Here is a 57671-nt window from a genome sequence, read left to right as displayed (position 1 = left end):
CAATGCTGTGACGGCAAAACGCAAGACACCACGCTGAACGAGCTGGCAGAGCTGCTTAGCTGCTCGCGCCGCCATATGCGTACCCTGCTTAATACCATGCAGGAGCGCGGTTGGTTAACGTGGGAAGCCGAGGTTGGACGCGGTAAACGCTCACGCCTGACATTCCTCTACACCGGGCTGGCGCTCCAGCAGCAACGCGCAGAAGACCTGCTGGAACAGGATCGCATCGATCAACTGGTGCAACTGGTCGGTGACAAAACGGCCGTCCGGCAGATGCTGGTTTCCCACCTCGGCCGCAGCTTTCGCCAGGGTCGGCACATCATGCGCGTTCTCTATTATCGTCCCATGCGCAACCTGCTACCTGGTACGGCGCTACGCCGCTCCGAAACCCATATCGCCCGACAAATCTTCAGCGCCTTAATACGGGTAAATGAGGAAAATGGGGAACTGGAAGCGGACATTGCCCATCACTGGCAGCAGATTTCACCTTTACACTGGCGATTCTTCCTGCGCCCGGGGATCCATTTTCATCACGGTCGTGAGCTGGAGATGGACGATGTGATCACCTCATTGACCCGAATTAACACGTTGCCTCTGTACTCGCACATTACACAAATCGTCTCTCCCACGGCCTGGACGCTGGATATCCATCTGTCTCAGCCCGACCGTTGGCTTCCCTGGTTATTGGGGCAAGTCCCCGCCATGATCCTGCCGCGAGAATGGGAAACGCTGAATAACTTCTCCAGCCACCCGATTGGTACTGGCCCATATGCGGTGATGAGAAACACCAATAACCAGCTGAAAATTCACGCATTTGATGATTACTTTGGTTACCGGGCGCTGATCGACGAAGTGAACGTTTGGGTGTTACCTGACATCGGCGAAGAGCCAGGCGGCGGTTTGACGCTAAAAGGTCCCACAGAGGATGAAAAGGCGATTGAAAGTCGCCTCGAAGAAGGTTGCTACTACCTGCTGTTTGATGCACGATCCCACCGCGGCGCAAATCAGGAGGTCCGCGAGTGGGCTAGCCGCGTACTCTCGCCAACCCATTTAATTTGCCACGCCGACGAACAGTATCAGCGACTGTGGTTCCCCGCCTACGGCTTACTGCCTCGCTGGCATCACGCCAGACCCGGCCATGGTGAAAAACCAGCCGGGCTGGAAACGCTGACGCTCACTTACTATCGCGATCACATCGAACACCGGATTATCGCGCAGATCATGAAAACGCTGCTGGCTGCGCATCAGGTGCAGTTGACTATTCAGGAGATCGACTACGATCAATGGCATGCGGGAGAAATCGTCAGCGATATCTGGCTAAACAGCGCCAACTTTACCCTACCGCTGGACTTCTCGCTGTTCGCCCATTTGTGCGAAGTCCCGCTGCTGCAAAACTGTATCTCACGGGACTGGGAAAACGATGCGGCTCGCTGGCGAACGGGCGAAATGAGCCTGGCAGCATGGTGCCAACAGCTGCTCGCCACCAAGGCCATTGTGCCATTAATCCACCACTGGCTGATCATTCAGGGACAGCGCAGTATGCGCGGGTTACGCATGAATACCCTCGGCTGGTTTGATTTTAAATCGGCGTGGTTTGCTCCGCCGGATCCTTAATTGCTGCTAAGCAACAAAATCATTACACTAACGCCGTTCTCAACGGGGTGCTAAATAAAAACATACACAGAATCATTCGATCTGCGTATGGGCTGAGAGATACCCGTCGAACCTGATCCGGATAATGCCGGCGAAGGGATTTGAGGCTTATCTCAAGTCCTTTGCCACCCAACTCTTGAGGTGCAAAGTGTTTAAAAAATGTCTTCCGCTTTTACTGCTGTGCGCAGCGCCTGTCTTCGCCAAACCTGTACTGACCGTCTATACCTACGACTCGTTCGCAGCTGACTGGGGCCCGGGCCCAACAATCAAAAAAGCCTTTGAAGCTGACTGCAACTGTGAATTAAAACTGGTCGCGCTGGAAGATGGCGTTTCATTGCTTAACCGCCTGCGCATGGAAGGAAAAAACAGTAAAGCCGACGTTGTACTCGGTCTGGATAACAACCTTCTGGAAGCCGCCACACAAACCAAACTGTTTGCCAAAAGTGGTGTAGCAAACGACACCGTTAACGTACCCGGCGGCTGGAAAAACGATACCTTCGTTCCGTTTGACTACGGCTATTTCGCCTTCGTTTATGATAAGAACAAGCTGAAGAATCCGCCCAAAAGCCTGAAGGAACTGGTTGAAAGCGACCAAAAATGGCGCGTCATTTATCAGGATCCGCGCACCAGCACGCCGGGTCTGGGTCTGCTGCTATGGATGCAGAAAGTCTATGGCGATAAAGCGCCAGAGGCGTGGCAGAAACTGGCAGCCAAAACCGTCACCGTCACCAAGGGCTGGAGCGAAGCCTACGGCCTGTTCCTGAAAGGTGAAAGCGATCTGGTGCTCAGCTACACCACCTCTCCGGCCTATCACATCATCGCCGAGAAAAAAGACAACTACGCCGCCGCTAATTTTAGCGAAGGCCACTATTTGCAGGTGGAAGTCGCCGCGCGTACCGCGGCCAGCAAGCAGCCGGAACTGGCCGAGAAGTTCCTGAAGTTTATGGTGTCTCCGGCATTCCAGAATGCGATTCCGACCGGCAACTGGATGTATCCGGTGACGCAGGTCGCCCTGCCGTCAGGATTCGAGCAACTGACTAAGCCAGCCACCGCGCTGGAATTTACGCCGCAGCAGGTTGCAGCTCAACGCCAGGCATGGATTAGCGAATGGCAACGCGCCGTCAGCCGTTAATCCCCGGCTGGCTGGTTCCAGGGCTTTCAGCTGCCACATTGATGGTGGCTGTCGCGTTGGCCGCGTTTCTGGCGCTGTGGTTTAACGCCCCGCAGGGAGAGTGGCTCTCGCTGTGGCAAGATGACTACCAGTGGCACGTGGTGCGCTTTTCTTTCTGGCAGGCTTTTCTATCCGCTGTGCTGTCGGTTGTCCCGGCGATTTTCCTTGCCAGAGCGCTCTATCGTCGCCGTTTTCCAGGACGTCTGGCGCTGCTGCGTCTGTGCGCAATGACGTTAATCCTGCCGGTGCTGGTCGCGGTATTCGGCATTCTTAGCGTCTACGGTCGCCAGGGTTGGCTGGCCTCACTCTGGCAAGTCTTCGGGCTGGAATGGACCTTTTCACCGTACGGTTTGCAGGGCATTCTGCTGGCGCACGTCTTTTTCAATCTGCCGATGGCCAGCCGTCTGCTGTTGCAGTCGCTGGAGAATATTCCCGGCGAGCAGCGGCAGTTAGCCGCTCAGTTAGGTATGCGCGGCTGGCATTTCTTCCGTTTTGTTGAATGGCCGTGGCTGCGTCGTCAGATCCTGCCCGTCGCAGCACTCATCTTTATGCTGTGCTTCGCCAGCTTCGCCACCGTTTTATCGCTGGGCGGTGGGCCGCAGGCCACCACCATCGAGCTGGCTATCTATCAGGCGCTGAATTTTGATTACGATCCTGCCCGCGCAGCCATGCTGGCGTTGATCCAGATGATTTGTTGTCTGGCACTGGTGCTGCTCAGCCAACGTTTGAGCCGCGCCATCGCCCCCGGCACCACGCTGGTTCAGGGCTGGCGGGATCCCGACGATCGTCTGCACAGCCGTCTGGCTGACTTAATTCTGATTGTTCTCGCTCTGTTGCTGTTGCTTCCGCCGTTGCTGGCGGTGATTGTCGATGGCTTAAACCGCCATGTACTGGATGTTCTTAGACAACCCGTACTGTGGCAGGCGCTGGGAACCTCGCTGCGCATTGCGCTGGCGGCAGGTGCGTTGTGCGTCATACTCACCATGATGCTGTTATGGAGTAGTCGTGAACTGCGTGCCCGACAACGGGCGCTGGCAGGGCAAATGCTGGAGCTGAGCGGCATGATGATCCTCGCCATGCCGGGTATCGTGCTGGCAACCGGCTTCTTTCTGCTGCTCAATAACACTATTGGGCTTCCCGAATCTGCCGACGGCATTGTTATTTTTACCAATGCGCTGATGGCGATCCCTTATGCATTGAAGGTGCTGGAAAACCCAATGCGTGACGTCACTGCGCGCTATAGTATGTTGTGCCAGTCGTTGGGCATTGAGGGATGGTCGCGCCTGAAAGTGGTTGAACTGCGCGCCCTGAAGCGCCCGCTGGCACAGGCGATGGCATTTGCCTGCGTGCTGTCGATTGGCGATTTTGGCGTAGTGGCGTTATTTGGTAATGAGGATTTCCGCACCCTGCCGTTTTATTTATATCAGCAGATTGGCTCTTATCGCAGTCAGGATGGCGCGGTTACGGCGTTATTACTGCTGATCCTGTGCTTTACGCTGTTTACCGTTATTGAGAAATTGCCGGGTCGAAATGTTAAAACTGATTGATATCACATGGCTTTATCACCATTTGCCCATGCGCTTTACGTTGTCGGTCGCGCGCGGTGAGCAGGTAGCGATACTCGGGCCAAGCGGCGCCGGGAAAAGTACGCTTCTGAATCTGATTGCCGGCTTTCTGACACCTGCCAGCGGCACGATGACGATTGCAGGTGAAGATCACACCACCACACCGCCCTCTCGTCGCCCGGTTTCGATGCTGTTTCAGGAAAACAACCTGTTCAGTCATCTGAACGTGCAGCAAAATATCGGCCTGGGCCTGAATCCAGGATTGAAGCTGAACGCATCGCAGCGGGAGAAAATGCTCCATATCGCCCGGCAAATGGGTCTTGATAACCTGCTGGACAGGCTTCCGGGCGAGCTTTCCGGCGGGCAGCGACAACGTGTGGCGCTGGCGCGTTGCCTGGTGCGCGAACAACCTATTTTGCTACTTGATGAACCGTTCTCTGCGCTTGACCCTGCGCTGCGCCAAGAGATGTTAACGCTGGTGGCCGAAGTCTGTCGCGAGAAGCAGCTGACGTTACTGATGGTTTCCCACAGCGTAGAAGATGCGGCGCGCATTGCGACGCGTTCTATTGTGGTCGCCGACGGACGCATCGCATGGCAGGGCAAAACGGATGCGTTATTAAGCGGTCAGGCCAGCGCCTCGGTGCTATTGGGCATCAAACCCCATATTTCGTAGGCCGGATAAGGCGAGGCCGCCATCCGGCAAAGGAATCGTCAGTAACCCACAACTTTACGCAGAATATCGATATATACCGGCATCAGCGGGTGACGCAATAACGCCACCAGCGCAACCACGCCAATGCCGAGCGTCAACGGCGCCAGATACAGCAAACGGCTGCGGGGGAAATACGCGGTTAAGCGATCGACAGCCGCTTTGCCACTGCGCCATAGCCGCCAGCAAAACCAACCGCCTACCCACAACAGTAGCGCCGTCGCCAGCAGCAACCATTTGAAATCCCCACTCTGCATATCAGCAGGAATATCAATTGCCGCCCCCGCCAGGATCCCCGGCAGAAAATAGAACGGCGGCCACAACACGCAGCCGATGATATTGGGCACAATAAATTTCGCGACAGGCAGATCCAGCATGCCCGCCACCATCGGCACCAGCGGTCGCGTCGGACCAACAAAACGTCCCACCAGAATAGTAAACATGCTGTGCTGATGCAGCGCGTGCTCGGTTTTATCCAGCAATGCCTTGTTCTTTTTCATGAACGACCAACGGTGCAGCGGCTTTTTAAAGCGCCAGCCCAGCCAGAAGGAGATCCAGTCTCCCAATAAGCAACCAATGATGCCCGCAAGCCAGGCATGCCAGAAGTTCAGTTCGCCACTGCCAATCAGCGCCCCCAGCCCGGCCATCATCACGGTACCGGGCAGGATCAGGCCAACCAGCGCCAGCGACTCCAGAAAGGCCACCAAAAGTACGGCGATCAGAGAGTACAGGGCGGACTGGAGAATAAAGTGTTCCAGCAATGCTTGCATAATGTGTCCGTCAGATTTACGAAGCAGGGATTCTGCTAACCCTTCTCAACTTCGTCAAGCCATCAATTGTCTGAATAGATTGCGAGTTATGACAACTTTCAGGACACATCATTCACTTTTTATTCACATCCGGCGCGAAACTCGCTCGGACTGGCACCGGTACATTTTTTGAAAACGCGCGAGAAATAGAGCTGGTCGTCGAAGCCAACATTGCGACCCACCGTAGCAATAGGCATACGGGTGGTACTTAGCAATAGCTTGGCCTGGCTGATACGCTGATCCTCGCGCCAGCTTAATACGCTGATGCCCAACTGTTGGCGGAACAGATGCGACAACCGGGACGGTGACAGGCAGACATGCTGCGCAACGCTGGCAATATCAAAATTACTGTCCGCCAGATGATCGCTGATGTACTGGCAGGCATCGCGCACACGATTGTCCATGGGTGGGTGCAGCGATTCATTAATGGCGTCCATACGTCTGAGCAATAATTGCTCCAGCAGGTTTATCGCCAACAGTTCGGAATAGCGCCCTTCCCCCTGTCCGGCATGAATGATCTGTCCAAACAGTTCGTTAAAATGCGGCTGGTGCGCTTCATCCGGGCGGAAAAAACCGGTCTGGGCAAAGATTGCCGGCCAGGCCAGCCACTCCTGCCAGTAGGCGCGCGGGCGAAAATAAACCCACTGGTGATACCACTCGCTGGCGTCAGGATGGCGTCCGTAGTGGTGAATTTCTCCGGGAGGAAACAGCAAAATATCCCCAGGACGACAGACAAACTGCTGGCCCTGATTATTGATAACCCCCTCGCCACGGATGGTGAGATTGAGGATGTAGCCCTTCATCCCCAGCGGCCTGTCGATAAAAAAATCCAGGTATCCGTTCGCCTCAATGGGGGTTAATCCGGCCACCAAATGCGCGTTAAACGAATAGCCTGGCAGCAGGGGATCGTTTTGCGTTTCAGCCATAATTTCAATACTCCCTAGGTTCTGCTAAGAAACAATTTGTCCATATTATGCCAGACATCATCGCCGTCGCCGCTGCGGGCCGCTGTGTTTGCGGTAATGGACCATCAACCCCGCTTGTGAAAAGCACTTTGTAAAAAACATGTCCCAAGCCAACGTCAAAATCGGCTAACAAAAGTGTCTATAACTACGGCAGAAATGTCCACATTGATTATTTGCACGGCGTCACACTTTGTGATGTCACAGCATTTTAATCCATAAGATTAGCGAATCCTGCCTGACGGTTTTTATCCCTGGTCACTACTGTTTATCCATACCCGTATTTTTGGATGGAGTAAAACGATGGCGATTACAATTGGCCTCGATTTTGGTAGTGATTCAGTACGCGCGTTGGCAGTGGAATGCGCCACCGGTGAAGAAATCGCCACCAGCGTAGAGTGGTATCCACGTTGGCAGGAAGGGCAATATTGTGATGGCCCGAACAACCAGTTTCGCCATCATCCGCGCGACTATATTGAATCGATGGAAGCGGCGCTGAAAACCGTGCTGGCCGAACTGAGCGCTGAACAGCGTGCGGAAGTGGTCGGAATTGGCGTTGACAGTACCGGCTCAACCCCAGCGCCCATTGATGCAGACGGTAACGTACTGGCGCTGCGTCCGGAGTTCGCTGAAAACCCGAACGCCATGTTTGTCCTGTGGAAAGATCACACCTCAGTCGAAGAAGCGGAAGAAATTACCCGTCTGTGCCACACGCCGGGCAAGATCGATTACTCCCGCTATATCGGCGGTATTTATTCCAGCGAATGGTTCTGGGCCAAAATCCTGCATGTGACCCGCCAGGATGATGCGGTTGCAGAGGCTGCGGTTTCATGGATTGAGCTGTGCGACTGGGTTCCGGCCCTGCTCTCCAATACCGTACGCCCGCAGGATATTCGCCGCGGACGCTGCAGCGCCGGACACAAATCCCTGTGGCATGAAAGCTGGGGCGGTCTGCCGCCAGCCAGTTTCTTTGATGAGCTCGACCCCATCCTTAACCGCCATCTGCCATACCCAATGTTTACCGATACCGTCACGGCCGACCTGCCGGTTGGCACCCTGTGCGCCGAGTGGGCGCAGCGTCTGGGGCTACCGGAAAGCGTGGTGATTGCAGGCGGCGCTTTTGACTGCCATATGGGCGCAGTCGGCGCGGGCGCACAGCCCAATACGCTGGTAAAAGTCATCGGTACCTCAACCTGCGACATTCTGATTGCCGACAAACACAGCGTCGGCGAACGCGCGGTGAAAGGCATATGCGGCCAGGTTGATGGCAGCGTAGTGCCTGATTTTATTGGTCTTGAGGCGGGACAGTCTGCTTTCGGCGATATCTATGCCTGGTTTAGCCGCGTACTGAGCTGGCCGCTGGAGCAGCTTGCCGCGCAGCATCCGGAGCTGAAGACCCAGATTAAAGCCAGCCAAAAACAACTGTTGCCAGCGCTCACCGAAGCCTGGGCGAAAAATCCGTCGCTGGATCACCTGCCGGTGGTACTCGACTGGTTTAACGGTCGCCGTACGCCCAATGCCAACCAACGTTTGAAAGGGGTGATTACCGATCTCAATCTGGCCACCGACGCACCAGCGCTGTTCGGTGGGCTGATTGCCGCCACGGCCTTTGGCGCGCGCGCAATTCAGGAATGCTTCACCGAACAGGGCATTGCGGTTAATAACGTGATGGCGTTAGGTGGCATCGCCCGCAAAAACCCGGTCATCATGCAGACCTGCTGTGACGTGCTGAACCGTCCGCTACAAATCGTTGCTTCCGACCAGTGCTGCGCACTCGGTGCGGCTATCTTCGCCGCCGTAGCCGCTAAGGTCCACGCGGACATTCCCGCCGCCCAACAAAAAATGGCGAGCGCCGTAGAAAAGACGATGCAACCTCGCCCAGAACAGGCTCAACGTTTTGAACAGCTTTACCGCCGCTACCAGCAATGGGCAGTAAGCGCTGAACAACAATACCTTCCGACTGCCATGCCGGCGCAAAAAACACCGGTAAACCAGGCAACCCTGACACATTAAGGACACGACAATGACGATTTTTGATAACTATGAAGTGTGGTTTGTGATTGGTAGCCAGCATCTGTATGGCCCTGAAACCCTGCGTCAGGTAACCCAACATGCCGAGCACGTCGTTAACGCACTGAATACTGAAGCTAAACTGCCCTGCAAACTGGTCTTAAAACCGCTGGGTACCTCGCCTGACGAAATCACCGCTATTTGTCGTGACGCCAACTATGACGATCGCTGCGCAGGGATGGTGGTCTGGCTGCATACCTTCTCGCCGGCGAAAATGTGGATCAACGGCCTGGCGATCCTCAACAAACCGCTGATGCAGTTCCACACCCAGTTTAACGCCGCCCTGCCGTGGGACAGCATTGATATGGACTTTATGAACCTGAACCAAACCGCGCACGGCGGTCGTGAGTTCGGCTTCATCGGCGCACGTATGCGTCAGCAGCACGCCGTGGTCACCGGTCACTGGCAGGACAAACAGGCACACGAACGCATCGGCTCCTGGATGCGACAGGCCGTGTCCAAACAGGACACTCGCCATCTGAAAGTCTGCCGTTTTGGCGACAACATGCGCGAAGTTGCGGTCACCGATGGCGATAAAGTTGCCGCGCAGATCAAATTCGGCTTCTCGGTAAACACCTGGGCCGTGGGCGATCTGGTGCAGGTCGTGAACGCAATTAGCGACGGCGAAATCAACGCGCTAATCGATGAGTATGAAAGCACTTACACCATGACGGCGGCAACGCAAGTCCACGGTGAAAAACGTCAGAACGTCCTGGAAGCGGCCCGTATTGAACTGGGGATGAAGCGCTTCCTGGAACAGGGTGGATTCCACGCCTTCACCACCACATTTGAAGATTTACACGGCCTGAAACAGCTCCCGGGTCTGGCCGTACAGCGTCTGATGCAGCAAGGCTATGGTTTTGCTGGCGAAGGCGACTGGAAAACCGCCGCTCTGCTTCGCATCATGAAGGTGATGTCAACCGGTCTGCAGGGCGGCACCTCATTTATGGAGGATTACACCTACCACTTCGAGAAAGGCAACGATCTGGTACTTGGTTCGCACATGCTGGAAGTGTGCCCGTCCATCGCGGTGGAAGAGAAACCGATCCTCGACGTACAACACCTCGGCATCGGTGGTAAAGACGATCCCGCCCGTCTGATCTTCAACACCAAAACCGGCCCGGCCGTGGTTGCCAGCCTGATCGATCTCGGCGATCGCTATCGTCTGCTGGTTAACTGCATCGACACCGTACCAACCCCACATGAGCTGCCGAAACTGCCGGTGGCAAACGCACTGTGGAAAGCCCAGCCGGATCTGCCAACCGCATCTGAAGCCTGGATCCTTGCCGGAGGCGCGCACCACACTGTCTTCAGCCACGCGCTGGATCTGAACGATATGCGCCAGTTCGCAGAAATGCACGATATCGAGATCGCCGTGATCGACAACGATACCCGTCTGCCAGCCTTTAAAGACGCGCTGCGCTGGAACGACGTGTATTACGGTTTTAAACGCTAAGATACGGATTGCCCGGTGGCACTGCGTTTACCGGGCCTACGATCCTGTAGGCCGGATAAGCGAAGCGCCATCCGGCAGGGAGACAATAATGTTAGAAGATCTTAAACGTCAGGTGCTGGAAGCCAATCTGGCGTTGCCTAAGCACAACCTGGTCACCCTAACCTGGGGCAACGTTAGCGCCGTCGATCGCGAACGCGGCGTATTTGTGATTAAACCATCCGGTGTCGATTACAGCGTAATGACCGCAGAAGATATGGTCGTCGTCAGTATCGCTACCGGTGAAGTGGTGGAAGGTAATAAAAAGCCCTCTTCCGATACCCCAACGCACCGTCTGCTGTATCAGGCTTTCCCGACCATTGGCGGCATTGTTCACACCCATTCCCGTCATGCAACCATCTGGGCGCAGGCGGGGCAGTCTATTCCCGCCACGGGGACCACTCATGCGGACTATTTCTACGGCACGATTCCCTGCACACGGAAAATGACCGACGAAGAAATCAACGGCGAATATGAGTGGGAAACCGGTAACGTGATCGTTGAAACCTTTGAGAAACAAGGCATTGATGCTTCGCAGATGCCAGGCGTGCTGGTGCACTCTCACGGTCCGTTTGCCTGGGGAAAAAATGCTGAAGATGCTGTACACAACGCTATCGTGCTGGAAGAAGTGGCCTATATGGGGATCTTCTGCCGCCAGCTCGCGCCGCAATTGCCGGATATGCAACAAACCCTGTTAGATAAACACTACCTGCGCAAACACGGTACAAAAGCCTACTACGGACAGTAACCTTGATATAAGCGCGTTTTAGTCGTCACGCGCTTTATTTCTACTCGGCTATATATTCAGCAAAAGCACTTTGATAAACACAGTTATTAGAACAAACATACTCAATCACATTGTCATAATTCCCATGAGTTTCCTCTCCTTCCAGAGAATGGAAGAAAATATAATCTGTTATCGTTGACTGCCATTTCTGCCCACGCAACAAATAATTAATTACCGTATCACGATGACCATTTCTTCTGTCATGCCCCTGCCAGTGAAAAAAAGCGTTTCCACTTTCAATTATTTCAGCCCGCCAAATTTGTCCGGCCCATGTTTTGTACTCAATATATTTGCTCACAGTTTTGATTGATGGGTTTGAAAGTTGAGTGTTAACAAACAGATAATACTGGTATCCAGGCAAAATCGCCTGAGTATAGACATTCATAAAAACTCCATTTCATCATTTTCCCGGATATGTATTAAGAAGCACCCGAACAGCAAGCTGAGAATAAAATCATATCCCGAGATAAAAACCAAATTATACAGAGAGACTCCCGACGAATTCGAACTGAAAATCCGTTTCTATTCGGCAATAAACATGATTAAATATATATTATATTTCAAACTCATATCCGGATGCTTCGAATAAAATCTTTACATCAACCATTAATAAACACAAATGAAAAAAGTAACTTTTCCTGAATCCGAGAAAGATGTAGCAAAAATAAATAAGCACAAATCTGAAAAATAGCAAACATCCGATAATGGACTTAATAATACCAATCAATAACCCAGATGGACAGTTTCCATTTAAAACAACAGCTACACAAATAAAATAGTTCACTGCAACGCGTCTTAGGCACGGCATTCATATATTAAATGCGAAGACAACCCAGGCTGACACAACACATTTTTTACTCAGAGACGCTTTTTACTCCAGCGTATACCGCGTTTTACGCCTAATAACTGTACAAAAAAACAGTACACCAGAGTAAACCAGGTTATAATAGTGTCTGGCTTTTTGACGGATACACAGCGTGGCGCAGGCAGGCTTTATTCTAACCCGACACTGGCGGGACACCCCGCAGGGAACTGAGGTCTCATTCTGGCTGGCTACAGACGATGGCCCGCTGCAGGTCACGCTCGCGCCTCAGGAGTCAGTCGCGTTTATTCCCACCAGTCAGGTCCCTCGCGTCACGTCATTATTACGCACTGAAAACGGCTATCGCCTGACGCCGCTTCAGTTGCAAGACTTCCACCGCCAGCCCGTTTCCGGCCTGTATTGCCGCTCACATCGCCAGCTCATGCGGCTGGAAAAACTGCTGCGCGAAAACGCAGTCACCGTCTACGAAGCTGACGTACGGCCGCCGGAGCGGTATCTGATGGAGCGCTTTATCACCTCCCCTGTTTGGGTCGAAGGCGACAGACATGACGACATGCTGGTTAATGCCCGCCTGAAGCCGAACCCTGACTATCGGCCACCGCTAAAATGGGTATCGCTGGATATCGAAACCACGCGCCACGGCGAACTCTACTGCATCGGTCTTGAGGGCTGTGGGCAGCGTATTGTCTATATGCTCGGTCCGCCGAATGGCGATGCCTCCCGGCTGGATTTTGAACTTGAGTACGTCGCAAGCCGTCCGCTGTTGCTGGAAAAGCTCAATGACTGGATTGCCCTTCACGATCCTGATGTGATAATCGGCTGGAACGTCGTGCAATTCGATTTACGCGTCCTGCAAAAGCACGCCGAACGCTACCGTATTCCCCTGCTTTTTGGTCGTGATAACAGCGAACTGGAGTGGCGCGAGCATGGCTTCAAAAATGGCGTGTTCTTCGCGCAGGCTAAAGGTCGCCTGATTATCGACGGCATTGAGGCGCTCAAATCCGCATTCTGGAATTTCTCATCGTTCTCGCTGGAAACGGTGTCGCAGGAGCTACTGGGCGAAGGGAAGTCAATTGATAATCCCTGGGACAGGATGGACGAAATCGATCGCCGGTTTGCCCAGGATAAGCCCGCGCTCGCTACCTACAATCTCAAAGACTGTGAGTTGGTCACGCGTATTTTTCATAAAACCGAGATCATGCCATTTCTGCTGGAACGATCGACGGTCAACGGTCTGCCGGTCGACCGGCACGGTGGTTCAGTTGCCGCCTTCGGACATCTCTACCTGCCGCGCATGCACCGGGCGGGTTATGTGGCACCGAACCTGGGTGAAGTCCCCGCGCACGCCAGCCCAGGTGGCTACGTGATGGACTCGCGCCCAGGCTTATACGACTCGGTACTGGTGCTGGATTATAAAAGCCTGTACCCCTCAATAATTCGTACTTTTTTAATCGATCCGGTGGGGCTTATCGAAGGGATGGCGCAGCCGGATCCGGAGCACAGCACCGAAGGGTTCCTTGACGCCTGGTTCTCACGTGAAAAGCACTGCCTACCGGAAATCGTTACCCGGATCTGGCATGGGCGCGATGAAGCAAAACGCCACGGGAATAAGCCGCTCTCGCAGGCGCTGAAAATCATCATGAACGCATTTTACGGCGTGCTGGGAACCACCGCCTGTCGCTTTTTCGACCCGAGACTGGCCTCGTCCATTACCATGCGCGGTCATGCGATCATGCGCCAGACCAAAGCACTGATTGAAGCTCAGGGTTACGACGTTATCTATGGCGATACCGACTCGACCTTTGTCTGGCTGAAAAAGGCGCACTCAGAAGATGATGCCGCCCGGATTGGCCGTGAGCTGGTGAGCTATGTCAACGACTGGTGGGCGCAGTCCCTGAAGCAACAAAACCTGACCAGCGCGCTGGAGCTGGAATTTGAAACCCACTTTTGTCGATTTCTGATGCCGACCATTCGCGGTGCAGATACCGGCAGTAAAAAGCGCTACGCCGGGATGATTCAGGAAGGTACAGAGCAACGCATGGTGTTTAAGGGCCTGGAAACGGTAAGAACCGACTGGACGCCACTGGCCCAACAGTTTCAGCAGGAGCTATACCTGCGAATTTTTCGTAACGAACCTTATCAGGAGTTTGTTCGCGAGACTATCGACCGTCTGATGGCGGGTGAACTGGACGGCCAACTGGTGTATCGCAAACGCCTGCGTCGCCCGTTAAGTGAATACCAGCGCAATGTGCCGCCACACGTGCGCGCCGCGCGCCTCGCCGATGAGCAAAATGTAAAGCTGGGACGTCCGCCGCAGTATCAGAATCGCGGCACCATTAAATATGTCTGGACGATAAATGGTCCAGAAGCCGTGGATTATCAGCTTTCAGCCCTTGACTACGAGCACTATTTGACCCGGCAGATCCAGCCCGTAGCCGAGGGAATACTTCCCTTTATCGATGATAACTTTGCTACACTACTCACAGGGCAACTGGGGTTATTTTGACGCGTGACGAAACCGTCGCCATCCAGTACCATAGCGCCCTTTCCATTCCTGGACCCCAATACACTTGCTGCCACTTTACTCTGGCAGAGGGTGAGTATTGCCTGCAACTAAAGATATAGAGCCGAACATATATGCCTTTTACACTTGGTCAACGCTGGATCAGCGATACAGAAAGCGAATTGGGACTTGGTACCGTTGTCGCCATGGATGCGCGAACCGTCACTTTACTTTTCTCTTCGACGGGTGAAAACCGTCTGTATGCGCGCAGTGATTCCCCCGTGACCCGCGTGATGTTCAATCCTGGTGATACGATAACGAGCCATGAAGGCTGGCAACTGCATGTCGATGAAGTAAAAGAAGAAAACGGCCTGCTTGCCTATATCGGAACCCGCCTTGATACCGAAGAAACCGGTGTAACGCTGCGTGAAGTGCTGCTGGACAGCAAGCTGGTATTCAGCAAACCACAGGATCGCCTGTTTGCCGGCCAGATTGACCGTATGGACCGCTTTGCGCTGCGCTATCGCGCACGTAAATTTCAGAGCGAGCAGTACCGTATGCCGTGGAGTGGTTTGCGTGGTCAACGTACCAGCCTGATCCCCCACCAGCTCAACATTGCCCATGACGTCGGCCGTCGTCATGCCCCTCGCGTATTGCTGGCAGACGAAGTGGGTTTAGGTAAAACCATTGAAGCCGGGATGATCCTGCATCAACAGCTGCTGTCAGGCGCCGCAGAGCGCGTACTGATCATCGTCCCGGAGACGTTACAGCACCAGTGGCTGGTCGAAATGCTGCGTCGCTTCAACCTGCGTTTTGCGCTGTTTGATGATGAGCGTTATGCAGAAGCGCAGCACGATGCCTACAACCCGTTTGAAACCGAACAGTTGGTTATCTGTTCGCTGGACTTTGCCCGTCGCAGTAAACAGCGCCTGGAGCATCTGTGTGACGCCGAATGGGATCTGCTGATTGTCGATGAAGCGCATCATCTGGTGTGGAGCGAAGACGCGCCCAGCCGTGAATATATGGCCGTTGAACAACTGGCAGAACGCGTACCGGGCATCCTGCTGCTAACCGCTACACCGGAACAGCTGGGTCTGGAAAGCCACTTTGCGCGCCTGCGCCTGCTGGACCCCAGCCGTTTCCACGATTTCGCCCAGTTTGTTGAAGAACAGAAAAATTATCGTCCGGTCGCCGACGCCGTCGCTATGTTACTGGCAGGCAACAAGCTGAGTAACAATGAGCTGAACATGTTAGGCGACATGATTGGCGAGCAGGACATTGAGCCGCTATTGCAGGCGGCAAACAGCGACAGTGAAGATGCCCAGAGCGCGCGTCAGGAGCTGGTTTCAATGCTGATGGACCGCCATGGCACCAGCCGCGTGCTGTTTCGCAACACCCGTAACGGCGTGAAAGGCTTCCCGAAACGCGAACTGCATACCATCAAGCTGCCGCTGCCAACCCAATACCAGACGGCGATTAAAGTTTCCGGCATTATGGGCGCGCGTAAGAGTGCGGAAGACCGGGCGCGCGACATGCTCTACCCGGAACAGATTTATCAGGAATTCGAAGGCGATACCGGTACCTGGTGGAACTTTGATCCGCGCGTGGAATGGCTGATGGGCTACCTGACCAGCCACCGCTCGCAAAAAGTACTGGTTATCTGTGCAAAAGCCACCACCGCGCTTCAACTGGAGCAGGTTCTGCGCGAGCGCGAAGGTATCCGCGCTGCCGTGTTCCATGAAGGGATGTCGATCATTGAGCGTGACCGCGCCGCAGCCTGGTTTAGCGAAGAAGATAGCGGCGCTCAGGTAATGCTGTGTTCTGAAATCGGCTCCGAAGGGCGTAACTTCCAGTTCGCCAGCAATCTGGTGATGTTTGACCTGCCGTTCAACCCGGACCTGCTGGAACAGCGTATTGGCCGTCTGGACCGTATTGGTCAGGCGCATGATATTCAGATTCACGTCCCGTACCTGGAAAAAACCGCGCAATCCGTACTGGTGCGCTGGTACCACGAAGGTCTGGATGCGTTCGAACACACCAGCCCAACCGGCCGTACCATCTATGACACGGTATATAACAATCTGATCGGCTACCTGGCTGAACCAGAAAATACCGATGGCTTTGATGATCTGATCAAAACCTGCCGCGAACAGCATGACGCGCTGAAAGCACAGCTGGAGCAAGGTCGCGATCGTCTGCTGGAGATCCACTCTAACGGCGGTGAAAAAGCGCTGGCACTGGCTGAGAGCATTGAAGAGCAGGACGACGATACCAGCCTGATCGCCTTCGCCATGAACCTGTTTGATATCGTTGGTATTAATCAGGATGACCGTGGCGACAATCTGATCGTGCTGACCCCGTCCGATCATATGCTGGTGCCTGATTTCCCTGGGCTGCCGGAAGATGGCTGCACCATTACGTTTGAACGTGATGTCGCCTTGTCGCGTGAAGATGCGCAGTTTATTACCTGGGAGCATCCGTTAATCCGTAATGGTCTGGATCTTATCCTCTCCGGCGACACCGGTAGCAGCACCATTTCGTTGTTGAAAAACAAAGCATTACCGGTCGGCACTCTGCTGGTTGAGCTGGTGTATGTGGTTGAAGCGCAAGCGCCGAAACAGCTGCAGTTGAACCGCTTCCTGCCGCCAACGCCGGTACGTATGCTGCTGGATAAAAACGGCAATAACCTTGCCGCACAGGTTGAATTCGAAACCTTTAACCGCCAGCTCAGCGCCGTTAACCGCCACACCGGCAGTAAACTGGTCAACGCCGTGCAGCAGGACGTTCATGCTATTCTGCAACTGGGTGAAGCGCAGGTGGAAAAATCAGCCCGCGCGCTGATCGACGCGGCGCGTAAAGAAGCGGACGAAAAACTGACTGCGGAACTCTCCCGTCTGGAAGCGCTGCGTGCCGTTAACCCGAACATCCGTGATGACGAACTCAGCGCAATTGAAAGCAACCGCCAGCAGGTGATGGAAAGCCTGGATCAGGCGGGATGGCGTCTTGATGCCCTGCGCCTGATCGTCGTGACGCATCAGTAACGGAGCCATACATGGGGATGGAAAACTACAATCCGCCGCAGGAACCCTGGCTGGTTATCCTGTATCAGGATGAACATATTATAGTGGTCAACAAGCCGAGCGGCTTGTTGTCTGTGCCGGGTCGTCTGGATGAGCACAAAGACAGCGTGATGACGCGTATTCAGCGCGATTATCCGCAGGCTGAATCCGTACATCGTCTGGATATGGCCACCAGCGGCGTGATTGTAGTGGCGCTAACAAAAGCGGCAGAACGTGAGCTAAAACGCCAGTTTCGCGAACGCGAGCCGAAGAAACAGTACGTGGCACGGGTGTGGGGACATCCCGCACCTGCCGAGGGACTGGTTGATTTACCACTGATTTGTGACTGGCCGAACAGGCCAAAGCAAAAAGTGTGTTATGAGACCGGGAAATCAGCGCAGACAGAGTATGAAGTTGTGGAGTTCGCGGCGGATAACACCGCCCGGGTGGTGCTCAAACCCATTACCGGACGCTCCCACCAGTTGCGTGTACATATGCTGGCTTTAGGGCATCCAATCCTGGGCGATCGCTTCTATGCGCCGCCGGAAGCGCTGGCGTTGGCGCCGCGCCTGTTGCTGCATGCAGAGATGTTAACCATCACCCATCCCGAATACGGCAACAGTATGACGTTTAAAGTCCCGGCGGATTTTTAACTTCAGTTCCCATTTATGCCGGGGACGCTTCGCTTACCCGGCCTACAGTTATCAACGTAGGCCGGGTAAGGCGCTAGCCGCCATCCGGCATAACGATTATTTAAAGCCTTTCTGTTCTTTAATTAGCTCGTAGGCTTTTTGAATTTCCTGCGCTTTTTGCTTCGCCATTTCCATCATTTCTGGCGGCAGGCCTTTCGCAACCAGCTTGTCAGGGTGGTGCTCGCTCATCAGCTTACGGTAGGCGCGCTTAATGGTGGTCGCATCATCGGTCGCTTTCACACCCAGCACATTGCAGGCGTCTTCCAGCGTCGGGCCGCGTTGCGCCTGCTGCCAGCCACCGCCACCGGACTGCTGCTGATATCCGCCGCCAAACTGCGCGCCGCCCTGCATCATACGCAGGAACTGATCGAATTGGGTCCGTGAGATCCCCAACTCTTCAGCAATCACATACAGCACTTCACGCTCGTTAGGGTGCAATGACCCATCGGCAAATGCCGCCTGAATCTGAATCTCCAGGAACATGCGGATCAGATCGAATCGACCAAAACAGACGCTGCGAAACTGACGCATTTTTTCACGTAATGGGTAATTGTCTGATTTTCCCACCCGGAAAGCATGCTGCGCGGCCGTACGCGAATCACCGTGCAAATTCATGCGGTCCATCAATTGGCTGGCGATATGAATATCGGCTTCCGTGACGCGGCCTTTGGATTTGGTCAGATGCCCCATCACCTCAAAAGTGGTGGCAAAAAACAGCGCCTGACGCTCTCGTTGGTTGGCAAACCACGCCATTTTGCGCATGCGGGCTTTGTCGAACATATGGCCAACTAACAGGCCTAACACCACACCCCAGAAGCCGCCGCCCATCATTAAGGCCACGGCCACACCAATAATCTTTCCCCAATACTGCATATATTCCCCAAATCTTTATGCTCTTGGCCAGGCTATGTCCCACAATATAAGGTGCTTTTACCGTTTTACGGCTGCGGTCAATTGTGGGACATCGCCTATAATTTGCATTATCATACCTGTCATTCAATGCCGTGCCTAACACCACGGAGCCTTAATCGGCAGGATTAACACTAGCGCAGTGAAGATGAGATAAGTTAGGCTGTGACCGTTTGTCACGCGCGACGCTACTGATGATGGAACAATAAATACAACGTATGAAAAAACGTATTCCCACTCTTCTGGCTACCATGATTGCCAGCGCCCTTTATAGCCAACAGGGTCTGGCAGCCGATCTCGCCTCACAGTGCATGTTGGGCGTGCCAAGCTACAACCGTCCTCTGGTGCAGGGCGATACCAATGAGTTACCTGTCACCATCAATGCCGATCACGCGAAAGGGAACTACCCTGATGACACCGTGTTTACCGGCAACGTGGATATTGCGCAGGGTAACAGCCGCCTACAAGCCGATGAAGTGCAGCTTCATCAAAAGCAGGCCGAAGGTCAACCCGCTCCCGTTCGTACCGTCGATGCGTTGGGCAACGTCCATTATGATGACAACCAGGTCATTCTGAAGGGACCAAAGGGTTGGGCAAACCTGAATACGAAAGACACCAACGTCTGGGAAGGTGACTACCAGATGGTGGGACGCCAGGGGCGCGGGAAAGCGGACCTGATGAAACAGCGCGGTGAGAATCGCTATACCATTCTGGAAAACGGCAGTTTTACCTCCTGTCTTCCGGGTTCCAATACCTGGAGCGTCGTCGGTAGCGAAGTGATCCATGACCGTGAAGAACAGGTCGCTGAAATCTGGAACGCCCGTTTTAAGCTGGGCCCGGTTCCTGTGTTTTACAGCCCCTATTTACAACTCCCAGTCGGCGATAAACGCCGTTCCGGTTTCTTGATCCCGAACGCAAAATACTCCACCAAGAACTATTTTGAGTTCTACCTGCCGTATTACTGGAATATCGCGCCCAACATGGACGCCACCATTACGCCGCATTATATGCATCGCCGTGGCGGCATTATGTGGGAAAACGAATTCCGTTACCTGACCCAGGCGGGCGCAGGTCTGATGGAACTCGATTATCTGAATTCCGACCGGGTCTACGACGACGAACATCCGAATGATGATAATTCACGCCGCTGGCTGTTTTACTGGCAACACGCCGGTGTGATGGACCAGGTGTGGCGTTTCAACGTCGACTACACCAAAGTCAGCGACTCCAGCTACTTTAATGATTTTGACAATAAGTACGGTTCCAGCACTGACGGTTATGCGACACAGAAATTCAGTGTTGGCTATGCGGTGCAAAACTTTGATGCGACGGTCTCAACTAAACAGTTCCAGGTCTTTGACGATCAGAACAACAGCAGTTATTCCGCTCAGCCACAGTTAGACGTCAACTTCTATCAGAATGACGTCGGTCCATTTGATACCCGTATTTATGGACAGGCGGTGCATTTCGTCAACACCAATGACGACATGCCGGAAGCGACGCGTGTTCACCTTGAGCCGACCATCAATCTGCCGCTATCCAATCAGTGGGGAAGTATCAACACTGAAGCGAAGCTGATGGCTACGCACTACCAGCAGACCAATCTGGACTGGTACAACAACAATCAGGGTAACGTAAATAAGCTCGACGACTCCGCTAACCGCGTCATGCCGCAGTTCAAAGTCGACGGTAAGTTGGTATTCGAACGTGACATGGAAATGCTGGCGCCGGGCTATACCCAGACGCTGGAGCCGCGTGCGCAGTATTTGTATGTGCCTTATCGCAACCAAAGTCATATCTATAACTATGACTCTTCCCTGCTGCAAGCTGACTACAGTGGCCTGTTCCGTGACCGTACCTATGGCGGTCTGGACCGTATTGCCTCCGCTAACCAGGTAACGACTGGCGTCACATCTCGCGTTTATGATGACGCGGCCGTTGAACGTTTTAATATTTCTGTGGGTCAAATCTACTATTTCACCGAGTCTCGCACTGGCGATGACAACATAAAATGGGAGAATGACGACAAAACCGGTTCATTGGTATGGGCAGGTGATACTTACTGGCGCATCTCCGATCGTTGGGGTTTACGCGGTGGGATCCAGTACGACACGCGTCTGGACAGTGTCGCCACCAGCAGCAGCAGCATCGAGTACCGTCGCGACGAAAACCGCATGCTGCAGTTGAACTACCGCTATGCCAGCCCGGAATATATCCAGGCAACACTGCCGTCGTATTACTCTACGGCAGATCAGTATAAAAACGGGATTTCTCAGGTGGGTGCAGTGGCGAGCGTGCCGATCGCTGAGCGTTGGTCAATCGTCGGAGCTTACTACTTCGATACCAATGTGAACAAAGTGGCGGATTCCATGCTGGGCTTACAGTACAACTCCTGCTGTTATGCCATTCGCGTCGGCTATGAACGTAAGCTGAATGGTTGGGATGACACCCAGAAACACGCGGTATATGACAACTCGATCGGCTTTAATATCGAACTGCGCGGCCTGAGCTCTAACTATGGTCTTGGCACCAACCAGATGCTGCGTTCGAACATTTTGCCGTATCAAAGCTCTTTATGATCTGATTGATTTACAACGTAATCCGCATTGCGGTTAATTGATAATGGAAAAAGTATGAAGAACTGGAAAACGCTGCTTCTCGGTATCGCCATGGTCGCGAATACCAGTTTCGCTGCCCCACAGGTAGTCGATAAAGTCGCAGCCGTCGTCAATAACGGCGTCGTTCTGGAAAGCGACGTCGATGGCTTAATGCAGTCAGTAAAACTGAATGCGGGTCAGGCAGGTCAGCAATTACCGGACGATGCCACGCTGCGTCATCAGATCCTGGAGCGTTTGATCATGGATCAAATCGTTCTGCAGATGGGTCAGAAGATGGGCGTAAAAATCTCTGATGAACAGTTAGATCAGGCCATCGCCAATATTGCCAAGCAGAACAATATGACGCTGGATCAAATGCGCAGCCGTCTGGCTCAGGATGGTCTGAGTTATTCGACCTATCGCAACCAGATCCGTAAAGAGATGACCATCTCTGAAGTACGTAATAATGAAGTTCGCCGTCGCGTCACGATCCTGCCACAGGAAGTTGATGCCCTGGCGCAGCAGGTCGGCAACCAAAATGATGCCAGCACCGAACTGAACCTGAGCCACATTCTGATCCCACTGCCGGAAAACCCAACTTCCGATCAGGTAAACGAAGCGGAAAGTCAGGCGCGTTCAGTGGTTGATGAAGCACGTAATGGTAGCGATTTCGGCAAACTGGCCATCACTTATTCTGCCGATCAGCAGGCGCTGAAAGGCGGCCAGATGGGTTGGGGACGCATTCAGGAACTGCCGGGCATCTTCGCCCAGGCGTTAAGCACCGCGAAAAAAGGCGATATCATTGGCCCAATTCGCTCTGGTGTCGGCTTCCATATCCTGAAAGTCAACGACATGCGTGGTCAAAGCCAGAGCATTTCCGTGACTGAAGTTCATGCCCGCCATATTCTGCTGAAACCGTCGCCGATCATGACCGATCAACAGGCGCGTCTGAAACTGGAACAAATCGCGGCTGATATTAAGAGCGGTAAAACTACCTTTGCAGCAGCAGCAAAAGAGTTCTCTCAGGATCCGGGGTCTGCCAACCAGGGCGGTGACCTGGGTTGGGCTGCAGCCGATATTTTCGATCCGGCTTTCCGCGATGCGCTGACTAAACTTCATAAAGGCCAGATGAGCACCCCGGTGCACTCCTCATTCGGCTGGCATCTTATCGAGCTGCTGGATACGCGTAATGTTGATAAAACTGACGCGGCACAGAAAGACAGAGCTTATCGCATGCTGATGAACCGTAAATTCTCGGAAGAAGCAGCGACCTGGATGCAGGAACAGCGCGCCAGTGCGTACGTTAAAATTCTGAGCAACTAATGACTCAAATTCAACGTGTTGTGATCACTCCCGGCGAACCTGCCGGGATTGGTCCGGACCTTGTGATCCAGCTTGCACAGCGCGAGTGGCCGGTAGAACTCGTTGTTTGTGCTGATGCCACGCTACTCCGTGACCGGGCAGCCATGCTCGGTTTACCGCTCTCGCTCCTTCCCTACTCTCCAGATATGCCAGCCCAACCACAATCAGCGGGTACTCTGACGCTATTGCCGGTTGCGTTGCGCGCGCCTGTCGTCGCGGGCCAACTGGCGGTAGAGAATGGGCAATATGTAGTCGACACGCTGGCTCGCGCCTGCGATGGTTGTCTGCAAGGTGAGTTTGCGGCGCTGATTACCGGTCCGGTTCACAAGGGCGTCATCAACGACGCTGGCGTCCCGTTTACCGGGCATACCGAGTTTTTTGAAGAGCGTTCACAGGCGAAGAAGGTTGTCATGATGCTGGCAACCGAAGAGCTGCGTGTTGCCCTGGCGACCACACATCTGCCGCTTAAAGCCGTTGCTGAAGCCATTACCCCGGCATTATTGCGAGAAGTGATCGGTATTCTGCATCATGATCTACGCACTAAGTTTGGCCTGAACGATCCGCGTATTCTGGTGTGCGGCCTTAACCCGCATGCCGGTGAAGGCGGTCATATGGGAACGGAAGAGATAGACACCATCATCCCGGTACTGGATGAACTGCGTGCGCAGGGGATGAAATTAAACGGTCCACTGCCCGCAGATACGCTGTTTCAGCCTAAATATCTCGACCACGCGGATGCCGTGCTGGCAATGTACCACGATCAGGGCCTCCCCGTGCTAAAATACCAAGGATTTGGTCGCGGTGTGAATATCACGCTGGGCCTGCCCTTTATTCGCACATCCGTCGATCACGGTACCGCGCTTGAACTTGCGGGACGTGGACAAGCAGATGTCGGCAGTTTTATTACGGCGCTTAATCTCGCCATCAAAATGATTGTTAATACCAATGAATAATCGAGTCCATCAGGGCCATTTAGCCCGTAAACGTTTCGGGCAAAACTTCCTCAACGATCAGTTTGTGATCGAAAGTATTGTCTCTGCTATCAACCCGCAGAAAGGTCAGGCCATGGTCGAAATCGGCCCGGGCCTGGCTGCATTGACCGAACCTGTAGGCGAACGTCTGGACAAGCTCACGGTCATTGAGCTGGACCGCGATCTCGCCGCACGCCTGCAAACGCACCCGTTTTTAGGGCCGAAGCTGACTATTTATCAGCAAGATGCCATGACCATGAACTTCGGTGAGCTTTCACAAACGATGGGTCAGCCGCTGCGCGTATTTGGCAACCTGCCGTACAACATCTCCACGCCGCTGATGTTCCATCTTTTTACCTATACTGATGCCATTGCCGACATGCATTTCATGTTGCAAAAAGAGGTGGTCAATCGTCTGGTTGCAGGGCCAAACAGTAAAGCGTATGGTCGATTAAGCGTCATGGCGCAATATTACTGCAATGTGATCCCGGTGCTCGAAGTTCCACCGTCGGCTTTCACACCAGCACCGAAAGTAGATTCCGCCGTTGTACGCCTGGTCCCTCACGCGACGATGCCGTACCCGGTTAAAGATGTTCGCGTCCTGAGCCGCATTACCACCGAAGCGTTTAATCAGCGCCGTAAAACGGTACGTAACAGCCTCGGTAATCTGTTCAGCGTTGAAGTGCTGACAGAGTTGGGCATTGACCCGGCAATGCGAGCGGAAAATATCTCTGTCGCGCAATACTGCCGGATGGCTAACTATCTGTCAGAAAACGCGCCTTCGAAGGAGAGTTAAGCATGATCAATTCGCCCCGAGTGTGTATTCAGGTACAAAGCGTCTACATTGAGGCGCAATCCTCACCTGATGATGAACGTTACGTTTTTGCTTATACCGTGACTATCCGCAATTTGGGGCGAGCGCCAGTGCAGCTGTTGGGGCGTTATTGGTTGATAACCAATGGTCATGGGCGCGAAACCGAAGTTCAGGGTGAAGGTGTGGTTGGTGTTCAGCCCCATATCGAACCTGGCGAAGAGTACCAGTACACCAGCGGCGCCGTTATTGAAACGCCGCTGGGCACCATGCAGGGTCATTACGAAATGATCGATGAACAAGGCATCGCCTTTACCATCGACATTCCCGTATTCCGACTCGCCGTTCCAACACTCATTCATTAAAACAATAACTATGGCGACATACCTTATTGGCGACGTTCACGGTTGTTACGATGAACTGGTAGCCTTGCTGCATCAGGTAGACTTTAATTCCCAAAAAGACACCCTATGGCTTACCGGCGATCTGGTCGCTCGTGGGCCGGGCTCGCTGGACGTTTTGCGCTACGTGAAATCACTGGGCGACAGCGTGCGCCTGGTATTGGGTAATCACGATTTACACCTGCTGGCCGTGTTTGCCGGCATAAGTCGTAATAAACCAAAAGACAGAGTCACATCGCTGCTCGAAGCACCTGATGCCGACGAATTAATCAACTGGCTTCGTCGTCAGCCGCTGCTGCAGGTAGACGAAGAGAAAAAACTGGTCATGGCGCACGCTGGCATTACCCCTCAATGGGATTTGCAGACCGCGAAAGACTGCGCACGGGACGTAGAAGCCGTGCTGTCGAGCGACTCGTATCCGTTTTTTCTTGATGCGATGTATGGCGACATGCCGAACAACTGGACCCCGGAGCTGACGGGGCTGGCGCGCCTGCGTTTTATTACCAACGCGTTTACCCGCATGCGTTACTGCTTCCCCAATGGTCAACTGGATATGTACAGCAAAGAGTCGCCAGAAGATGCGCCAGCCCCGCTGAAGCCGTGGTTTGCCATTCCTGGCCCTGTCAGTGAAGCCTATAGTATTGCATTCGGGCACTGGGCATCGCTGGAGGGTAAAGGCACGCCAGAAGGTATTTACGCGCTGGATACGGGGTGTTGCTGGGGAGGCGATCTCACCTGTCTGCGCTGGGAAGACAAACAGTACTTTGTGCAGCCATCAAATCGCCATCTGAATATGGATCCCGGCGAAGCGGTCAACGCCTGAGAGATTTATGCCTGATGGCGCTACGCTTATCAGGCCTACATCTGGCACAAGAGTAGGCCGGATAAGGCGTTTCGCCGCCATCCGGCATTTACAGGATTAACGACGCTCCAGAATCTCGAAGCAGTAGCTGTGAGAGTTTTGCGCGTCGGCATCATGGAACTCACTGAAAACAGACTCCCAGTCATCCGGTTCGTAGTCCGGGAAATGGGTATCCCCTTCGACTTCCGCATCAATGTGCGTCAGATACAGCTTCTGCGCTTTTGGCAGGAACTGCTCATACACGCGCCCACCGCCAATCACCATAATCTCTGGTTCATCACCGCAGGCCGCAATGGCTTCATCAACAGACTTCACCCACTGCACGCGATCGTCGGTGCCGGGTTTGCTGCTGATGACGATATTTTTACGCCCAGGTAACGGTCGCCCGATGGATTCCCAGGTGTGGCGTCCCATGACAACCGGCTTGTTTAAGGTATTACGTTTAAACCAGGCGAGATCGGCAGGGAGGTTCCACGGCATGGCGTTCTCCATACCGATGACGCGATCTACCGCTAACGCCGCAATCAGACTGATCATTGAATATTTCCCGGATACAAAAAAATTGTCGCCACTATACGGAAAGCGCAATCTTTCGTCGACTGGCGGAAAGAGGATGAACAGGAAAATTTTCCGTTCTGCTGGCGAACCGACCTATTTAAGGTGGTACGCCAGCATTACAGTAGTTCAAAAACAGCCAATTAGCAGTAAAGTTTGCAGAACATCACATTTTTTACCCTATGCTGACGGTTTCACTTCCGGCTCATCGGCGACGTCGCCCGTATGTTTACCTTCATCCGTGCCTTGCCAGCCATGGCGTTGAATCAACGATAAATGTTGACGATCTTCGGCAATAATTTCACTCAGCATTGCGCTGGTGCGCTTATAAACGGCCGCACGCGAAATCGCGTCATCTTCACCTTTCACCATCTCCTCAACCATCAATATATTGAAGCGCCGGAAGACATCAGCCCGCTCACGCGCTTCATAGCGCCCAAGCCCGAGACCCTCCAACGCCAGACGTCCGGTCTTCAGTGCACCTTCAAAGGTTTCGCGTTCCGGCATATCCACGCCTGCCTGGCGTAGACGGATGTAATGATCCACGTCGCGCGCACGGGCAATAATTTGTAGATGCGGGAAATGTTCTTTCACCATTTCGGTCAGTTGCAGGCTGGTTTGCGGATCGTCAATGGCATTAATGATCACTTCCGCTTTGGCTGCTCCGGCTGACTCCAGCAGATCCATCCGGGTCGCATCGCCATAGAAAACCTTCATGCCGAATTTACGCAGCGTTTCGATATGGTCCGGGTCATGATCAAGAACCACCATTTTGACCCCGCTCGACAACAACAGACGACCGGTTATCTGGCCAAATCGCCCAAATCCAGCGATGATCACCCGCGGTTGCTCCTCATCGATTTCATCCGCTTCCCGCGCTTCACCGGTCGCCGATTTTTCCAGACGCGTCAGGACAACCAGTAAAATCGGCGTCGCCGCCATCGACAGCGCGACTGCCAGCGTCAGCGATTTCGCCCAGTCAGGGTCAAGCACGTTCGCCATTTGCGCCGCGCCAAACACCACGAAGGCAAACTCACTGCCCTGCCCAAGTAATACGGCAAACCAGCGACGCTGCTTATTCGGCACCTGTAAGGGTTTCGCTATCAGCCACAGCATGACGGTTTTAATCACCAGGAAACCAACCAGCAGAATGATAATACGCAAAGGATTATCAATCAGCGTACCGAAGTCGATAGACATCCCCACGCCGATGAAGAACAGCCCCAGCAGCAGCCCCTTAAACGGCTCAATGTCGCTTTCCAGCGCGTGGCGATACTCAGAGCTTGCCAGCAGCACCCCGGCCAGGAAGGCCCCCATCGCCATCGACAGGCCAACCTCTTCCAGGAGTAGGCCAAAACCGAAAACGAGGAACAGCGCGACGGCGCTGAACACTTCCCGCAGGCCCGAGCGCGCAACAAAACGTAAGGCAGGACGGGTGACATAACGCCCTAACAGCACCACCAGCACCAGCGCGCCCGCTACCTTCAGGGCGGACAATGCAAATGCCCCAAGCGTAGTCGATGCACCGCTCGCCGCCAGCAATGGGATCATCGCCACCAATGGAATAGCGGCGATATCCTGGAACAGCAGCACGGCAAACGCGCTGCGGCCCATTTGCGAAACCATCAGGTTGCGTTCATTCATTGCCTGCATAGCGATGGCCGTTGAGGAAAGCGCCAGCGTCATGCCGATCAGTTCCGCTACCTGCCAGCGCAGGCCAAGGAACATACAGAACAAACCAATTAAGCCGCCGCAAACCACCATCTGTAGTGCACCGCCGCCGAACACCGAGGCCCGCAGCTTCCACAAACGCTGTGGATCCAGCTCCAGACCAATGACAAACAGCATCAGCACCACGCCGATTTCCGCAAAATGCAGGATAGATTCGGCGTCCGTCACCAGCCTCAGACCCCAGGGTCCGATAATGCATCCGGCGATGAGATAGCCCAGCACCGACCCTAACCCCAGCCGCACGGCAATGGGGACTATCAGCGCCGCCGATCCGAGATAAATCAGCGCCTGTATCAGCGTATGGCTATCCATGGTGTTCCTCCTGCCATTCCATCAGACGCTGTTTGTAGTGACGCGCCTGCGCTTGCAGCGTTTCGTCATCACAGATAAACGTACAGTGCATCGCAAACGGCGGCAGCCATTTGAGGCCGCAATAGAGCGCTGTTGCCTGTAAAGGCTGAGAAAGCACATCAAATCCGGGATGGGAGCCAATATCGAAGTGGTTTTCACCGCCGCCGGTCGTCACCGCCCACAGCAGTTGTTTACCGTGCAGCGCAGTACCGCCATGGCCATACGCCCAGCCGTGCGAAAGGACTTTATCCATCCACAGCTTGAGTAATGGAGGTGTGCTGTACCACTGCATCGGATGCTGCCAGATGATCAAATCAGCACGCGCCAGCGCATCCTGTTCAGCGGCAATATCGATATTGAAATCGGGATAGAGTTCATAGAGCGAGCGTATCTCCACGCCCTCCAACGTCCTTGCCTGTTCAAGCATCCGCTTATTCGCATGCGAATGCTGCGGATAAGGATGCGCATAAATGATGAGAATCATGATTAGCCTGTGTCACTGCATTATTGTAATAACAGTGAGTTTAGTCACTTAATCCACAGGCTAACAGTCAATATTATTGAGTGGCTGAATGGAGAAAACTGAACTAGTTGTCCAGTTCGCTCATATCCTTAACCTGATCGCGGTTAATTTGTTCCGTCTTACCCGTTTGCGCGTTTTTGTACGACACCAGGCCCGTATCTTCATCCACTTGCGGTTTGCCATCGGTGACGATGGTTTTGCCGTCGGTCGTTTTAACCGCCTGATTAGAAGAGCAACCGGCAACGGTAAACAGTGTTGCGGCGGTAAAAATGGAGGTGATCAGAATATGTTTTTGCATGGTGTTCTCCCTGCTTTTCAGTCATTTTCAGTGATATGCCCGTTAACTGTAGGCTAACTGACTGAGTTGCAGGGAAAATACAGAACACTCTTAACCGCTCGCTCTGGACATCGGTTTTCTGCGAATCGTCATTTGGCTGGTTTGCGCCAGCGTCAGACCTCGCGTTTCCGGGGCGAAGGCAATAGAAACCAACAGACCAATCAATGAAATCCCTGCCCCCATTAACATCACGGAATTAATCCCATATTTCGTGATGAAGATCGGCAGTGCCCAGGTTGAAATAATGGTGCCAATACGGCTTAAGGACATAATCACCCCGACGGCAGAGGCACGAATATCGGTGGGGAACAGTTCGTTAGGGTATAGCCACTGCAGGTTTCCCGGTCCCCCTGAGAAAAACGCGTATACGGCAAACGCCAGCACCACCAGCCATGCGCCCATATCAGGGATTAGCCCCAGCACGGCCAACGCCAGCGTCATCATAATAAAGCTGCCAATCAACAGCGGTCGACGGCCCGCGCTATTGAGCCAGAACATCGGTGGAATACAGCCCAGCATGAAGCACAGGCTGATCACCACGTTACCCAACGCGGCGCTTTTTCCAACACCAAGGCCCAGCAAGCCGACAATCTGCGGGCCGAAAGTATAAATAGCAAACATCGGGATCACCTGACAGGTCCAGATGGCGGCAACAAACAGGACAAATGGAAAGTGACGACGATTAAACAACTGAAGGAAACGCGTCTCCTGCGGTGCTTCTTCGTCGAATACCACCGGTTCGCCAAACAGTTTGATCATCATCTCTTCGCACTCTTTCACCCGACCTTTACGCAGCAACCAGCGTGGCGATTCAGGAAGATCGAAACGCCCAATCAGGATCAAAATGCAGGGGATCACCGCGCTGCCCAACATCCAGCGCCATCCGCCCTCAACATCATACAAACAGTAACCGACCAGATCGGCACAGGTGGCACCGACATACCACATCGCGGCGATAAAACCGATGGAGAAAGCGCGCTGGCGGGTATTGGAGAACTCGGTAATCATCGAGGTTGCAATCGGATAATCGGCACCAATCACAATGCCGATCAGCACGCGCATCACCAACAGCTCAACGGGCGAGGAAACAAACATGGTTGCTGCCGATATCACGCCGATAGCGATAATATCGATGATGAACATTTTGCGCCGCCCGACCTTATCGGAAATGTAGCCAAACAGCGACGTCCCCACAAACAGACCGGCGAGCGTGCCGGCGCCCAGCAGACCAATCCACTGTGCGTCCAGTTTCAATGCTGGCGTGAGCTGTTCCAGCGCCACGCCAATCATCACCAGCACATAACCATCCAGAAATGGCCCACCGCTTCCCCACAGCATTATCCGGCGGTGAATAGAGGTAAATTTGATGTCATCAAAGTTCCTGGGCTGCTGCATAGCGACTTCCTGTTTCAACACGGGCAAAGCGTCATCTGTAGGCCGGATAAGGCGTTTACGCCCCCATCCGGCACTGGCGTCACATGATTGCCGGATGGCGACGCTACCGCGTCTTATCCAGCCTACGGGTGTACAACCTCATACTTATTAACCGTAGCGAAACTCCACACCAAATGTCCCACGCGGGTATTCCCACTTTTCCAGCGCTGTATCAAGCCCGAGAATGCGGCACGTTCCGCACTCCAGGCATCCGGCGTAATCAAACCGTACGCTGCCGTCGTCCTGCTTTTTATACAGCCCTGCTGGACAGGCCTTAATCAGCACCTCCAGCGCCTGTTTATCAGGATCGGTTTTGAGAATGATATGCGGGCTGTCTTCATCGACATTGAACTTATTGACGCCCAGTTTGACGTCCACATTGACGGGAGATGTCATAATACGGTCACTCCTTTCAGGCCATCTTTCATCAGGTTGATGAAGCCCACTTTCTTCACATGGCGCAGGATTTTTTTACGCATTGGCACCGGGGCAGAGCCATCTACGGTGAACAGGTCGCGTGCGATACTGACCGCCATTTCGGGATAGGCGGTAAACATGCGCGGGTTATCAAGAAAAGCAGGAAGCTTCTGGTACATACGCATATCGCGCATCGGGCCATCGTCCAGATGCTGACGATATTCACCCAGCGACTGCTTGCTAAAGTCGTCGCGCTTCATCGCTGAAAGCACCGTTTTCGCCGCCGCCTCGCCTGCGGAAATGGCGAGATCCATGCCACGAATGGTAAAGCCGAGGTTCATACACATTCCGGCTGCGTCACCGGCAATCAGTACGCCGTCACCCACCAGTTCGGGCTGCATGTTGATACCGGCTTCCGGTACAACGTGCGCGGCATATTCCACCAGCTTGCCACCGGCGATCAGCGGGGCAACCGCCGGATGCTGTTTGAAATCTTCCAGCATTTGCGGGACCGATTTTTTAGCGTCTTTCAGATGATGAAGACCGCAGACCAGTCCCAGAGAAAGGGTTGTTTCATTCGTATACAGGAAGCCACCGCCCATCAACCCATCAGTTGGCGAACCGGCAAACAGGCAGGCTGCACCTTCGTTCCCCTGTAACTGGAAACGATCTTCAATCACCGATTTTGGCAATTCGATCAGCTCTTTTACGCCGACAGCAACATGCGATGCTTCAACGCGCTTTGCCATGCCCAGTTTTTCTGCCAACAAAGAATTCACCCCGTCGGCGAGGATCACCACTTTGGCTTCCAGAATATCGCCATCGGCTTCCACGCCCACGACTTTACCCTCGCGCTGCACAACGTTATCCACGCGAATACCGGTGATGAGCTGAGCGCCCGCCTCTTCGGCCTGCTCCATCAGCCAGGCGTCAAATTTGCTACGTAAGACGGAATAAGAAACCTGCGACGATGCGGCCTCTTCACCATTGCAATAGTCGATGGTCATCGCCCCTTTGTCGGTCATAAAGGCGAGCTTTTCGTGGGTGATTATGCGTTCAATGGGGGCCTGCTCAGCAAAACCGGGAATGATGCGCTCCAGGCTATGCGCATACATGCGCCCACCGGTGACATTCTTCGCGCCAGCAGAATTGCCGCGCTCAATAACCAGCACCTGTGCACCTTCCCGAGCCAGCACCAGCGCCGCAACCGAACCAGCCAGACCTGCACCCACGATGATGGCATCAAAGATATCTTCGGACATACGTACTCCTGTCAGCGGCAGGATACCTTCGCATCCTGCCCGAATGGTTTAACGCGCTAAGGCAGCCGTCAGCGCAGGCAGGATCTTCAGCGCATCGCCAACGATGCCATAATCTGCATATTGGAAAATCGGCGCATTTTTGTCTTTGTTGATGGCGAAAATCGTCTGTGCGCCGTTGGCGCCGACCATATGTTGGATCTGCCCGGAGATCCCCACCGCCAGGTACAGTTCAGGCTTGAGCATCAGGTTGGAAATGCCGACGTAGCGTTCGTGCTCCATCCACTTCTCGTTTTCCGCCACCGGACGGGAACAGGCCAACTCAGCGCCAATCGTCTGGCACAGCGCTTCTGCCAGCGAGATATTTTCTTTGCTACCAATACCGCGTCCCACGCTGACCACCAGACGGGCTTTGTCGAGATCGACGCTGTTGCTCTGACGCGCCTGAGTTGCCGTACGGGTCACGGCAACGGACGGATCCTGCCACTGTACGGTATGCATCTCGCCGCGGCGGTTAGTATCCGGTTGCTGCGCGTCAAACGTTCCGCTACTGAGAGTTACCACGGCAAACGGTGAAGCGATTGTTTCTGCTCCCATCGCCAGGCCGCCGTAAACCATATGTTTGACCGCCGCTTTTCCATCCTGCACGGCGACTGCGCTGGCGTCATTTGAAACTGCAGCCGACAAGCGAAAGCCCAGCTTTGCCGCTAACAGCTTGCCCCGACGTGTATTCGGCAGCAGCACCGCGCCGCCCTCGCTATGCTGACGAATGGTTTCGGCCATCGCATCGGCGTAGTCTTCAACCATACGGTCTTCTGGTTTGCCGCTGAGCAGCCAGACATGATCCGCGCCTAAATGACATGCCGTTGCGCTGTCCGCATCGCTGAGCACAAACGTGTTAACTTTTTCACCTAAAGCCTGCGCACCTTTCATCAGTTCCGGCAGACGAGAAGGGGTATCGCTGAATACCCAGATACTGGAAAATTTGTTCATAACATCCCCTGATAATTAAATGATTTTGCGAAGATTCTCGACAAACGCGGCAATCTGTTCTTCACCGTCACCTTCAATCACAACGCGCTGACGCTCGCGCTGTTTCGGCGCAGCAACCTGCTGTGCGGAATACGCCTGTACGCTGTTCAGCCCAATGTCTGCAGGCGACCAAACCTGAACCGGTTTTTTCGCCGCGCCAAGAATGGCTTTCATGGAAGGGATTTGAGGGGTGTTGATGTCAGTAGAGACCGCGATAACCGCCGGAAGCGGGATACTCAGGGTTTCAACTTCATCTTCCAGTTCACGCTCTACCGTCAGAGTGCTGTCGGTAAGAGAGAGGATTTTACTCACGCCGTTTATCGCCGGCACGTCCAGCATTTCGCCCACCAGCAGACCAACCTGCTGAGCATAGAGATCGGAAGAACCGTCGCCGCAAATAAGCAGATCAAAACCTGATTTTTGCACGGCGGCGGCCAGCGCAGTGGCAGTTTGTTGCGGCAGCGCCTGTTCAAATTGATCGTCAATGACAACAATCAGTTCATCAGGGCCACGGGAAAGCACATCTTTGCGCCCTTTTGCATTGGTCAGCGCTTTGCCGCCGACGCTCATGGCCACAACCTGAGCCTCTCCCACCTGCTGTTTTAACTGGCAAGCCGCTTCGATCGCATTCAGATCATATTGGCTGATTTTGCCATCTGCTTTGCTGAAATCGAGTGTTCCATCAGCATTATTAATCGCAATATCCTGCTCATCAGGTACGCATTTGTAGCAAGTAATTATCTTCATTGCATCTCCAGAAATCATGAAGGAAACGTATTTATATCGGCGGTGTTAAATACAGATATCACGCTCTTTAATTCGGAAATAAAACCTTAATCACCAATATTGAAAATGTCACACATTGAAATTCGTAACTTTCAATAGTGTTACATGCCTCACCAATATTGAAAGAATCACGTCAAATATGAAAATTTTCAATATTGTCTGCTGGTTCAACAATATTGAACGATAGTCACTTAAAAAAGTTAAAAAACCAATGCCAACATTATGATTAATAAAGAAATAATATAAATTTCCAGACAAAATAACCAGCATAGAAAAGTGTGATGCAGATAACAGAACCACCCGAAATGAATACTCATTATGAGTTACTCACTGAGGCGCCCCAGAGGTTAAAAAGTCATCAACAAATCATTAATAATAAATAAACAAACGATCACATACGGGCACGCTAAATAAATTTCGTTTTCACACTGGAATTCACTTATGAAAAATGAAAAGAGAAAGTCGGGAATTGAACCGAAGGTTTTTTTTCCGCCATTAATAATTGTTGGGATACTTTGTTGGCTAACAGTAAGAGATCTTGATGCCGCTAACGTCGTTATTAATGCGGTATTCAGTTATGTCACCAACGTCTGGGGTTGGGCATTCGAATGGTATATGGTCGTCATGCTCTTCGGCTGGTTCTGGTTAGTCTTTGGCCCGTATGCCAAAAAGAAATTAGGCGACGAAAAACCCGAGTTTAGTACCGCCAGTTGGATTTTTATGATGTTCGCCTCCTGTACATCCGCCGCGGTGCTGTTCTGGGGTTCCATCGAGATCTACTACTATATCTCTACCCCGCCGTTCGCTTTGGCGCCCAATTCCACAGGTGCGAAAGAGATTGGTCTGGCGTACAGCCTGTTCCACTGGGGGCCGTTGCCGTGGGCAACCTACAGCTTCCTTTCTGTGGCCTTCGCCTATTTCTTCTTTGTGCGCAAGATGGACGTCATCCGTCCCAGCTCCACGCTGGTACCGTTAGTGGGCGAAAAGCATGCGAAAGGGCTGTTCGGCACCATCGTTGATAACTTCTACCTGGTGGCACTGATCTTCGCGATGGGTACCAGCCTCGGTCTGGCGACACCGCTGGTAACCGAGTGTATGCAATGGCTGTTCGGTATTCCGCATACGCTGCAATTAGATGCCATCATCATTACCTGCTGGATCATTCTGAACGCCATTTGCGTAGCCTGCGGCCTGCAAAAAGGGGTCAGGATCGCCAGCGACGTGCGTAGCTACCTGAGCTTCCTGATGCTGGGCTGGGTGTTTATTGTCAGCGGCGCCAGCTTCATCATGAACTACTTCACCGACTCGGTCGGCATGCTGCTGATGTATCTGCCGCGCATGCTGTTCTATACCGATGCCATCGGCAAAGGCGGCTTCCCGCAGGGCTGGACTGTTTTCTACTGGGCGTGGTGGGTCATTTACGCCATCCAGATGAGTATCTTCCTGGCACGTATTTCTCGTGGTCGTACCGTACGTGAACTGTGCTTCGGGATGGTACTGGGCCTGACAGCTTCGACCTGGATCCTGTGGACCGTCCTTGGCAGCAATACCCTGCTGCTGATGGATAAAAACATTCTCAACATCCCACAGCTGATTGAACAACACGGCGTGGCGCGCGCCATTATCGAAACCTGGGCCGCCTTGCCATTCAGCACCGCCACCATGTGGGGATTCTTTATCCTCTGCTTTATTGCCACCGTCACGCTAATTAACGCCTGCTCCTACACCCTGGCGATGTCCACCTGTCGCGAAGTTCGCGATGGTGAAGAACCGCCGCTGTTGGTGCGTATCGGTTGGTCCGTTCTGGTCGGCGTCATCGGCATCGTTCTGCTGGCGCTGGGTGGGCTGAAGCCCATTCAGACCGCAATTATCGCCGGAGGATGTCCGCTGTTCTTCGTCAACATCATGGTGACGCTGTCCTTTATTAAAGACGCCAAAGTGCACTGGAAAGACAAGTAATTCTTATTAACCCAATTGATCAAGAGGCTGAAAGATGGATTTCAACTTAAATGACGAGCAGGAGCTGTTTGTCGCCGGTATTCGTGAACTGATGGCCAGTGAGAACTGGGAAGCTTATTTTGCCGAGTGCGATCGCGACAGCGTCTACCCTGAGCGTTTTGTGAAAGCGCTGGCGGATATGGGCATCGATAGCCTGTTGATTCCGGAAGAACACGGTGGACTGGAAGCGGGTTTTGTCACCGTGGCCGCCGTCTGGATGGAACTCGGCCGCCTGGGCGCGCCAACCTATGTGCTGTACCAGTTACCGGGTGGTTTTAATACCTTCCTGCGTGAAGGGACTCAGGAACAAATCGATAAAATCATGGCGTTCCAGGGAACCGGTAAGCAGATGTGGAACTCTGCGATCACCGAACCGGGAGCGGGATCGGATGTTGGTAGCCTGAAAACCACTTATACACGTAAAAATGGTAAGGTTTATCTTAATGGCAGTAAGTGCTTTATCACCAGTAGCGCCTATACCCCGTACATCGTGGTGATGGCGAGAGATGGCGCATCGCCGGATAAACCTGTTTATACCGAGTGGTTCGTTGACATGAGCAAAGCGGGTATCAAGGTCAACAAACTGGAGAAACTCGGTCTGCGTATGGATAGCTGCTGTGAAATCACCTTTGACGACGTTGAGCTGGACGAGAAAGACATGTTCGGTCGGGAAGGTAACGGTTTCAATCGCGTGAAAGAAGAGTTTGACCATGAACGCTTCCTCGTCGCACTGACCAACTACGGTACGGCAATGTGCGCATTTGAAGACGCAGCGCGTTATGCCAACCAACGCGTACAGTTTGGCGAAACGATCGGCCGTTTCCAGCTGATTCAGGAGAAGTTTGCGCATATGGCGATCAAACTGAACTCCATGAAAAACATGCTGCTGGAAGCCGCATGGAAAGCAGATAACGGCACTATTACTTCGGGCGATGCGGCCATGTGCAAATACTTCTGCGCCAACGCGGCATTTGAAGTGGTAGACACCGCCATGCAGGTGCTGGGTGGCGTGGGTATCGCGGGTAACCATCGCATCACGCGCTTCTGGCGTGACCTGCGCGTTGACCGTGTTTCTGGTGGTTCTGACGAAATGCAGATCCTGACGTTGGGTCGTGCGGTACTCAAGCAATACCGTTAATCGACCCCTTGTAGGCCTGATAAGACGCTCGCGTCGCCATCAGGCAATTATGCCGGATGGCGCTGTGCTTATCCGGCATACATACCGCAAAAAAATGCCAGGAGCAAAATTATGGATCACTTACCAATGCCAACCTTTGGCCCACTTGCCGGGGTACGAGTTGTCTTTTCAGGGATCGAGATTGCCGGTCCGTTCGCCGGACAGATGTTCGCCGAATGGGGGGCTGAGGTTATCTGGATTGAAAACGTTGCGTGGGCCGATACCATCCGCGTACAGCCTAACTATCCGCAGCTCTCACGTCGTAACCTGCACGCCCTGTCGCTCAATATTTTCAAAGATGAAGGTCGGGAAGCGTTTCTGAAGCTGATGGAAACCACCGATATCTTCATTGAAGCCAGTAAAGGCCCGGCCTTTGCCCGTCGCGGCATTACCGATGAAGTGCTGTGGGAACATAACCCGAAACTGGTTATCGCCCACCTTTCCGGCTTCGGCCAGTTTGGTACCGAGGAGTACACCAATCTTCCGGCTTACAACACCATCGCGCAGGCGTTCAGCGGCTATCTGATTCAAAACGGTGACGTTGATCAGCCGATGCCTGCCTTCCCGTACACCGCCGATTACTTCTCAGGGATGACCGCAACGACAGCGGCGCTGGCTGCCCTGCACAAAGTACGCGAAACGGGCAAAGGTGAAAGCATTGATATCGCCATGTACGAGGTGATGTTGCGCATGGGCCAGTATTTCATGATGGATTACTTTAACGGCGGCGAAATTTGCCCACGCATGACCAAAGGCAAAGACCCGTATTACGCTGGCTGCGGCCTGTATAAATGCGCCGATGGTTACATCGTCATGGAGCTGGTCGGCATCACGCAAATCAACGAGTGCTTCAAAGATATTGGCCTCGCCCACATTCTTGGCACACCGGAAGTCCCGGAAGGTACCCAGCTTATCCATCGCGTGGAATGCCCTTACGGCCCGCTCGTGGAAGAGAAACTGGACGCGTGGCTGGCAACGCACACCATCGCCGAAGTCCAGGCGCGCTTTGCTGAGCTGAATATCGCCTGCGCGAAGGTGCTGACCATTCCGGAACTGGAAGGCAACCCGCAGTACGTTGCCCGTGAATCGATTACTCAGTGGCAAACGATGGACGGTCGCACCTGCAAAGGACCGAATATCATGCCGAAATTTAAAAACAACCCAGGGAAAATCTGGCGTGGCATGCCGTCACACGGCATGGATACCGCCGCCATTCTGAAAAATATTGGATATAGCGAAGCAGACATAAATGAGCTGGTCGGCAAAGGCCTGGCCAGAGTTGAGGAATAAACGCGACGCGCTGACCCGCGAGTGGGTTAGCGCTCACGCCTGATTTCAGTGGATAAAGCAATATGGATATCGTTGGCGGACAAAACTTACGTCTGATGTGGGACGACCTGGCCGGGGTGTATGGAGATAAAACGGCGTTAATTTTCGAATCCTGCGAAGGAAACGTTCGGCAATTTAGCTATGCCTCGCTCAATGAAGAGATTAACCGCACGGCAAACCTGTTCCATTCTTTAGGGATCCGCAAGGGCGATAAGGTCGCATTGCATCTGGATAACTGTCCGGAATTCATTTTTTGCTGGTTTGGGCTGGCAAAAATTGGCGCCATCATGGTGCCGATTAATGCCCGTTTGCTGGGTGAAGAAAGCGCCTGGATCCTGCAAAACAGCCAGGTAAGCCTGCTGGTCACCAGCGCCCAGTTTTATCCTATGTACCGCCAGATACGGCTGGAAAATACCACACCGCTTAATCATATCTGTCTGATTGGCGAACAGCTTCCGGTTGATGACGGCGTGAGCCACTTTACCCAACTGCAATCCCGCCAGTCCGCCACGCTGTGCTATACACCTGCGTTATCCACTGACGATACGGCGGAAATTCTGTTTACCTCTGGCACCACCTCACGGCCTAAAGGGGTGGTGATTACCCACTACAATCTGCGATTTGCCGGCTACTACACTTCCTGGCAAATCGCCCTGCGCGATGATGACGTCTACATGACGGTAATGCCCGCTTTTCATATCGACTGTCAGTGTACGGCAGCCATGGCGGCATTCTCCGCAGGCAGCACCTTTGTGCTGTTGGAAAAGTACAGCGCCAGGGCGTTTTGGGATCAGGTACGTAGATACCAGGCGACGGTCACCGAATGCATTCCGATGATGATCCGAACGCTGATGGTTCAACCCCCAGCGCCAACGGACAGACAGCATCACCTGCGCGAAGTGATGTTCTATCTCAATTTATCCGCACAGGAAAAAGACGCCTTTACCGAACGCTTTGGCGTCAGGCTGCTGACCTCCTACGGTATGACTGAAACCATCGTCGGCATTATTGGCGATCGCCCCGGAGACAAACGGCGTTGGCCCTCTATTGGCCGCGTGGGTTTTAGCTATGAAGCCGAAATCCGTGACGATCGCAACCGTCCCCTGCCCGCCGGAGAAATTGGTGAAATCTGTATTAAAGGCGTGCCGGGCAAAACCATCTTCAAAGAGTACTATGCCCAGCCGGAGGCTACCGCCAAAGCGCTGGAAGCTGAGGGTTGGTTACATACCGGAGATTCGGGTTACCAGGATGCGGACGGTTTTTTTTATTTCGTCGACAGGCGCTGCAACATGATTAAACGCGGCGGGGAAAATGTCTCCTGCGTCGAGCTGGAAAATATTATTTCTGCGCACCCAAAAATTCAGGACATTGTGGTTGTCGGTATTAAAGATTCAATCCGTGATGAAGCCATTAAAGCGTTTATCGTCCTTAATGAAGGTGAAACATTAAGCGAAGCCGAGTTCTTCAGCTTCTGCGAAAACAATATGGCGAAATTCAAGGTTCCCTCGTTTATGGAGATAAGAACCGACCTGCCGCGCAATTGTTCAGGAAAAATAATCAAAAAAAATCTGAAATAACCCTCCCGGTAGGAATTCCTCCTGCCGGGAAATCTATTTATCTGGAGATGAACTATGAGTGAATCATTACATCTGACCCGTAACGGCCCGATTCTGGAAATTACCCTCGACCGGCCTAAAGCCAATGCCATTGATGCCAAAACCAGCTTTGCCATGGGTGAAGCGTTTCTTCATTTTCGTGATGACCCGGAATTACGCGTCGCGATAATCACCGGCGGCGGCGAGAAATTCTTTTCTGCGGGCTGGGACTTAAAAGCGGCAGCTGAAGGTGAAGCGCCGGATGCCGATTTTGGCCCAGGCGGCTTTGCCGGTTTAACCGAAATTTTCGACCTCGATAAACCGGTCATCGCTGCGGTAAACGGCTATGCGTTTGGCGGTGGTTTTGAATTGGCGCTGGCGGCGGATTTTATCGTCTGCGCGGAAAATGCCAGCTTCGCGCTACCGGAAGCCAAGCTCGGGATCGTGCCTGACAGCGGCGGCGTTCTGCGTCTGCCGAAGCTACTGCCACCGGCTATCGTCAACGAAATGGTGATGACCGGCAGACGAATGAGCGCCGAAGAAGCGCTGCGTTGGGGTATCGTCAACCGCGTTGTCAGCCAGAGCGAACTGATGGATAGCGCGCGCGAACTGGCGCAGCAGTTGGTGAATAGCGCCCCGCTGGCTATCGCCGCGCTGAAAGAGATTTATCGTGCGACCAGCGAAATGCCGGTAGAAGAAGGCTACCGTTACATCCGCAGTGGTGTGCTGAAGCACTATCCGTCGGTGCTGCACTCGGAAGATGCGCTGGAAGGACCACTGGCATTTGCGGAAAAACGCGATCCGGTGTGGAAAGGACGCTGATATCTCATGAGCTATTACGCCTTTGAAGGCCTGATTCCGGTAGTGCATCCAGAGGCGTATGTTCATCCCAGCGCCGTGTTGATTGGTGATGTGATCGTGGGGGCTGGCGTCTACGTCGGCCCACATGCCTCACTGCGCGGTGACTATGGTCGCCTGATTCTGGAGGCAGGTTCTAACTTGCAGGATGGCTGCATCATGCACGGTTATTGCGACACTGACACCATCGTGCATGAGAATGGGCATATCGGCCATGGCGCAATCCTGCACGGTTGCGTGGTGGGCAGAGATGCGCTGATCGGCATGAACAGCGTCATTATGGACGGCGCAGTGATTGGTGAAGAGAGCATTGTCGCCGCCATGAGCTTTGTCAAAGCCGGCTTTCAGGGGGAGGCAAGGCAGATGCTGGTCGGTTCACCTGCTCGCGTACTGCGCGAAGTCACGGATCAGGAGCAGCACTGGAAACGGCTGAACACCAAAGAGTATCAGGATCTTGCGGTCCGCTGCCGGGCAGGTTTACGCGAAACACAGCCATTAACGCAGGTCGAAAAAAACCGGCCGCGCCTGCAAGGCACGACGGACGTAAAACCCAAATCAGCACAGTAATTGATGCCGGATGCGCTGACGCTTATCCGGCCTACGCGTCAACCACCGTTTATACCGCCATCAGGCAAACTGACAATTAGCGACGCATACTCTTGGAGAGCATCATCTGCCATTTCTGCTCACGGTTGAGCTCTGTTGGGGGAACGGCAGACAGCCGCGGCGTTTTCGCCACACTCACCTTTTTTTCCTGCAAATTGTGGCTCAATCGGTTGTAGAGGTGAGAATCAATACTGATGACTTTTACCAGACGCTGGCACTGGCAGCCCCGGCCTGCAATCTGATTAGGGATCATCTTAACTTCACAAACAATTTCTCCCACTTCCGACAGAATATAAGAGAGAGTATTAATTGCTTTGCAGTGCTCAATATCAAAATGGCGGGAAATTTCCTTTGCGGTGATCCAACGATCCTCAGCCATCATCCAGTCAGCAATTAACAAATAAAGCGGTCTTTCAACATATTTTTCACACATAAGCACACCATTTCACAAATTAAAAATCTGGCTACGGCCTGTCCAAATTAATAAAAACTAAGCCATATTAAAATTGTGGATATAAAGGATAGTATGCGACTTGAATGTTGATTAGTGTGAGCTATATCGTGCTTATTACATTGAAAATGTGGTTATGAAAGTGCATTTGGCCAGGAATGACCTTACGCGAATTTAAAAAAGGGTTTCTTTACAGAAACCCTTTCAAGATTATATTGCAGGTCAGGTTAACACAATTATCACCGAACCTATTTTTTATGACTTTTTGATCTGTGCGTGCATTTCCTGCACAGAGGTCACCTTCTCAGTGGCATCGGCATTCAGCGCCATCGCCGTCGCGAAACCGCCGTTCAGGGTAGTGTCATAATGCACTTTGTACTGCAGTGCGCTGCGGCGAATCAGCTTGGAGTCTTCAATCGCCTGACGACCTTCGGTGGTGTTGATGATGTAAGTGTACTCGCCATTCTTGATACGGTCCTGAATGTGCGGACGCCCTTCATGCACCTTGTTCACCAGACGTGGATTGATACCCGCTTCGCCCAGCACAATCGCCGTGCCGTGCGTCGCATCCAGCTCAAAACCAAACTTCAGCAGCTTCGCCGCCAGGTCAACCACGCGCTCTTTATCGCCTTCGCGAACGGAGAGCAGTGCACGACCCTGTTTTTTCATGGTGGAGCTGCTGCCCAGCTGTGCCTTAGCGAACGCTTCTGCGAAGGTACGCCCCACGCCCATCACTTCCCCGGTAGAGCGCATTTCCGGCCCTAACAGCGGGTCAACGCCCGGGAACTTGTTGAACGGCAGCACCACTTCTTTTACCGAGTAGTACGGCGGGATAACTTCCTTGGTGACGCCCTGCTGTGCCAGCGTTTTTCCGACCATTACGCGTGCCGCGACTTTTGCAAGCGCAACACCCGTTGCTTTGGAGACGAATGGAACGGTACGCGCCGCACGCGGGTTCACTTCAATCAGGTAAACTTCGTTATTCTTCACCGCAAACTGAACGTTCATCAGGCCGCGAACCTGCAGTTCGAAGGCCAGTTTCTGCACCTGCTGGCGCATTACATCCTGAATTTCCTGGCTCAGCGTGTACGCAGGCAGAGAACATGCGGAGTCACCGGAGTGTACACCCGCCTGTTCGATGTGCTCCATAATGCCGCCAATCAGCACCATTTCGCCGTCGCAGATAGCGTCCACGTCCACTTCAACCGCATCATCAAGGAAACGGTCCAGCAGTACCGGCGCATCGTTAGAAACGCTGACCGCAGTCTGGAAGTAGCGACGCAGGTCGGCTTCGTCATAGACGATTTCCATCGCGCGGCCGCCGAGAACGTAGGACGGACGTACCACAAGCGGGTAACCAATCTCTTTTGCCTTCTCAACAGCCTGTTCAATGGCCGTTACGGTGGCATTCGCCGGTTGTTTCAGCTTCAGACGGTCAACCGCGTGCTGGAAGCGCTCACGGTCTTCCGCACGGTCGATGGCATCCGGGCTGGTACCGATTACCGGCACGCCTGCGGCTTCCAGCGCGCGCGCCAGCTTCAGCGGAGTCTGACCGCCGTACTGCACGATAACGCCTTTCGGCTTCTCGATGCGCACGATTTCCAGCACGTCTTCCAGCGTTACCGGCTCAAAGTACAGACGGTCGGAGGTGTCGTAGTCGGTAGAAACGGTTTCCGGGTTACAGTTGACCATGATGGTTTCATAACCGTCTTCGCGCAGCGCCAGCGAGGCGTGTACGCAGCAGTAGTCAAATTCGATACCCTGGCCGATACGGTTTGGACCGCCGCCCAACACCATGATTTTATCGCGGTCGACAGACGGATTTGCTTCACACTCATCTTCATAAGTGGAGTACATGTAAGCAGTGTCGGTGGCAAATTCTGCCGCGCAGGTATCCACGCGCTTATAGACTGGGTGCAGGTTGTACTGGTCGCGCAGCTTGCGGATTTCCGCTTCGCGAACGCCGGCCAGTTTCGCCAGACGCGCATCGGCGAAACCTTTACGCTTAAGCTGACGCAGGAAGTCAGCGTCGAGGCCGTTGATGCCAAGGTCGGCTACTTTTTCTTCCAGGCGCACCAGCTCTTCAATTTGTACCAGGAACCAGCGGTCGATGTTGGTCAGGTTGAACACGCCGTCGACGGACAGGCCAGCACGGAAGGCATCGGCGATATACCAGATACGCTCAGCGCCAGCGTCTTTCAGTTCACGACGAATTTTGGTCAGCGCTTCAGGGTCGTCCAGGCTTACTTTCGGGTCAAAGCCGGTCGCGCCGACTTCCAGACCGCGCAGCGCTTTCTGCAGCGATTCCTGCTGGGTGCGGCCAATCGCCATCACTTCGCCGACAGATTTCATCTGCGTGGTCAGACGGTCGTTAGCACCGGCGAATTTCTCGAAGTTGAAGCGTGGAATCTTGGTCACAACGTAGTCGATGGACGGCTCAAACGAAGCCGGAGTACGGCCGCCGGTGATGTCGTTCATCAGTTCGTCGAGGGTATATCCAACAGCCAGTTTGGCGGCGACTTTCGCAATCGGGAAGCCGGTAGCTTTGGATGCCAGCGCCGAGGAGCGGGATACGCGCGGGTTCATCTCGATGACAATCAGGCGACCGTTTTTCGGGTTTACCGCAAACTGGACGTTAGAACCGCCGGTTTCCACGCCAATTTCACGCAGTACCGCCATCGAGGCGTTACGCATGATTTGATATTCTTTGTCAGTCAGCGTCTGGGCAGGTGCTACGGTAATGGAGTCACCGGTATGGATGCCCATCGCATCGAAGTTTTCGATGGAGCAGACGATGATGCAGTTGTCGTTTTTATCACGCACCACTTCCATCTCGTACTCTTTCCAGCCAATCAGCGATTCATCAATCAGCAGCTCGTTGGTTGGGGAAAGGTCCAGACCGCGTTCGCAGATTTCTTCGAACTCTTCGCGGTTGTAGGCGATACCGCCACCGGTGCCGCCCATGGTGAAGCTAGGACGGATAATGCACGGGAAGCCAACGTCAGCGGCAACCGCCAGCGCTTCTTCCATGGTGTGAGCGATGCCTGAACGCGCGGTGTCGAGACCAATCTTCTTCATCGCGATGTCGAAGCGACGACGGTCTTCCGCTTTATCAATAGCATCCGCCGTCGCGCCAATCATGGTCACGCCGAACTCAGCCAGTACGCCCTGGCGTTCCAGTTCCAGTGCGCAGTTCAGCGCGGTCTGGCCGCCCATGGTTGGCAGCACCGCGTCCGGGCGTTCTTTCTCAATAATTTTGCGTACTACTTCCCAGTGAATCGGCTCGATGTAGGTGGCATCGGCCATTTCCGGGTCGGTCATGATGGTTGCCGGGTTGGAGTTCACCAGAATAACGCGGTAACCCTCTTCACGCAGGGCTTTACACGCCTGGGCGCCGGAGTAGTCAAACTCACACGCCTGACCGATAACAATCGGACCCGCGCCCAGAATCAGGATACTTTTTATGTCTGTACGTTTTGGCATGGCTCTTTTACTCCTGATTATTTCGCGGACTGACGGTATTGCTCAATTAACTCGATAAAGTGGTCGAACAGCGGTGCGGCATCGTGCGGACCGGGGCTCGCTTCCGGGTGCCCCTGGAAGCTAAAGGCTGGCTTATCAGTACGATGAATGCCTTGCAGCGTGTGGTCGAACAGGGATTTATGCGTCACGCGCAGGTTCGCCGGAAGCGTCGCTTCATCGACCGCAAAACCGTGGTTCTGCGCGGTGATCATCACGGTGTTGTTATCAATATCTTTTACCGGATGGTTGCCGCCGTGGTGGCCGAACTTCATCTTAATGGTCTTCGCACCGCTCGCCAGCGCCAGCAGTTGATGGCCGAGGCAGATACCAAATACCGGAATATCGGTTTCGAGGAATTTCTGAATCGCGGTAATCGCGTAGTCGCACGGCGCCGGGTCGCCAGGGCCGTTGGACAGGAAGATACCGTCCGGATTCATCTTCAGAACGTCTTCTGCTGAGGTTTTCGCCGGTACAACCGTCAGGCGGCAGCCGCGGTCCGCTAACATACGCAGAATGTTACGTTTAGCACCGAAATCGTACGCCACAACGTGGAACGGCAGTTCATCGGCAGATTTTGCTTCCGGCAGGTCACCCGCAAGCGTCCAGCTCCCCTGCGTCCAGCTATAAGGCTCCGCGGTGGTGACTTCTTTCGCCAGGTCCATACCGTTCAGGCCAGGGAACGCTTTTGCTTTTTCCAATGCCAGCGCCGCATCCGGGTTATCACCCGCGATGATGCAGCCGTTCTGTGCACCCTTTTCACGCAGCAAACGCGTCAGCTTACGGGTATCGATATCAGCAATCGCCACAATGTTATGGCGCTTCAGGTAAGAAGAGAGGTCTTCGGTATCGCGGAAGTTGCTGGCAATCAGCGGCAGGTCGCGGATGACCAGGCCTTGCGCATGTACCTGTGAAGATTCTGCATCGGCTTCATTGGTGCCGACATTACCGATATGAGGATAAGTAAGAGTGACGATTTGGCGGGAATAGGAAGGATCAGTGAGGATTTCTTGATAACCGGTCATTGAAGTATTGAAAACGACTTCCCCAACCGCCGAACCTGTTGCCCCTATGGCCCGACCGTGAAACTGGGTTCCGTCTTCCAGAACCAATAGCGCTGACTTAATCAAAACACCCTCCAGAGAATATTCACTCACTTTATTTGCATATTAATTCATTAACACATCATGAATCAATGCAAATTTGCTTACCTATGGATTTCTGGCAAACGGCGGCATTCTAGAGATAGCCCACGTAAAAGTCTACCCAAAAGGGTAATTTTTATTATTATTTTGCGCCATTGACGAATTAACCCGCCTCCAGGCACCAAAAAGATCAACTAACTTAGAGTGGAAAACGCTTGCGGGGCAGGAAGAGTATTAAATCTCAGAAACAAGAGACAAAAAGTAGACCAAATGGTCAAAATTTACATTTAACCAACACAAAAAGACAATAAAACCTATAAAAACAAGACATTCAATTAAAAATAAACTTGAAATAGATAAAATAAAGGGCAATAAAATATTGCCCCATGTAATCAAATAATTATGACCACAATAACCACATCACGAAGGGTAAAAAACCTTACAAATTGCGTAAATCAAGCACATCTCGCATATCAAAAAGACCATTTGATTTAGATTTCAGCCAAACCGCCGATCTCACGGCACCGTTGGCGAATGTCATACGGCTGGACGCTTTATGCGTGATCTCAATACGCTCGCCAATATCGGCGAACATCGCAGTATGTTCCCCGACGATATCCCCCGCTCGCACCGTGGCAAAACCAATCGTGCCCGGTACGCGCTCGCCGGTGTAACCCTCACGGGAATAGACTGCGCAGTCTTTCAGATCTTTATCCAGCGCCCCGGCAATCGCCTCGCCCATCGCCAGCGCAGTGCCTGACGGCGCATCCACTTTGTGGCGGTGATGCGCTTCAATAATCTCTATATCGGTGTAATCACCCATCACTTTCGCCGCTTTCTCCAGCAGCTTCAGCATGACGTTGACGCCGACGCTAAAGTTAGCGGCGAAGACGATGCCAATATCCTGCGCGGCATCGCGAATAGCCTGTTTTCCCGCCTCATCAAAGCCGGTGGTGCCAATTACCATCCCTTTCCCATGCTGGCGGCAAAACGCCAGATGCGCCAGCGTGCCTTCCGGGCGGGTAAAATCGATGAAAACATCGAAATCATCTTTCACCGCTTCAAGGCTGTTTTGTACCGTAACGCCCGTTTTCCCGGCTCCGGCTAACTCTCCGGCATCGCTTCCCAGTAAGGAAGAGCCTTCGCGCTCCAGCGCCGCGCCAAGCTGTACGCCATCCATGCCAAGAGTGGCCTGAATCAACTGACGCCCCATGCGTCCACCGGCTCCCGCGATGGCAACGCGGATTTGTGCATCATGCATAGCTATTCTCTTTTGTTAATTTTACGTAAATCGTTTTCAGATTAACCAGCGTATCGCTGCGCCGCCAGCCGAAAACGTCGATAATTAGAATTTAATGATAAACAGGGAAAGATATCAGTAAAAGGCATGACGCCACGGAATAAGCAGCGTCATATCGTTATATAACGCGGAAATCAGGGGGCCAGTGCCAGAACGTGCGCCACCCACTGCTGGAACCCCTCGACATTCAGCCCCAGTGCCACCTGGGCATTAGCGGGTTGCCCCAGCCGCCCTTCGATATCTACTACCGTTGTGCCAGAGGTATATTCCCCCTGCGTTTCAACGGCGACAAAACAGGGCTTGAGCGTAAAGAGATCCGGGCGCACCAGCCAGGCAATCGCACAGAGATCGTGCATTCGCAGCCCCGTATTCATGCTACCGCTACGGTAATGACTGAACAGCGCATGCAGCATTTTTCCCGTCTGGTTAAGCTGAGGTAACGTCGCCAGATACTCCGGCGCAAGCATCGCCTGGTTGGTCACGTCCAGCCCGCACATTACAATCTCCAGCCCGCTATGGAAGACTTTCGCGGCAGCCTCGGGATCGATAGCAATATTAAACTCGGCGTTGGGTGTGAAGTTCCCGCGCCCGGCAGAACCGCCCATAATCACCAGGCGCTTAATGTTAAATACGCATTCAGGATAATGGGTCAGCAGCAGCGCAATGTTGGTCAGCGGGCCAATTGCCACCAGCGTCACGGGCTGCGGGGCATGCATCAGCGCATCGCGAATGGCCTGGAATGCGGGTTTTGCCATCGCCTGGCGGTCGTGCTCGACAAATTCATACCCTTCCATACCGGACTCACCATGCACGGAAGCGGCATCACGCAGCGGCCGCGCCAGCGGCATCGATGCTCCCTGCGCCAGTGGAACATCCGCATTCCAGAAGTGCAGCAGTTGCAACGCATTACGGGTGGTTTTTTCCACCGACACATTGCCTGCTACCGTGGTCATCAGTTGCAGATCCAGCTCAGGGGCAAACAGCGCGGCGGCAATGGCGGCGGCATCATCAATGCCGGGATCGGTATCAAGAATGATCGGTAAGCGCATGGTTTCTCCATAAAAAAATGCCAGACGTTAAGTCTGGCATCTTCTCATAATCGTAACCGGAAAGACTTACTCTACTTCACGAACATCCACACGCAGCTCTTTCGGCACTTCGAAAACGATGTTCTCTTCGCGGCCTTCCAGCGGAATAGCTTCCCCACCGCCAAGTTCCTGCAGGCGAGCAATCACGTTTTGCACCAGGATATCCGGCGCCGAGGCTCCGGCCGTCACGCCTACGCACTTCGCCTCTTTCACCCACGCTTCCTGGATGTCGGTCGCATCGTCAATCAAATACGCCGCTTTCCCCATTCGCTGTGCCAGTTCAGCCAGACGGTTGGAGTTAGAGGAGTTTTTCGAGCCGACCACCAGCACCACATCGGCCTGTTCCGCCAGCGCACGGACCGCTTCCTGACGGTTGGTGGTGGCATAACAGATATCATCTTTGCGCGGCCCGACAATTTTCGGGAAGCGTTGACGCAGAGCATCAATAACGTCAGAAGTGTCGTCAACGGAGAGCGTGGTCTGCGTCATGAAGGATAATTTGCCTTCATTTTTCACATTCAGTTTCAGCACATCTTCCGGTGATTCAACCAGGTACATTCCCCCTTGCGGGTTGCTGTACTGGCCCATCGTGCCTTCGACTTCCGGGTGACCGGCGTGACCAATCAGAATGGATTCTTCGCCACGACGGCTGGCGCGGGCAACTTCCATATGTACTTTGGTCACCAGCGGGCAGGTTGCATCAAAAACCGTGAGGTCGCGGCCTTTGGCTTCGTTACGCACCGCCTGAGACACGCCGTGGGCAGAGAAGATCAGGATCGCACCGTCCGGCACTTCACTGATTTGCTCGATAAAAATAGCCCCGCGCTCACGCAGGCTATCCACCACATAACGGTTATGTACCACTTCATGACGGACATAAATCGGCGCGCCGTAAATAGCCAGCGCGTTTTCGACAATGCTGATAGCGCGGTCTACGCCAGCGCAAAAACCGCGCGGGTTGGCCAACAGGATCTGCATTTTACGCCTCCAGTGCCGGTTCGACTTCCAGCACTTCAATATCAAAATGAACGGTATGCCCAGCCAGCGGATGGTTGAAATCAACCGTGATCGAGTCACCGTTGATTTCGCGGATAACACCTGGCATCTCACTGCCGTCCATTGCGGTAAAGAGCATGATAGCGCCAATTTCTGGCTCGCCCGCGTCCATAAATTCCCGACGCGAGAAATACTGAATTAAGTCCGGACTTGATACGCCAAAGGCGGCATCCGGCTCCAGAGCAAAGGTGGTTTTATCGCCTTCTTTTAGCCCCAGCAGCTGTTGCTCCAGTCCTTCAGACAGAGAACCGTCGCCCAGGCGAAACAGCGCAGGCTTGCCGTTATTGCGGGTTGACTCTGCGGTGGAGCCATCGTCGAGCTTAAGGGTGAAGTGCACCAGCACCGCACTGTTACTCTGTACTGATTTAGACATGCAGGTTGCTCTTTAAAATTGCTGCCGCCTGTCTGCCCGGTGGCGCTAGGCTTACCGGGCCTACAAGGATCGCAGTAAATTGTAGGCCGGATTAGCATAGCGCCATCCGGCATTTTTTTATGCGGCTTTTTTCTCTTTCGACGGCAGGAAGCCTTCGAGAACAATCAATGCCGCCCCGATACAGATAGCTGTATCGGCCAGATTGAAGGTCGCGAAATGCCAGTCGCCGACGTAAAAGTCAATCATATCAACCACGAAGCCGTGCCACAGGCGGTCAAACAAGTTGCCCAGCGCACCGCCAATGATTAACGCATACGCGATGTTGTTCAGCTTCTGCGTCGCCTTCGAGCGATACATCATCACCATCAGGATGACGCAAATACCGATGGCGATACCGGCAAAGAACCAACGTTGCCAGCCGCCGCTGTCGGCTAAGAAGCTAAACGCCGCACCATAGTTACGCGCGTAGTGCAGATTAAGCGACGGAAACAGCGACACCGTATCCCCCAGAGCAAAGTTCTGGAGGATCAGGTATTTGCTGCCTAAGTCGATAATCAGCACGGCTACCACCAGCCACAGCCAGCGTAGTCCTGTTGAACAGAGAGGCTTACTCATCAGGCAAACTTACGTTGTTCGCCATCACCGGCGATGTTGCTGACACAGCGTCCGCAGATATCTGCATGTTCCGCCACCTGGCCGACGTCGGTAGTGTAATGCCAGCAGCGCGGGCATTTCTCACCTTCGGCTTTGCTCAGTACGATTTTCAGACCTTTGAGCAGTTCGCTCTGCTGAGCATCAGCTGGAGCCGCTGCAAAATCTGCAACCGTCGCGCCGGAGGTCAGCAGAACAAAGCGCAACTCTTCACCCAGCGCGGTCAGTTTCGCCGCCAGCTCAGGTTCAGCGTACAGGGTCACTGCCGCTTCCAGAGAACCGCCGACTTTCTTATCCGCACGCGCCTGCTCGATAACCTTGTTCACTTCGCCGCGCACTTTCAGCAGTTCGTCCCAGTAGGCATCGTTCATCGCTTCGGTTTCGCCTAAGCCAAACAGACCTTCGTACCATTCACCGGTAAAGACGTACTTCTCACGATCGCCCGGCAGGTAGCCCCAGATTTCATCTGCGGTGAAGGACATGATCGGCGCCATCCAACGAACCAGCGCTTCAGCAATATGGAACAGCGCAGTCTGGCAGCTACGACGCGCCACACTGTCCGCTTTCGCGGTGTACTGACGGTCTTTGATGATGTCGAGATAGAACGAACCCATTTCTACGGAGCAGAAACGCATCAGGCGCTGTACCACTTCGTGGAAGTCATAGGCTTCATAGGCTTTCAGGATTTCGTCCTGTGCTGCTTGCGCACAACCTACCGCCCACCTGTCCAGCACCACCATCTCTTCCGGTTTCACCATGTCTTTAACCGGATCGAACCCGTTCAGGTTCGCCAGCAGGAAGCGCGCGGTGTTACGGATACGACGATAGCTGTCGGCAGCACGTTTCAGGATTTCGTCAGAAACGGCCATTTCACCGGTATAGTCGGTAGAAGCAACCCACAGACGCAGAATATCCGCGCCCAGTTTGTTCATCACGTCCTGCGGAGAAACGGTGTTACCGATAGATTTGGACATCTTACGGCCCTGACCATCAACGGTGAAACCGTGGGTCAGTACCTGGCGATAAGGTGCTTTGCCTTTCATGGCGGTGGAGATCATCAAAGAAGACATGAACCAGCCACGGTGCTGGTCAGAACCTTCCAGATACATATCTGCCGCATGGCCCGCAAACTCAGGACGCACATCCACAACGGATGAGTGGGTTGAACCGGAGTCGAACCACACGTCCAGCGTATCCGGGACTTTGACATACTGGTCAGCTTCGTCGCCGAGGATATCTTTCGGATCGAGATCCCACCACGCCTGGATGCCGTCAACTTCAACGCGTTTAGCCACTTCTTCCATCAGTTCGATAGCGCGCGGATGCAGCTCTTCGGTGTCTTTGTGAACAAACAGAGACATCGGCACACCCCACGTACGCTGACGGGAGATACACCAGTCAGGACGGTTGGCAACCATCGATTCAATACGCGCCTGGCCCCAGTCCGGGATCCACTGTACGCCTTTGATCTCTTTCAGCGACTGCGCGCGCAGGCCTTTCTGATCCATGCTGACGAACCACTGCGGGGTCGCACGGAAGATGATCGGTGACTTGTGACGCCAGCAGCATGGGTAGCTGTGCTGCATCTTCTCAACGTGCAGCAGCGCGCCTTTTTCGCTCAGCAGCGCAACGATTTTGTCGTTGGCTTTAAAGACATTCACACCGTCCAGATCCGGATAGGTACCCGCCAGGTATGCGCCGTCCGGGCCAACCGGGTTAGCGATTTCCAGACCGTATTTCTGGCTGATGACGTAGTCATCCGGACCGTGACCGCCAGCGGTATGGACCGCACCGGTACCCGCGTCCAGCGTAACGTGATCGCCAAGGATAGCCGGCACGTCAAAGCCCATAAACGGATGGGTAAAGCGCAGCAGTTCCAGCTCAGCGCCTTTCACGGTGCCGAGAATAGTGTATTCAGCCGCGCCAATACGCTGCATGACGCTTTCAACCAGATCTTTCGCCAGAATCACAGCCTGGCCGTCAATCTGCACCAGCGCATAGTCAAAATCAGGTGCCAGAGAGATTGCGCGGTTCGCCGGTAACGTCCACGGGGTAGTGGTCCAGATAACCAGCGAGATCGGGCCGTTGACGTCAGAAACGCCAAATTTCGCTTTCACCGCATCCTGATCGGCAGCGTGGAACGCCACGTCAATGGACGGGGAGGTTTTGTCATAATACTCAACTTCCGCTTCCGCCAGCGCGGAACGGCAGTCAACGCACCAGTGCACCGGCTTCGCACCTTTGTGCAGGTGACCGTTGCCGATGATTTTACCCAGCGCACGAATGATGTTGGCTTCAGTTTTGAAGTCCATGGTCAGGTACGGATGCGACCAGTCGCCCAGTACGCCAAGACGGATAAAGTCTTTACGCTGACCATCTACCTGGGTCGCTGCGTATTCACGGCACTTAGCGCGGAACTCAGCAGCGGTGAACTTCTCGCCCGGCTTGCCGTATTCCTGTTCTACTTTCAGCTCGATCGGCAGACCGTGGCAGTCCCAGCCCGGAACGTACGGCGAGTCATAGCCCGTGAGTCCTTTGGACTTCACGATAATGTCTTTCAGAATCTTGTTAACCGAGTGACCAATATGAATGCTGCCATTCGCATAAGGAGGGCCATCATGCAGAATGAAGGTTTTTTTGCCTTTTTTGGCCGCACGAATGATGCCGTACAGGTCATCATCAGTCCAACGCGCCAGCATTCCCGGTTCGCGCTTGGCGAGATCGCCGCGCATCGGGAACCCTGTTTCCGGCAAATTCAGGGTTGATTTATAGTCACTCATCAGATTCTCGGTTCCGTATTTAAAACTCGTATAGGCATTAAGCCGGTTTTGTTAGCCCAAAAAATTCACGGGCAGTCAACTCATCACGCGCAATCTGCGCTTTTAGTTCATCCAGCGAGGCAAATCGCTGTTCGCTGCGTATTTTTTTACGCAGTACTACATCTATATGGCGACCATACAGGTCCATTACAACGTCCAATAGATGCACTTCCAACTGCTGGCGTACGCCTGCTACCGTCGGGCGGGTGCCGATGTTGGCGACGCCGGGCAACGGTTTGTCACCCAGTCCCATCACTTCAACCGCATAAACACCTTTCACCGGAGAAACCTGGCGACGAAGCGGTAAGTTTGCCGTCGGAAAACCGATGGTACGCCCTAACTCATCACCGTGAACGACGCGTCCTGAGATAGTAAAAGGATGCCCAAGCAGGCTTTCGGCCAGTTGCAGGTTATCTTCGGCCAGCGCCTGACGTACTGCGGTGCTGCTGATACGCACACCGCCTTCACAGAAGGTTTGGGTGCTGGTGATATCAAAACCATACTCAGCGCCCGCTTCCTGTAATAACAAGAAATCGCCCGCACGGCTAGCGCCAAAGCGGAAATCATCGCCAACGGCAAGAAATTGTACACCAAGGCGCTTCACCAGCAGGTCGCTGATGAAGGTCTGCGCCGTTAATGCGGCGAAACGCCTGTCAAAACGCACGCACAGCACGTAGTCCACACCGCATTCGGCCAGATAACGCAGTTTTTCCCGCAGGCGGGTAAGGCGCGCAGGTGACTTGTCCGTCGCAAACAGTTCCAGCGGCTGTGGCTCGAAAATCATTACCACCACCGGTAAATTGCGTTTGCGCCCTTCTTCCCGTAAGCCTTGCAGCAACGCACGGTGGCCACGGTGCACACCGTCGAAATTACCAATAGTCAGCACACACCCATGCGGGGCCTGGCTGAGATTATGTATGCCTCGTATCAGCTTCATGTCTGGCTCAAAACAGTGAAAATCGTGAAAGTATACCCTGTACCGCGGTCAAGGTTAACCGGCGATTGTTTCTACGAAACAGAAAGAGGATGGTTTTCATTGTTATGAAACAAATTGACGCCCTTCACGGGCACACCAATGCAATTTTTCTCGTCGAAAAGCTGTATTCACGCCACGCAAGCTGGTAGAATCCTGCGCCATCACTACGCAACGAGTGCTGGAATTTAAACGGCGCTTATTTGCACAAATCCATTGACAAAAGAAGGCTAAAAGGGCATATTCCTCGGCCTTTGAATTGTCCATATAGAACACATTTGGGAGTTGGACCTTGGCTAATATCAAATCAGCTAAGAAGCGCGCCGTTCAGTCTGAAAAGGCCCGCAAGCACAACGCTAGCCGTCGCTCTATGATGCGTACTTTCATCAAGAAAGTATACGCAGCTATCGAAGCTGGCGACAAAGCTACTGCACTGAAAGCATTTAACGAAATGCAACCAATCGTGGACCGTCAGGCTGCTAAAGGTCTGATCCACAAAAACAAAGCTGCACGTCATAAAGCAAACCTGACTGCACAGATCAACAAACTGGCTTAATCGCCTGTCTGTTGTCGCTTTGTGAAAAAACCCGCGCAAGCGGGTTTTTTTATGCCTGTCGTTTGTACAACCAGCTTCGAAGGCAACCGTCATCCACTGACCTTGTTCGTACTCCTCTGGGCCGCTTCTCTTTTCAGCCAGCCGCCTTACCGGGCACATGAAAGTTATTTTCTTTCACTGTTTAATTTTTTTAATTTCATTGCTAATCAAATTGTGACCGTCATAGCAAATGACATAATTACTCCCCCAAAAACGAATAAACGCAATCCTGATGTAAGATTTGATAATTGATCACAATGCCCGTGTTAACTATTTTTCACCAAACCAATTAACTACTATTTCTCTCCAAAGGTTTAATTTTTTAGATAAAAAATAACAACTACCCTACTGCTTAGAAAGTAAAAGCTGTTTTTCTGGGCGTATCGCACCAATATCGGAGTTATTATTATGAGTTCTGTTATTGAGGATACCCAGTCTTGCGGGTCAGCATCATTATCTTTACTACAGCGTATTAGCTACGGCTCTTTGGATGTGGCAGGTAATCTGCTGTACTGTTTCGGTTCAACCTACATCTTATATTTCTACACTGACGTTGCGGGTATAAGTCTCGCCGTAGCAGGTGTCATCCTGCTACTGGCGCGTATCGTAGATGGTATAGATGCCCCAATCTGGGGGATCATTATCGATAAAACACGTTCACGTTACGGTAAATGTCGTCCCTGGTTTTTATGGCTGCCGCTGCCTTTTGGTGTATTCAGCGCGCTGTCATTTTGGTCTCCAGATATCAGCATGACAGGAAAAGCCATATATGCAGCAATATCCTATATGATTGCCAGCATTTTATTTACCGGACTTAATACACCGCTCAGTGCAATATTACCTCTGATGACCCTGTCCCCTAAGGAACGGCTGGTATTAAATTCCTGGAGAATGACCGGAGGACAAATCGGGGTTTTATTAATGAATGCCACAGCATTACCCCTGGTTGCATTTTTAGGTAACGGAAATGATCATGCCGGATTTATTTACACGGCGATTCTGTTTGCTGCGATATCCTGTTCGCTAACGCTTTTCGCCTTTAAAAATATCCGCGAAATGGATGCGGATAAAATACAGCAAGAACCCAAACTGCCGATGAAAAAAAGTTTCACGGCAATGAAAGGTAACTGGCCATGGATCCTGGGTAATGACTCCAACTTATTGATAGTGTTTTATGTTCAGATAATGCCCGATGACTTTGTCATGCAGCTCCACCGATTTTGAGAACGACAGCGACTTCCGTCCCAGCCGTGCCAGGTGCTGCCTCAGATTCAGGTTATGCCGCTCAATTCGCTGCGTATATCGCTTGCTGATTACGTGCAGCTTTCCCTTCAGGCGGGATTCATACAGCGGCCAGCCATCCGTCATCCATATCACCACGTCAAAGGGTGACAGCAGGCTCATAAGACGCCCCAGCGTCGCCATAGTGCGTTCACCGAATACGTGCGCAACAACCGTCTTCCGGAGACTGTCATACGCGTAAAACAGCCAGCGCTGGCGCGATT

At 53.3% G+C, this 57671-nt stretch carries 46 protein-coding genes, 3 pseudogenes and 1 riboswitch (1 of these 50 running past the window's edge); of the genes and pseudogenes, 24 read left to right on the top strand and 25 right to left on the bottom strand.

What is annotated here, in order from left to right:
- The 4 genes from sgrR to thiQ form a co-directional block, all read left to right on the top strand.
- Positions 1-1614, top strand: the 3' portion of a protein-coding gene (gene sgrR / locus OGY19_RS09565) for an HTH-type transcriptional regulator SgrR (RefSeq protein ID WP_061067233.1). 42 nt of this gene lie to the left of the window's left edge; the window shows 1614 of its 1656 coding nt (coding positions 43-1656); its start codon lies beyond the left edge, outside the window; its stop codon occupies positions 1612-1614.
- Positions 1615-1647: 33 nt separating this feature from the next.
- Positions 1648-1771: riboswitch (TPP riboswitch) on the top strand.
- Between the two features lie 30 nt (positions 1772-1801).
- Positions 1802-2785 (top strand): thiamine ABC transporter substrate binding subunit, encoded by a 984-nt coding sequence (gene thiB, locus OGY19_RS09560; protein WP_115600977.1) that lies wholly within the window; start codon positions 1802-1804, stop codon positions 2783-2785.
- The gene (gene thiP / locus OGY19_RS09555) at positions 2761-4371 is read left to right on the top strand and encodes a thiamine/thiamine pyrophosphate ABC transporter permease ThiP (RefSeq protein ID WP_115600978.1); all 1611 of its coding nucleotides are present in this window, start codon (positions 2761-2763) and stop codon (positions 4369-4371) included. Before thiB ends, thiP begins: the two co-directional genes overlap by 25 nt.
- A complete protein-coding gene (gene thiQ / locus OGY19_RS09550; protein WP_115600979.1) occupies positions 4355-5062 on the top strand; it encodes a thiamine ABC transporter ATP-binding protein ThiQ in 708 nt (235 codons plus the stop codon). The genes thiP and thiQ overlap by 17 nt, the downstream gene beginning before the upstream one ends.
- A gap of 38 nt (positions 5063-5100) precedes the next feature.
- On the opposite strand, the gene OGY19_RS09545 is transcribed toward thiQ, so the two are convergent.
- Positions 5101-5868: a DedA family protein gene (locus OGY19_RS09545; protein ID WP_061067229.1), complete on the bottom strand. Its 768-nt coding sequence runs from the start codon at positions 5866-5868 to the stop codon at positions 5101-5103.
- A 119-nt stretch (positions 5869-5987) separates the two neighbouring features.
- Positions 5988-6833 (bottom strand): arabinose operon transcriptional regulator AraC, encoded by an 846-nt coding sequence (gene araC / locus OGY19_RS09540; protein ID WP_048212712.1) that lies wholly within the window; start codon positions 6831-6833, stop codon positions 5988-5990.
- A 339-nt stretch (positions 6834-7172) separates the two neighbouring features.
- Between araC and araB the strand changes: the two genes are divergently transcribed.
- The 3 genes from araB (at position 7173) to araD (ending at position 11179) form a co-directional block, all read left to right on the top strand.
- Positions 7173-8882 (top strand): ribulokinase, encoded by a 1710-nt coding sequence (gene araB, locus OGY19_RS09535; RefSeq protein ID WP_115600980.1) that lies wholly within the window; start codon positions 7173-7175, stop codon positions 8880-8882.
- A 10-nt stretch (positions 8883-8892) separates the two neighbouring features.
- A complete protein-coding gene (araA, locus tag OGY19_RS09530) occupies positions 8893-10395 on the top strand; it encodes an L-arabinose isomerase (RefSeq protein ID WP_101741371.1) in 1503 nt (500 codons plus the stop codon).
- Positions 10396-10483: 88 nt separating this feature from the next.
- The gene (gene araD, locus OGY19_RS09525; RefSeq protein ID WP_115600981.1) at positions 10484-11179 is read left to right on the top strand and encodes an L-ribulose-5-phosphate 4-epimerase; all 696 of its coding nucleotides are present in this window, start codon (positions 10484-10486) and stop codon (positions 11177-11179) included.
- Between the two features lie 40 nt (positions 11180-11219).
- Here araD and OGY19_RS09520 read toward each other — a convergent pair whose 3' ends face one another.
- A complete protein-coding gene (locus OGY19_RS09520; protein ID WP_115600982.1) occupies positions 11220-11603 on the bottom strand; it encodes a DUF4751 family protein in 384 nt (127 codons plus the stop codon).
- Between the two features lie 592 nt (positions 11604-12195).
- Here OGY19_RS09520 and polB point away from each other — a divergent pair.
- The 3 genes from polB to rluA all read left to right on the top strand — a co-directional run bounded on the left by polB (position 12196) and on the right by rluA (position 18256).
- On the top strand, positions 12196-14547 hold the full coding sequence (polB, locus tag OGY19_RS09515) for a DNA polymerase II (RefSeq protein ID WP_115600983.1): 2352 nt from the start codon (positions 12196-12198) through the stop codon (positions 14545-14547).
- A 131-nt stretch (positions 14548-14678) separates the two neighbouring features.
- Entirely contained in the window at positions 14679-17585 is a 2907-nt protein-coding gene (gene rapA, locus OGY19_RS09510) for an RNA polymerase-associated protein RapA (protein ID WP_115600984.1), read from the top strand.
- An 11-nt stretch (positions 17586-17596) separates the two neighbouring features.
- The gene (rluA, locus tag OGY19_RS09505) at positions 17597-18256 is read left to right on the top strand and encodes a bifunctional tRNA pseudouridine(32) synthase/23S rRNA pseudouridine(746) synthase RluA (protein WP_101741368.1); all 660 of its coding nucleotides are present in this window, start codon (positions 17597-17599) and stop codon (positions 18254-18256) included.
- 96 nt (positions 18257-18352) lie between these two features.
- Here rluA and djlA read toward each other — a convergent pair whose 3' ends face one another.
- Positions 18353-19168: a co-chaperone DjlA gene (djlA, locus tag OGY19_RS09500; RefSeq protein WP_005124510.1), complete on the bottom strand. Its 816-nt coding sequence runs from the start codon at positions 19166-19168 to the stop codon at positions 18353-18355.
- Between the two features lie 254 nt (positions 19169-19422).
- On the opposite strand from djlA, the gene lptD reads away from it, so the two are divergent.
- From lptD to apaH, 6 genes are read left to right on the top strand one after another with little or no spacing between them, the layout of a single operon-like run.
- Positions 19423-21783 (top strand): LPS assembly protein LptD, encoded by a 2361-nt coding sequence (gene lptD, locus OGY19_RS09495; protein WP_286596384.1) that lies wholly within the window; start codon positions 19423-19425, stop codon positions 21781-21783.
- A gap of 54 nt (positions 21784-21837) precedes the next feature.
- Complete coding sequence (surA, locus tag OGY19_RS09490) at positions 21838-23124, top strand: peptidylprolyl isomerase SurA (RefSeq protein ID WP_048212721.1); 1287 nt, start codon at positions 21838-21840, stop codon at positions 23122-23124.
- Positions 23124-24116 (top strand): 4-hydroxythreonine-4-phosphate dehydrogenase PdxA, encoded by a 993-nt coding sequence (gene pdxA / locus OGY19_RS09485; protein ID WP_101741365.1) that lies wholly within the window; start codon positions 23124-23126, stop codon positions 24114-24116. Before surA ends, pdxA begins: the two co-directional genes overlap by 1 nt.
- On the top strand, positions 24109-24930 hold the full coding sequence (rsmA, locus tag OGY19_RS09480) for a 16S rRNA (adenine(1518)-N(6)/adenine(1519)-N(6))-dimethyltransferase RsmA (protein ID WP_048212723.1): 822 nt from the start codon (positions 24109-24111) through the stop codon (positions 24928-24930). The genes pdxA and rsmA overlap by 8 nt, the downstream gene beginning before the upstream one ends.
- Before the next feature lie 2 nt (positions 24931-24932).
- On the top strand, positions 24933-25310 hold the full coding sequence (gene apaG, locus OGY19_RS09475) for a Co2+/Mg2+ efflux facilitator ApaG/CorD (RefSeq protein ID WP_003018867.1): 378 nt from the start codon (positions 24933-24935) through the stop codon (positions 25308-25310).
- Between the two features lie 10 nt (positions 25311-25320).
- The gene (apaH, locus tag OGY19_RS09470) at positions 25321-26169 is read left to right on the top strand and encodes a bis(5'-nucleosyl)-tetraphosphatase (symmetrical) ApaH (protein WP_115600986.1); all 849 of its coding nucleotides are present in this window, start codon (positions 25321-25323) and stop codon (positions 26167-26169) included.
- A gap of 96 nt (positions 26170-26265) precedes the next feature.
- Here the strand turns inward: apaH and folA are convergent, their stop codons facing one another.
- The 9 genes from folA to OGY19_RS09425 all read right to left on the bottom strand — a co-directional run bounded on the left by folA (position 26266) and on the right by OGY19_RS09425 (position 34594).
- A complete protein-coding gene (gene folA / locus OGY19_RS09465) occupies positions 26266-26745 on the bottom strand; it encodes a type 3 dihydrofolate reductase (protein ID WP_003018873.1) in 480 nt (159 codons plus the stop codon).
- A 198-nt stretch (positions 26746-26943) separates the two neighbouring features.
- Positions 26944-28806, bottom strand: coding sequence for a glutathione-regulated potassium-efflux system protein KefC (gene kefC / locus OGY19_RS09460; RefSeq protein WP_115600987.1), 1863 nt, complete (start codon positions 28804-28806; stop codon positions 26944-26946).
- Entirely contained in the window at positions 28799-29329 is a 531-nt protein-coding gene (kefF, locus tag OGY19_RS09455) for a glutathione-regulated potassium-efflux system oxidoreductase KefF (RefSeq protein WP_115600988.1), read from the bottom strand. The genes kefC and kefF overlap by 8 nt, the downstream gene beginning before the upstream one ends.
- 103 nt (positions 29330-29432) lie before the next feature.
- Positions 29433-29666, bottom strand: coding sequence for a YgdI/YgdR family lipoprotein (locus OGY19_RS09450; RefSeq protein WP_101741364.1), 234 nt, complete (start codon positions 29664-29666; stop codon positions 29433-29435).
- Positions 29667-29756: 90 nt separating this feature from the next.
- Positions 29757-31100, bottom strand: coding sequence for an MFS transporter (locus OGY19_RS09445; protein WP_116360656.1), 1344 nt, complete (start codon positions 31098-31100; stop codon positions 29757-29759).
- Positions 31101-31247: 147 nt separating this feature from the next.
- Positions 31248-31535 (bottom strand): ferredoxin-like protein FixX, encoded by a 288-nt coding sequence (gene fixX / locus OGY19_RS09440; RefSeq protein ID WP_000203736.1) that lies wholly within the window; start codon positions 31533-31535, stop codon positions 31248-31250.
- Entirely contained in the window at positions 31532-32818 is a 1287-nt protein-coding gene (locus OGY19_RS09435) for an FAD-dependent oxidoreductase (protein ID WP_115600990.1), read from the bottom strand. Before OGY19_RS09435 ends, fixX begins: the two co-directional genes overlap by 4 nt.
- 48 nt (positions 32819-32866) lie before the next feature.
- Positions 32867-33808: an electron transfer flavoprotein subunit alpha/FixB family protein gene (locus tag OGY19_RS09430; RefSeq protein ID WP_115600991.1), complete on the bottom strand. Its 942-nt coding sequence runs from the start codon at positions 33806-33808 to the stop codon at positions 32867-32869.
- A gap of 15 nt (positions 33809-33823) precedes the next feature.
- Positions 33824-34594, bottom strand: coding sequence for an electron transfer flavoprotein FixA (locus tag OGY19_RS09425; protein ID WP_003018893.1), 771 nt, complete (start codon positions 34592-34594; stop codon positions 33824-33826).
- Between the two features lie 480 nt (positions 34595-35074).
- On the opposite strand from OGY19_RS09425, the gene caiT reads away from it, so the two are divergent.
- The 6 genes from caiT (at position 35075) to caiE (ending at position 42157) form a co-directional block, all read left to right on the top strand.
- Positions 35075-36592 (top strand): L-carnitine/gamma-butyrobetaine antiporter, encoded by a 1518-nt coding sequence (caiT, locus tag OGY19_RS09420; protein ID WP_040230170.1) that lies wholly within the window; start codon positions 35075-35077, stop codon positions 36590-36592.
- 34 nt (positions 36593-36626) lie between these two features.
- Positions 36627-37769: a crotonobetainyl-CoA dehydrogenase gene (gene caiA, locus OGY19_RS09415; RefSeq protein ID WP_003018898.1), complete on the top strand. Its 1143-nt coding sequence runs from the start codon at positions 36627-36629 to the stop codon at positions 37767-37769.
- A gap of 111 nt (positions 37770-37880) precedes the next feature.
- Positions 37881-39098, top strand: coding sequence for an L-carnitine CoA-transferase (caiB, locus tag OGY19_RS09410; RefSeq protein ID WP_048212732.1), 1218 nt, complete (start codon positions 37881-37883; stop codon positions 39096-39098).
- A 62-nt stretch (positions 39099-39160) separates the two neighbouring features.
- On the top strand, positions 39161-40714 hold the full coding sequence (gene caiC, locus OGY19_RS09405; protein ID WP_115600992.1) for a crotonobetaine/carnitine-CoA ligase: 1554 nt from the start codon (positions 39161-39163) through the stop codon (positions 40712-40714).
- A 54-nt stretch (positions 40715-40768) separates the two neighbouring features.
- A complete protein-coding gene (gene caiD / locus OGY19_RS09400) occupies positions 40769-41554 on the top strand; it encodes a crotonobetainyl-CoA hydratase (protein ID WP_040230175.1) in 786 nt (261 codons plus the stop codon).
- 6 nt (positions 41555-41560) lie between these two features.
- On the top strand, positions 41561-42157 hold the full coding sequence (caiE, locus tag OGY19_RS09395) for a carnitine operon protein CaiE (RefSeq protein ID WP_115600993.1): 597 nt from the start codon (positions 41561-41563) through the stop codon (positions 42155-42157).
- 76 nt (positions 42158-42233) lie between these two features.
- Here caiE and caiF read toward each other — a convergent pair whose 3' ends face one another.
- The 11 genes and pseudogenes from caiF to OGY19_RS09340 form a co-directional block, all read right to left on the bottom strand.
- Entirely contained in the window at positions 42234-42629 is a 396-nt protein-coding gene (caiF, locus tag OGY19_RS09390; protein ID WP_003018912.1) for a carnitine metabolism transcriptional regulator CaiF, read from the bottom strand.
- A gap of 273 nt (positions 42630-42902) precedes the next feature.
- Positions 42903-46130, bottom strand: a complete 3228-nt coding sequence (carB, locus tag OGY19_RS09385; protein ID WP_115600994.1) for a carbamoyl-phosphate synthase large subunit — start codon at positions 46128-46130, stop codon at positions 42903-42905.
- A gap of 17 nt (positions 46131-46147) precedes the next feature.
- The gene (gene carA / locus OGY19_RS09380) at positions 46148-47296 is read right to left on the bottom strand and encodes a glutamine-hydrolyzing carbamoyl-phosphate synthase small subunit (RefSeq protein ID WP_115600995.1); all 1149 of its coding nucleotides are present in this window, start codon (positions 47294-47296) and stop codon (positions 46148-46150) included.
- A gap of 454 nt (positions 47297-47750) precedes the next feature.
- Positions 47751-48572, bottom strand: a complete 822-nt coding sequence (dapB, locus tag OGY19_RS09375) for a 4-hydroxy-tetrahydrodipicolinate reductase (protein WP_115600996.1) — start codon at positions 48570-48572, stop codon at positions 47751-47753.
- A gap of 173 nt (positions 48573-48745) precedes the next feature.
- Complete coding sequence (gene rihC / locus OGY19_RS09370; RefSeq protein ID WP_115600997.1) at positions 48746-49660, bottom strand: ribonucleoside hydrolase RihC; 915 nt, start codon at positions 49658-49660, stop codon at positions 48746-48748.
- 66 nt (positions 49661-49726) lie between these two features.
- Positions 49727-50677 (bottom strand): 4-hydroxy-3-methylbut-2-enyl diphosphate reductase, encoded by a 951-nt coding sequence (gene ispH, locus OGY19_RS09365; RefSeq protein WP_032948486.1) that lies wholly within the window; start codon positions 50675-50677, stop codon positions 49727-49729.
- A 1-nt stretch (position 50678) separates the two neighbouring features.
- Positions 50679-51128, bottom strand: coding sequence for an FKBP-type peptidyl-prolyl cis-trans isomerase (gene fkpB / locus OGY19_RS09360; protein WP_115600998.1), 450 nt, complete (start codon positions 51126-51128; stop codon positions 50679-50681).
- A 117-nt stretch (positions 51129-51245) separates the two neighbouring features.
- On the bottom strand, positions 51246-51743 hold the full coding sequence (lspA, locus tag OGY19_RS09355) for a signal peptidase II (protein ID WP_048212740.1): 498 nt from the start codon (positions 51741-51743) through the stop codon (positions 51246-51248).
- Positions 51743-54559 carry an isoleucine--tRNA ligase gene (gene ileS, locus OGY19_RS09350; protein WP_115600999.1) on the bottom strand — a complete coding sequence of 939 codons (2817 nt, stop codon included), beginning with the start codon at positions 54557-54559 and terminating at the stop codon, positions 51743-51745. The genes lspA and ileS overlap by 1 nt, the downstream gene beginning before the upstream one ends.
- A gap of 37 nt (positions 54560-54596) precedes the next feature.
- A complete protein-coding gene (gene ribF, locus OGY19_RS09345; protein ID WP_003837336.1) occupies positions 54597-55535 on the bottom strand; it encodes a bifunctional riboflavin kinase/FAD synthetase in 939 nt (312 codons plus the stop codon).
- 7 nt (positions 55536-55542) lie between these two features.
- Positions 55543-55746: pseudogene (locus OGY19_RS09340) on the bottom strand (DUF2575 domain-containing protein).
- A 117-nt stretch (positions 55747-55863) separates the two neighbouring features.
- Here OGY19_RS09340 and rpsT point away from each other — a divergent pair.
- Both rpsT and OGY19_RS09330 read left to right on the top strand, forming a co-directional pair.
- Positions 55864-56127 carry a 30S ribosomal protein S20 gene (gene rpsT / locus OGY19_RS09335; RefSeq protein WP_003018940.1) on the top strand — a complete coding sequence of 88 codons (264 nt, stop codon included), beginning with the start codon at positions 55864-55866 and terminating at the stop codon, positions 56125-56127.
- Between the two features lie 447 nt (positions 56128-56574).
- Positions 56575-57348, top strand: a pseudogene (locus tag OGY19_RS09330) (MFS transporter); the annotation flags it as partial.
- On the opposite strand, the pseudogene OGY19_RS09325 reads toward OGY19_RS09330, so the two are convergent.
- Positions 57325-57671: pseudogene (locus OGY19_RS09325) on the bottom strand (IS1-like element IS1A family transposase); the annotation flags it as partial. The pseudogenes OGY19_RS09330 and OGY19_RS09325 sit on opposite strands and share 24 nt — an antisense overlap.

The sequence above is a fragment of the Citrobacter sp. Cy070 genome, assembly GCF_030332245.1.
GTDB lineage: Bacteria > Pseudomonadota > Gammaproteobacteria > Enterobacterales > Enterobacteriaceae > Citrobacter > Citrobacter youngae.
This window is presented reverse-complemented; position numbering and strand designations above follow the sequence as displayed.

Coding starts and splice junctions, on each gene's coding strand:
- araC (WP_048212712.1), bottom strand. CDS start 6,833: ATGGCTGAAACGCAAAACGATCCCCTGCTGCCAGGCTATTCGTTTAAC.
- caiB (WP_048212732.1), top strand. CDS start 37,881: ATGGATCACTTACCAATGCCAACCTTTGGCCCACTTGCCGGGGTACGA.
- caiT (WP_040230170.1), top strand. CDS start 35,075: ATGAAAAATGAAAAGAGAAAGTCGGGAATTGAACCGAAGGTTTTTTTT.
- ileS (WP_115600999.1), bottom strand. CDS start 54,559: ATGAGTGACTATAAATCAACCCTGAATTTGCCGGAAACAGGGTTCCCG.
- OGY19_RS09435 (WP_115600990.1), bottom strand. CDS start 32,818: ATGTCCGAAGATATCTTTGATGCCATCATCGTGGGTGCAGGTCTGGCT.
- kefC (WP_115600987.1), bottom strand. CDS start 28,806: ATGGATAGCCATACGCTGATACAGGCGCTGATTTATCTCGGATCGGCG.
- djlA (WP_005124510.1), bottom strand. CDS start 19,168: ATGCAGTATTGGGGAAAGATTATTGGTGTGGCCGTGGCCTTAATGATG.
- apaH (WP_115600986.1), top strand. CDS start 25,321: ATGGCGACATACCTTATTGGCGACGTTCACGGTTGTTACGATGAACTG.
- surA (WP_048212721.1), top strand. CDS start 21,838: ATGAAGAACTGGAAAACGCTGCTTCTCGGTATCGCCATGGTCGCGAAT.
- caiF (WP_003018912.1), bottom strand. CDS start 42,629: ATGTGTGAAAAATATGTTGAAAGACCGCTTTATTTGTTAATTGCTGAC.
- caiC (WP_115600992.1), top strand. CDS start 39,161: ATGGATATCGTTGGCGGACAAAACTTACGTCTGATGTGGGACGACCTG.
- lptD (WP_286596384.1), top strand. CDS start 19,423: ATGAAAAAACGTATTCCCACTCTTCTGGCTACCATGATTGCCAGCGCC.
- OGY19_RS09445 (WP_116360656.1), bottom strand. CDS start 31,100: ATGCAGCAGCCCAGGAACTTTGATGACATCAAATTTACCTCTATTCAC.
- OGY19_RS09520 (WP_115600982.1), bottom strand. CDS start 11,603: ATGAATGTCTATACTCAGGCGATTTTGCCTGGATACCAGTATTATCTG.
- araB (WP_115600980.1), top strand. CDS start 7,173: ATGGCGATTACAATTGGCCTCGATTTTGGTAGTGATTCAGTACGCGCG.
- OGY19_RS09545 (WP_061067229.1), bottom strand. CDS start 5,868: ATGCAAGCATTGCTGGAACACTTTATTCTCCAGTCCGCCCTGTACTCT.
- pdxA (WP_101741365.1), top strand. CDS start 23,124: ATGACTCAAATTCAACGTGTTGTGATCACTCCCGGCGAACCTGCCGGG.
- ispH (WP_032948486.1), bottom strand. CDS start 50,677: ATGCAGATCCTGTTGGCCAACCCGCGCGGTTTTTGCGCTGGCGTAGAC.
- OGY19_RS09450 (WP_101741364.1), bottom strand. CDS start 29,666: ATGCAAAAACATATTCTGATCACCTCCATTTTTACCGCCGCAACACTG.
- fixX (WP_000203736.1), bottom strand. CDS start 31,535: ATGACATCTCCCGTCAATGTGGACGTCAAACTGGGCGTCAATAAGTTC.
- dapB (WP_115600996.1), bottom strand. CDS start 48,572: ATGCATGATGCACAAATCCGCGTTGCCATCGCGGGAGCCGGTGGACGC.
- OGY19_RS09430 (WP_115600991.1), bottom strand. CDS start 33,808: ATGAACAAATTTTCCAGTATCTGGGTATTCAGCGATACCCCTTCTCGT.
- fkpB (WP_115600998.1), bottom strand. CDS start 51,128: ATGTCTAAATCAGTACAGAGTAACAGTGCGGTGCTGGTGCACTTCACC.
- apaG (WP_003018867.1), top strand. CDS start 24,933: ATGATCAATTCGCCCCGAGTGTGTATTCAGGTACAAAGCGTCTACATT.
- caiE (WP_115600993.1), top strand. CDS start 41,561: ATGAGCTATTACGCCTTTGAAGGCCTGATTCCGGTAGTGCATCCAGAG.
- folA (WP_003018873.1), bottom strand. CDS start 26,745: ATGATCAGTCTGATTGCGGCGTTAGCGGTAGATCGCGTCATCGGTATG.
- ribF (WP_003837336.1), bottom strand. CDS start 55,535: ATGAAGCTGATACGAGGCATACATAATCTCAGCCAGGCCCCGCATGGG.
- OGY19_RS09425 (WP_003018893.1), bottom strand. CDS start 34,594: ATGAAGATAATTACTTGCTACAAATGCGTACCTGATGAGCAGGATATT.
- kefF (WP_115600988.1), bottom strand. CDS start 29,329: ATGATTCTCATCATTTATGCGCATCCTTATCCGCAGCATTCGCATGCG.
- lspA (WP_048212740.1), bottom strand. CDS start 51,743: ATGAGTAAGCCTCTCTGTTCAACAGGACTACGCTGGCTGTGGCTGGTG.
- rsmA (WP_048212723.1), top strand. CDS start 24,109: ATGAATAATCGAGTCCATCAGGGCCATTTAGCCCGTAAACGTTTCGGG.
- caiA (WP_003018898.1), top strand. CDS start 36,627: ATGGATTTCAACTTAAATGACGAGCAGGAGCTGTTTGTCGCCGGTATT.
- rluA (WP_101741368.1), top strand. CDS start 17,597: ATGGGGATGGAAAACTACAATCCGCCGCAGGAACCCTGGCTGGTTATC.
- araD (WP_115600981.1), top strand. CDS start 10,484: ATGTTAGAAGATCTTAAACGTCAGGTGCTGGAAGCCAATCTGGCGTTG.
- thiQ (WP_115600979.1), top strand. CDS start 4,355: ATGTTAAAACTGATTGATATCACATGGCTTTATCACCATTTGCCCATG.
- thiP (WP_115600978.1), top strand. CDS start 2,761: ATGGCAACGCGCCGTCAGCCGTTAATCCCCGGCTGGCTGGTTCCAGGG.
- caiD (WP_040230175.1), top strand. CDS start 40,769: ATGAGTGAATCATTACATCTGACCCGTAACGGCCCGATTCTGGAAATT.
- carB (WP_115600994.1), bottom strand. CDS start 46,130: ATGCCAAAACGTACAGACATAAAAAGTATCCTGATTCTGGGCGCGGGT.
- rihC (WP_115600997.1), bottom strand. CDS start 49,660: ATGCGCTTACCGATCATTCTTGATACCGATCCCGGCATTGATGATGCC.
- rapA (WP_115600984.1), top strand. CDS start 14,679: ATGCCTTTTACACTTGGTCAACGCTGGATCAGCGATACAGAAAGCGAA.
- araA (WP_101741371.1), top strand. CDS start 8,893: ATGACGATTTTTGATAACTATGAAGTGTGGTTTGTGATTGGTAGCCAG.